At 41.2% G+C, this 57,671-nt stretch carries 52 protein-coding genes and 5 pseudogenes (2 of these 57 only partly in view); 48 read left to right on the top strand and 9 right to left on the bottom strand.

The genetic code is table 11. The features are described from left to right. Positions 1–1,430, top strand: the 3' portion of a protein-coding gene (locus ACP7A0_RS02890; protein WP_106037285.1) for an acyl-CoA carboxylase subunit beta. The gene continues 94 nt to the left of window position 1, outside the view; only the last 1,430 of its 1,524 coding nucleotides appear in the window; its start codon lies off the left edge, out of view; its stop codon occupies positions 1,428–1,430. A gap of 13 nt (positions 1,431–1,443) precedes the next feature. Then, complete coding sequence (locus tag ACP7A0_RS02885) at positions 1,444–3,378, top strand: AMP-binding protein (RefSeq protein ID WP_426004191.1); 1,935 nt, start codon at positions 1,444–1,446, stop codon at positions 3,376–3,378. Positions 3,379–3,407: 29 nt separating this feature from the next. On the opposite strand, the gene cysI is transcribed toward ACP7A0_RS02885, so the two are convergent. Together cysI and ACP7A0_RS02875 are read right to left on the bottom strand one after the other, a co-directional pair. Continuing rightward, positions 3,408–5,126, bottom strand: a complete 1,719-nt coding sequence (gene cysI, locus ACP7A0_RS02880; RefSeq protein ID WP_426004189.1) for an assimilatory sulfite reductase (NADPH) hemoprotein subunit — start codon at positions 5,124–5,126, stop codon at positions 3,408–3,410. 36 nt (positions 5,127–5,162) lie between these two features. Continuing rightward, positions 5,163–6,983 (bottom strand): assimilatory sulfite reductase (NADPH) flavoprotein subunit, encoded by a 1,821-nt coding sequence (locus ACP7A0_RS02875; RefSeq protein WP_278023052.1) that lies wholly within the window; start codon positions 6,981–6,983, stop codon positions 5,163–5,165. Positions 6,984–7,163: 180 nt separating this feature from the next. Here ACP7A0_RS02875 and ACP7A0_RS02870 point away from each other — a divergent pair, with 180 nt between their 5' ends. Then, a complete protein-coding gene (locus tag ACP7A0_RS02870; RefSeq protein WP_106037281.1) occupies positions 7,164–7,838 on the top strand; it encodes a hypothetical protein in 675 nt (224 codons plus the stop codon). 173 nt (positions 7,839–8,011) lie between these two features. Here the strand turns inward: ACP7A0_RS02870 and ACP7A0_RS02865 are convergent, their stop codons facing one another. After that, complete coding sequence (locus ACP7A0_RS02865; protein ID WP_426004186.1) at positions 8,012–9,439, bottom strand: aldehyde dehydrogenase family protein; 1,428 nt, start codon at positions 9,437–9,439, stop codon at positions 8,012–8,014. Positions 9,440–9,650: 211 nt separating this feature from the next. Here ACP7A0_RS02865 and ACP7A0_RS02860 point away from each other — a divergent pair, with 211 nt between their 5' ends. From ACP7A0_RS02860 to ACP7A0_RS02850, 3 genes are read left to right on the top strand one after another with little or no spacing between them, the layout of a single operon-like run. Beyond that, complete coding sequence (locus tag ACP7A0_RS02860; RefSeq protein WP_060596692.1) at positions 9,651–10,076, top strand: DMT family transporter; 426 nt, start codon at positions 9,651–9,653, stop codon at positions 10,074–10,076. Between the two features lie 13 nt (positions 10,077–10,089). Continuing rightward, on the top strand, positions 10,090–10,770 hold the full coding sequence (locus tag ACP7A0_RS02855) for a Crp/Fnr family transcriptional regulator (protein ID WP_426004184.1): 681 nt from the start codon (positions 10,090–10,092) through the stop codon (positions 10,768–10,770). A 21-nt stretch (positions 10,771–10,791) separates the two neighbouring features. After that, positions 10,792–11,277: a DMT family transporter gene (locus ACP7A0_RS02850; RefSeq protein WP_034660841.1), complete on the top strand. Its 486-nt coding sequence runs from the start codon at positions 10,792–10,794 to the stop codon at positions 11,275–11,277. 10 nt (positions 11,278–11,287) lie between these two features. On the opposite strand, the gene ACP7A0_RS02845 is transcribed toward ACP7A0_RS02850, so the two are convergent. Continuing rightward, positions 11,288–12,694, bottom strand: coding sequence for a phospholipase D-like domain-containing protein (locus tag ACP7A0_RS02845; RefSeq protein ID WP_060596476.1), 1,407 nt, complete (start codon positions 12,692–12,694; stop codon positions 11,288–11,290). A gap of 159 nt (positions 12,695–12,853) precedes the next feature. Between ACP7A0_RS02845 and ACP7A0_RS02840 the strand changes: the two genes are divergently transcribed. The 5 genes from ACP7A0_RS02840 (at position 12,854) to ACP7A0_RS02820 (ending at position 17,450) form a co-directional block, all read left to right on the top strand. Then, a complete protein-coding gene (locus ACP7A0_RS02840; protein WP_426004182.1) occupies positions 12,854–13,630 on the top strand; it encodes a MurR/RpiR family transcriptional regulator in 777 nt (258 codons plus the stop codon). A 130-nt stretch (positions 13,631–13,760) separates the two neighbouring features. Continuing rightward, positions 13,761–14,675, top strand: a complete 915-nt coding sequence (pfkB, locus tag ACP7A0_RS02835) for a 1-phosphofructokinase (protein WP_060596475.1) — start codon at positions 13,761–13,763, stop codon at positions 14,673–14,675. A gap of 13 nt (positions 14,676–14,688) precedes the next feature. After that, complete coding sequence (locus ACP7A0_RS02830) at positions 14,689–16,104, top strand: PTS fructose transporter subunit IIC (protein WP_106031140.1); 1,416 nt, start codon at positions 14,689–14,691, stop codon at positions 16,102–16,104. Positions 16,105–16,119: 15 nt separating this feature from the next. Next, entirely contained in the window at positions 16,120–16,578 is a 459-nt protein-coding gene (locus ACP7A0_RS02825; protein ID WP_106037277.1) for a PTS sugar transporter subunit IIA, read from the top strand. 2 nt (positions 16,579–16,580) lie between these two features. Continuing rightward, a complete protein-coding gene (locus ACP7A0_RS02820) occupies positions 16,581–17,450 on the top strand; it encodes a class II fructose-bisphosphate aldolase (RefSeq protein WP_034660835.1) in 870 nt (289 codons plus the stop codon). 39 nt (positions 17,451–17,489) lie between these two features. Here the strand turns inward: ACP7A0_RS02820 and ACP7A0_RS02815 are convergent, their stop codons facing one another. Further along, a complete protein-coding gene (locus tag ACP7A0_RS02815) occupies positions 17,490–19,010 on the bottom strand; it encodes an MDR family MFS transporter (protein WP_060596472.1) in 1,521 nt (506 codons plus the stop codon). Positions 19,011–19,179: 169 nt separating this feature from the next. Between ACP7A0_RS02815 and ACP7A0_RS02810 the strand changes: the two genes are divergently transcribed. The 21 genes and pseudogenes from ACP7A0_RS02810 to ACP7A0_RS02710 all read left to right on the top strand — a co-directional run bounded on the left by ACP7A0_RS02810 (position 19,180) and on the right by ACP7A0_RS02710 (position 43,262). Next, positions 19,180–19,599, top strand: a complete 420-nt coding sequence (locus ACP7A0_RS02810; protein ID WP_058015696.1) for a MarR family winged helix-turn-helix transcriptional regulator — start codon at positions 19,180–19,182, stop codon at positions 19,597–19,599. Positions 19,600–19,804: 205 nt separating this feature from the next. Beyond that, positions 19,805–21,406 carry a ribonuclease YeeF family protein gene (locus tag ACP7A0_RS02805; RefSeq protein ID WP_426004178.1) on the top strand — a complete coding sequence of 534 codons (1,602 nt, stop codon included), beginning with the start codon at positions 19,805–19,807 and terminating at the stop codon, positions 21,404–21,406. A gap of 16 nt (positions 21,407–21,422) precedes the next feature. Beyond that, positions 21,423–21,722, top strand: a complete 300-nt coding sequence (locus tag ACP7A0_RS02800; RefSeq protein WP_334749324.1) for a contact-dependent growth inhibition system immunity protein — start codon at positions 21,423–21,425, stop codon at positions 21,720–21,722. Positions 21,723–22,248: 526 nt separating this feature from the next. Then, a pseudogene (locus ACP7A0_RS02795) lies at positions 22,249–22,953 on the top strand (pre-toxin TG domain-containing protein); the annotation flags it as partial. 12 nt (positions 22,954–22,965) lie between these two features. Next, positions 22,966–23,124, top strand: a pseudogene (locus ACP7A0_RS02790) (RNase A-like domain-containing protein); the annotation flags it as partial. 355 nt (positions 23,125–23,479) lie between these two features. Continuing rightward, entirely contained in the window at positions 23,480–24,439 is a 960-nt protein-coding gene (locus tag ACP7A0_RS02785; protein ID WP_426004175.1) for a DNA cytosine methyltransferase, read from the top strand. Continuing rightward, positions 24,439–25,386, top strand: a complete 948-nt coding sequence (locus ACP7A0_RS02780; protein WP_340876075.1) for a HaeIII family restriction endonuclease — start codon at positions 24,439–24,441, stop codon at positions 25,384–25,386. Before ACP7A0_RS02785 ends, ACP7A0_RS02780 begins: the two co-directional genes overlap by 1 nt. Before the next feature lie 537 nt (positions 25,387–25,923). Next, positions 25,924–27,996 (top strand): BglG family transcription antiterminator, encoded by a 2,073-nt coding sequence (locus ACP7A0_RS02775; protein ID WP_426004483.1) that lies wholly within the window; start codon positions 25,924–25,926, stop codon positions 27,994–27,996. Positions 27,997–28,011: 15 nt separating this feature from the next. After that, a complete protein-coding gene (locus ACP7A0_RS02770) occupies positions 28,012–28,278 on the top strand; it encodes a PTS sugar transporter subunit IIB (RefSeq protein ID WP_034660831.1) in 267 nt (88 codons plus the stop codon). 25 nt (positions 28,279–28,303) lie between these two features. Continuing rightward, positions 28,304–29,566 carry a PTS ascorbate transporter subunit IIC gene (locus ACP7A0_RS02765; protein ID WP_034660830.1) on the top strand — a complete coding sequence of 421 codons (1,263 nt, stop codon included), beginning with the start codon at positions 28,304–28,306 and terminating at the stop codon, positions 29,564–29,566. Between the two features lie 17 nt (positions 29,567–29,583). Further along, positions 29,584–30,276: a D-allulose 6-phosphate 3-epimerase gene (alsE, locus tag ACP7A0_RS02760; protein ID WP_426004172.1), complete on the top strand. Its 693-nt coding sequence runs from the start codon at positions 29,584–29,586 to the stop codon at positions 30,274–30,276. Positions 30,277–30,458: 182 nt separating this feature from the next. After that, on the top strand, positions 30,459–31,499 hold the full coding sequence (locus ACP7A0_RS02755; protein ID WP_106061892.1) for a LacI family DNA-binding transcriptional regulator: 1,041 nt from the start codon (positions 30,459–30,461) through the stop codon (positions 31,497–31,499). Between the two features lie 216 nt (positions 31,500–31,715). Beyond that, complete coding sequence (locus tag ACP7A0_RS02750) at positions 31,716–32,972, top strand: ABC transporter substrate-binding protein (protein WP_426004170.1); 1,257 nt, start codon at positions 31,716–31,718, stop codon at positions 32,970–32,972. 30 nt (positions 32,973–33,002) lie between these two features. Next, positions 33,003–33,935, top strand: a complete 933-nt coding sequence (locus tag ACP7A0_RS02745) for a carbohydrate ABC transporter permease (RefSeq protein WP_060596464.1) — start codon at positions 33,003–33,005, stop codon at positions 33,933–33,935. Then, positions 33,935–34,765, top strand: coding sequence for a carbohydrate ABC transporter permease (locus ACP7A0_RS02740; protein ID WP_426004168.1), 831 nt, complete (start codon positions 33,935–33,937; stop codon positions 34,763–34,765). Before ACP7A0_RS02745 ends, ACP7A0_RS02740 begins: the two co-directional genes overlap by 1 nt. A gap of 31 nt (positions 34,766–34,796) precedes the next feature. Beyond that, positions 34,797–36,128, top strand: coding sequence for an alpha-glucosidase/alpha-galactosidase (locus tag ACP7A0_RS02735; RefSeq protein WP_426004166.1), 1,332 nt, complete (start codon positions 34,797–34,799; stop codon positions 36,126–36,128). Positions 36,129–36,475: 347 nt separating this feature from the next. After that, positions 36,476–37,936: a CoA-acylating methylmalonate-semialdehyde dehydrogenase gene (locus ACP7A0_RS02730; protein WP_426004164.1), complete on the top strand. Its 1,461-nt coding sequence runs from the start codon at positions 36,476–36,478 to the stop codon at positions 37,934–37,936. Positions 37,937–38,159: 223 nt separating this feature from the next. Then, positions 38,160–39,695 carry a glycoside hydrolase family 43 protein gene (locus tag ACP7A0_RS02725; RefSeq protein ID WP_066030830.1) on the top strand — a complete coding sequence of 512 codons (1,536 nt, stop codon included), beginning with the start codon at positions 38,160–38,162 and terminating at the stop codon, positions 39,693–39,695. A 53-nt stretch (positions 39,696–39,748) separates the two neighbouring features. Next, the gene (locus tag ACP7A0_RS02720; protein WP_060596459.1) at positions 39,749–41,017 is read left to right on the top strand and encodes a glycoside hydrolase family 30 beta sandwich domain-containing protein; all 1,269 of its coding nucleotides are present in this window, start codon (positions 39,749–39,751) and stop codon (positions 41,015–41,017) included. A 131-nt stretch (positions 41,018–41,148) separates the two neighbouring features. Continuing rightward, positions 41,149–41,856: a response regulator transcription factor gene (locus ACP7A0_RS02715; RefSeq protein ID WP_034660819.1), complete on the top strand. Its 708-nt coding sequence runs from the start codon at positions 41,149–41,151 to the stop codon at positions 41,854–41,856. 2 nt (positions 41,857–41,858) lie between these two features. Further along, positions 41,859–43,262 (top strand): sensor histidine kinase, encoded by a 1,404-nt coding sequence (locus ACP7A0_RS02710; RefSeq protein ID WP_106038653.1) that lies wholly within the window; start codon positions 41,859–41,861, stop codon positions 43,260–43,262. A 54-nt stretch (positions 43,263–43,316) separates the two neighbouring features. Here the strand turns inward: ACP7A0_RS02710 and ACP7A0_RS02705 are convergent, their stop codons facing one another. Further along, positions 43,317–43,625, bottom strand: coding sequence for a DUF4870 domain-containing protein (locus tag ACP7A0_RS02705; protein WP_034660817.1), 309 nt, complete (start codon positions 43,623–43,625; stop codon positions 43,317–43,319). 389 nt (positions 43,626–44,014) lie between these two features. Between ACP7A0_RS02705 and ACP7A0_RS02700 the strand changes: the two genes are divergently transcribed. From ACP7A0_RS02700 to ACP7A0_RS02690, 3 genes and pseudogenes are all read left to right on the top strand, one after another. Further along, positions 44,015–44,941: an alpha/beta hydrolase fold domain-containing protein gene (locus ACP7A0_RS02700; RefSeq protein ID WP_426004160.1), complete on the top strand. Its 927-nt coding sequence runs from the start codon at positions 44,015–44,017 to the stop codon at positions 44,939–44,941. A gap of 223 nt (positions 44,942–45,164) precedes the next feature. Beyond that, positions 45,165–45,437: a DUF2651 family protein gene (locus ACP7A0_RS02695; protein WP_106038656.1), complete on the top strand. Its 273-nt coding sequence runs from the start codon at positions 45,165–45,167 to the stop codon at positions 45,435–45,437. Positions 45,438–45,454: 17 nt separating this feature from the next. Next, positions 45,455–45,691: pseudogene (locus tag ACP7A0_RS02690) on the top strand (cytidine deaminase); the annotation flags it as partial. Positions 45,692–45,732: 41 nt separating this feature from the next. On the opposite strand, the gene ACP7A0_RS02685 reads toward ACP7A0_RS02690, so the two are convergent. After that, positions 45,733–46,500, bottom strand: a complete 768-nt coding sequence (locus tag ACP7A0_RS02685) for a pentapeptide repeat-containing protein (protein WP_426004158.1) — start codon at positions 46,498–46,500, stop codon at positions 45,733–45,735. Between the two features lie 238 nt (positions 46,501–46,738). Here ACP7A0_RS02685 and ACP7A0_RS02680 point away from each other — a divergent pair, with 238 nt between their 5' ends. Both ACP7A0_RS02680 and ACP7A0_RS02675 read left to right on the top strand, forming a co-directional pair. Further along, positions 46,739–47,398 (top strand): TetR/AcrR family transcriptional regulator, encoded by a 660-nt coding sequence (locus tag ACP7A0_RS02680; protein WP_060596454.1) that lies wholly within the window; start codon positions 46,739–46,741, stop codon positions 47,396–47,398. Positions 47,399–47,503: 105 nt separating this feature from the next. Continuing rightward, complete coding sequence (locus ACP7A0_RS02675) at positions 47,504–48,649, top strand: choline esterase (protein WP_426004155.1); 1,146 nt, start codon at positions 47,504–47,506, stop codon at positions 48,647–48,649. Between the two features lie 732 nt (positions 48,650–49,381). Here ACP7A0_RS02675 and ACP7A0_RS02670 read toward each other — a convergent pair. Then, entirely contained in the window at positions 49,382–49,582 is a 201-nt protein-coding gene (locus tag ACP7A0_RS02670) for a hypothetical protein (RefSeq protein ID WP_106047867.1), read from the bottom strand. 267 nt (positions 49,583–49,849) lie between these two features. Here ACP7A0_RS02670 and ACP7A0_RS02665 point away from each other — a divergent pair, with 267 nt between their 5' ends. The 9 genes and pseudogenes from ACP7A0_RS02665 to ACP7A0_RS02625 form a co-directional block, all read left to right on the top strand. Beyond that, positions 49,850–50,818, top strand: a complete 969-nt coding sequence (locus ACP7A0_RS02665) for an FAD-dependent oxidoreductase (RefSeq protein ID WP_426004153.1) — start codon at positions 49,850–49,852, stop codon at positions 50,816–50,818. Positions 50,819–50,860: 42 nt separating this feature from the next. After that, positions 50,861–51,541 carry a TetR/AcrR family transcriptional regulator gene (locus tag ACP7A0_RS02660; protein ID WP_426004151.1) on the top strand — a complete coding sequence of 227 codons (681 nt, stop codon included), beginning with the start codon at positions 50,861–50,863 and terminating at the stop codon, positions 51,539–51,541. A gap of 161 nt (positions 51,542–51,702) precedes the next feature. After that, the gene (locus ACP7A0_RS02655) at positions 51,703–52,353 is read left to right on the top strand and encodes a helix-turn-helix transcriptional regulator (protein WP_106071484.1); all 651 of its coding nucleotides are present in this window, start codon (positions 51,703–51,705) and stop codon (positions 52,351–52,353) included. Between the two features lie 11 nt (positions 52,354–52,364). After that, positions 52,365–52,739, top strand: coding sequence for a RidA family protein (locus tag ACP7A0_RS02650; protein ID WP_106071485.1), 375 nt, complete (start codon positions 52,365–52,367; stop codon positions 52,737–52,739). Positions 52,740–52,811: 72 nt separating this feature from the next. Further along, a complete protein-coding gene (locus ACP7A0_RS02645) occupies positions 52,812–53,915 on the top strand; it encodes a threonine synthase (RefSeq protein ID WP_106072785.1) in 1,104 nt (367 codons plus the stop codon). A gap of 556 nt (positions 53,916–54,471) precedes the next feature. Further along, positions 54,472–54,819, top strand: a complete 348-nt coding sequence (locus tag ACP7A0_RS02640; RefSeq protein ID WP_060596446.1) for an ArsR/SmtB family transcription factor — start codon at positions 54,472–54,474, stop codon at positions 54,817–54,819. Positions 54,820–54,831: 12 nt separating this feature from the next. Next, positions 54,832–56,130, top strand: a complete 1,299-nt coding sequence (locus ACP7A0_RS02635; protein WP_426004147.1) for an arsenic transporter — start codon at positions 54,832–54,834, stop codon at positions 56,128–56,130. Positions 56,131–56,144: 14 nt separating this feature from the next. Then, the gene (gene arsC / locus ACP7A0_RS02630; RefSeq protein ID WP_426004145.1) at positions 56,145–56,564 is read left to right on the top strand and encodes an arsenate reductase (thioredoxin); all 420 of its coding nucleotides are present in this window, start codon (positions 56,145–56,147) and stop codon (positions 56,562–56,564) included. 24 nt (positions 56,565–56,588) lie between these two features. Then, positions 56,589–56,714, top strand: a pseudogene (locus tag ACP7A0_RS02625) (chromate transporter); the annotation flags it as partial. Between the two features lie 212 nt (positions 56,715–56,926). On the opposite strand, the pseudogene ACP7A0_RS02620 reads toward ACP7A0_RS02625, so the two are convergent. Beyond that, positions 56,927–57,148 (bottom strand): annotated as a pseudogene (locus ACP7A0_RS02620) (helix-turn-helix domain-containing protein); the annotation flags it as partial. 72 nt (positions 57,149–57,220) lie between these two features. Here ACP7A0_RS02620 and ACP7A0_RS02615 point away from each other — a divergent pair. Together ACP7A0_RS02615 and ACP7A0_RS02610 are read left to right on the top strand one after the other, a co-directional pair. Beyond that, entirely contained in the window at positions 57,221–57,643 is a 423-nt protein-coding gene (locus tag ACP7A0_RS02615; protein WP_278022899.1) for an STAS domain-containing protein, read from the top strand. After that, positions 57,621–57,671, top strand: partial view of a universal stress protein gene (locus tag ACP7A0_RS02610; RefSeq protein WP_426004143.1) — the start only. The gene runs 408 nt beyond the window's last position; 51 of the gene's 459 nt are visible here — the first part of the coding sequence; its start codon is at positions 57,621–57,623; its stop codon lies off the right edge, out of view. The genes ACP7A0_RS02615 and ACP7A0_RS02610 overlap by 23 nt, the downstream gene beginning before the upstream one ends.

The raw sequence follows: 57,671 nt of genomic DNA, 5'->3' as shown, positions 1-57,671 counted from the left end.
TCCGTGACCGGCTCCAGTTGTTATTAGATGAGGATTCTTTCATTGAGGATGCCATGTTTGCCGAGTGTAAAGATCAACATTTACCAGCAGATGGGGTTGTCACAGGGACGGGGCGGATGAATGGGCAAACGGTTTGCGTCATGGCGAATGATTCTACCGTCAAAGCTGGATCATGGGGCGTCAAAACGGTAGAAAAAATCATTAGAATCCAAGAAACAGCGGAAAAGCTCAACTGCCCGATGCTGTATTTAGTCGATTCTGCGGGTGCAAGAATCACCGATCAAATTGCCATGTTTCCAGGCAGAAGGGGCGCGGGACGCATTTTTTATAACCAGGTGAAGCTGTCTGGACGTATCCCGCAAATTTGTTTACTATTTGGTCCTTCTGCAGCAGGAGGTGCTTACATTCCTGCTTTTTGTGACATCGTCGTTATGGTCGAAGGGAATGCCTCGATGTATTTAGGCTCTCCGAGAATGGCCGAAATGGTGATTGGAGAAAAAGTATCACTAGAAGAAATGGGCGGGGCAAACATGCATTGCAGCATATCAGGATGTGGTGATATTTTAGCCAAAACAGAGGAAGAAGCCATTCAAATCGCTCGCGACTATTTAACCTACATGCCTGCCAACTATACAGAGAAACCAAAACGGGCAGCCGCAAAAGCACCTCAGCCATCTGAGATGACCATCCAAGACCTTATCCCTAAGGGGCAGAATACCCCTTTTGATATGTATCAGCTCATTTATTTACTCATTGATGAAGGGTCATTTTTTGAAATCAAAAAACTGTTTGCCGCGGAGCTGATTACAGGCTTTGGCCGCATGAATGGTCAGCCTGTTGGTCTTATTGCCAACCAGCCTAGGGTGAAAGGCGGTGTGTTATTCCATGACTCAGCTGACAAAGCCGCCAAGTTTATTCAGCTATGTGACGCCTTTCATATCCCGCTCCTTTTTCTTGCGGATATACCGGGATTTATGATTGGAACAAAAGTGGAACAAGCTGGCATTATTAGACACGGGGCGAAAATGATCTCCGCTATGTCAGAGGCAACCGTTCCGAAAATATCGGTCATTGTGCGTAAAGCATACGGTGCAGGTTTATATGCAATGGCAGGACCAGCGTTTGAACCAGACTGCTGTCTTGCTCTTCCATCAGCGCAAATTGCTGTCATGGGGCCAGAAGCCGCTGTGAATGCTGTCTATGCGAATAAAATTGCCGAGCTGCCTGCCGAAGAGAGAGCTGCATTTATACAAGAGAAACGTAAGGAATATCAGGAAGATATGAATATATATGAGCTTGCCTCTGAAATGATTGTCGATGGCGTCATCCCGTTTGACCACCTGCGAGCTGAGCTTTGTCATCGATTACAAGCCTATTCCTCAAAAGAGATGACATTTACAAGACGAAAACATCCGGTCTATCCGGTCTAAAGGGGGCATCCTTATGATGAACCTGAAACCAGCATGGGTACCGGAAGAGCAGAAGGTGAAACATACACGTCTTTACAAATGGATGCACTCACTTGGTTTCTCTACTTATGATGCATTCTACGAAGCTAGTATCGAGCGTACCGATTGGTTTTGGAGAGAAGTTGAAAAGGCGGTCGGCATCAAGTGGAAGGTGCCGTATGAAGCCGCATTAGGTCAAGATTCATTCATGTGGCCGAAGTGGTATAAAGGCGGTCAACTAAACGTGACCGAAACGGCCGTGGACAAATGGGCAGAGAACAAAGAGACCCAGCATCAGCCAGCTGTGATTTGGAGAAATGAAGTTGGGGCAGAGAGGAGATGGACGTATCTCAACCTTCAGGAAAAGGTTAATCGCCTCGCTGCTGGTTTTTTGAAGAATGGGCTTCAAAAAGGAGATGTGGCGGTCATTTATATGCCAATGATTCCTGAAACGGTTGCCGTCATGCTAGCCTTTGCAAAAATTGGTGTCATCTTTAGCCCCGTCTTCTCCGGCTATGGAAGCGAGCCTCTTGCCGTGCGTATTCGTGCGTCAGGTGCAGCCATTGTCGTCACAGGCTCCGACATGACGCGCCGCGGGAAGAAGATCAATATGCGGGAATGTGCAGCAGAAGCCATCGACAAAACCACGACCGTCAAAACCGTCATTGTACACACCTCCTCTGATACTGAATATGAAGGAGATATTAGGCTAAACGATTTGTTAAAAGAAGATCCGATAAGTGAAACGACCTATCTCACAAATGAAGAGCCTCTCATGATCTTATACACTTCTGGAACAACTGGTACGCCAAAAGGAGCTGTCCATACACACGCAGGCTTCCCTGTAAAAGCTGCTTTTGACGCCGGTCTTTGTATGGACGTTGCAAAAGGAGACCGTTTGTTTTGGCTCACAGACATGGGCTGGATGATGGGGCCATTTCTCGTCTTTGGCGGCTTGATCAACGGAGCTGCAATCGTTTTATATGACGGTGCACCCGATTATCCAGATGAACAGCACCTCTGGTCATTCATCCACGAGCAAAAAGTCACCCATTTTGGACTTTCACCTACTTTTGTTCGGTCTGCAATGCAGCAAAACCTTTCAGGTATTCAGCTGCCGCATGTCAAAGCCATCATTTCTACAGGTGAACCGTGGAATGAAGCACCATGGCAATGGCTTTTTGACAAGATCGGTCAAAAGCATATTCCGATCCTAAATTATTCAGGGGGAACAGAGGTCTCTGGCGGAATTGTAGGAAGTACGCTGCTTCGCCCAATCAAACCAGTTCTTTTTAATGCGGCGATCTTAGGAATGGCGGCAGATGTGTATAATGAAGCAGGTCAGAGCGTCATAAATGAAGTAGGAGAACTTGTTGTGAAAAAGCCATGGGTCGGCATGACATGTGGTTTTTGGAAAGATCCGGGGCGATATGAAGACACGTATTTCAGACGATTTGATGGGGTGTGGACACATGGGGATTGGGTGATGCAATCAGCGGATGGCACATTCCATATCACGGGCAGATCGGATGATGTCATTAATTCAGCAGGAAAACGTGTCGGTCCAGCAGAAATTGAATCCATTCTTGTCGGACATCCAGCCGTACACGAGGCAGCTGTAATTGGGGTAAAGGATGAGGTGAAAGGGGAGGCACTCGTGTGCTTCATCGTGACTAGCTCACAATCTTGTGACGAAGCAAAACTGATTCGAGAGCTCAAAACACATGTTGGTTCACACGCGGGAAAAGCTCTCATGCCAAAGGAAATTCATCTCATTTCAACTTTACCGAAAACAAGAAACGGAAAAATCGTCCGGCGTTTATTAAAAGGAGCCTATGAACAGCAGCCTTCACTAGATCTTTCTTCTTTAGAAAACCCTCATGTGTACAAAAGCATTTGCGAATACTTGAAACGGAAACAGAATCCATAAAAAAAGACAGGAGAGTGTCCTGTCTTTTTCTATTGCACATGAAAATTCGTGCCATCTGTTGTTTCTTTGACAATCCCTGCCCGAACGACAAAATCACCGAAATGTTCTTGGTCTTCTCGTTCTTTTGCATAGCGAGGGAGCAGAGAGCCAAGCTCGTTTAAAATGTCTTCCTCACCAACATTTTCACGGTACAGCTTACTTAATCTGCTGCCATCAAACGCAGCGCCAAGATACATGTTGTATTTGCCAGGTGATTTGCCGATAAAGCCAATTTCACCTAGCGCATGGCGGGCACATCCATTTGGACATCCAGTCATTCGAATCGTGATTTCTTTATCACTTAAGCCATTTTCTTCGACAATCTCTTCAATTTTGTCAATCAAGCGTGGAAGGTAGCGTTCTGCTTCTGCCATCGCTAAGCCGCATGTTGGAAGAGAAACACAGGCCATTGAACTGCGGCGCAGTGCAGAGTGCTGCTGGCCATCTGATAAACCGAACTCCTGAACGAGCTGCTCGATTTGTTTCTTTTTATGAGAAGTGACATTTCCAATGATCAAATTTTGATTCGCTGTTAAGCGGAAGTCACCTGTATGAATCTTTGCGATTTCACGAATGCCCGTCATCAGCGGATAATCATCATAATCTGTGATGCGTCCGCCTTCTACAAACATCGTATAATGCCATCTGCCATTGATGCCTTTTACCCAGCCATAGCGGTCTCCGTTATGATCAAAGTGATAATCTTTTGCGTCTAAAAGGGCAAACCCAAGGCGTCGTTCAAGCTCTTCTTTTACATTCTCAAGACCGAGGCGGTCCACTGTATATTTAAAGCGGGCATTTTTTCGCACGGAACGGTTTCCATAGTCACGCTGAATGGTAATCACTTGTTTCGCAATCTCTACAACTTGTTCCGGTGTACAAAAGCCGATCACTTTTGCAAGCTGAGGATAGGTCGCTGTATCACCATGAGTCATGCCCATTCCACCGCCAATTGCGACATTAAAGCCGATCAATTGCTCATTTTCGATGATCGCAATGAAGCCTAAATCCTGCGAAAAGACATCAATATCGTTAGCAGGAGGGACCGCCACACCAATCTTGAATTTTCTTGGCAAATAAAGCGGACCATACATTGGTTCAACTTCCGTATCAGGCGTTGCCGCAACCTTTTCCTCATCAAGCCAAATTTCATGATACGCTCTCGTTTGCGGAAGCAGGTCATCACTTAATTTTTTGGCCAGCTCGTATACATCATGGTGCACTTCTGATTGATAGGGGTTTGATGTACACATCACATTCCGGTTTACGTCGCCGCAAGCAGCAATTGTATCAAGCATAGTCGAATGGATGTCTTGAATGGTCTTTTTCATGTTCCATTTTAAAATACCGTGAAGCTGAAAGGTTTCACGAGTTGTCAGCTTTAACGTGCCATTGCCGTATTTGTGAGCAAGCTCATCCATTACAAGCCACTGCTTGGATGTGGCGATTCCGCCAGGGAGGCGCACGCGCAGCATAAATTGATAGGCAGGCTCAAGCTTTTGTTTTTGCCGTTCATTTCTGAGGTCTCGATCATCCTGTAAATAACTGCCGTGATGCTTCATCAGGCGGTTGTCATCATCAGGAATTCCCGCTGAAATCGGATCAAGCATCACTTCTTTTAACGTACCCCGTAAATAATCACTTTTTTCTTTGATTTCCTCTACGTCGCTCGGAGGTCCATCCGGCGCTGTTAATGCTGTCTTCACCATGTCGTAAAAACTCCTTTCTTTCAAGCATCAAATCCATCAATATACGTCGCGCTGATAGCGTTTTTGCTGCTGCAAGTTAGCTAGATAGCTTTCTGCTTTCTCTTTGCTCATCGCACCTTCTTCTTGGATAATCGATAGAAGGGTACTATGAACATCATGCGCCATATGCTTTTCATCTCCGCAAACATATACATAGGCACCTTGCTCCAGCCATTCGAATAATTCTTTACTTTGCTTCTTCATTTGATGCTGAACATATACTTTTTCCTCTGAATCTCTTGAAAAAGCCACATCCATTTTCGTTAAGACACCATCTTTTAACCACTTTTGCCATTCGGTTTGATATAAGAAATCCGTCACAAAGTGCTGATCACCGAAGAATAACCACGACTTTCCGCTTGCACCGATTTCTTCTCGTTCCTGCATAAACGAACGGAAAGGAGCGATACCTGTGCCTGGTCCCACCATAATGATCGGTGCATCAGGGTTTTCAGGAAGCTTAAAGTTTTGATTGTGCTGAATATAAACAGGCAGTGTATCACCTGGCTCTAAGCGCTCTGCACATAGGATGGAGCAGACACCTTGACGTTCTCTCCCGTGCGCATCATATCTCACAGCACCTATTGTCAAATGAACTTCTTCTTCATTGGCTTTCAGGCTGCTTGCAATTGAATAAAGGCGAGCAGGAATTTTTCTTAAAATAGCAGTGAAGTCTGCGGCTGTTCCTTCAAAAGGACCGAAGTCGCGCACAGCATCGACTAAATCTCTTCCTGCTATATACGCTTTTAACTTTTCTTCATTTCCTTCTTCTAAAAGGGCATGGAGGGCTTCATTTTTCGTCAAGTCCGCCATCTTTTGAAGAAGGGGTTTTGTTAATACTGTAATCTCAAAGTGTGAGGTAAGTGCTTCTTTTAAAGGAAGAGTGTCGCCGTTTTTATGAACAGTTACGGCTTCCTCTGCATTCCATCCGCATGTTGTGAGCAGTTCATCAACAAGCACAGGATCATTTGTTGGATAAATTCCAAGACTGTCACCCGGCTCATATACAAGTCCTGATCCTTCAAGAGAAAGCTCCAAATGGCGGGTTTCTTTGTTAGAGCCGCGGCCATTTAGGTTGATATTTTCAAGTACTTCCGCATAAAAAGGATTCGTTCTTGAATATTCAGAAGCTGCTGTTTGGTTGTTTGCTCCTGCTGATTCTTGCGGGAATGCTGCGGCTTCACCTTCGCTAAGTGCCGATGTCACCCCTTGAAGCCATTCAGAAAACGGCTCATCATAATCAAGGTCACAATCCACTCGGCCTATAAGGCGCGTTCCGCCAAGTTCTTTGAAGCGCTCATCAAATTCTTTTCCAGTCTGACAGAAGAATTCGTAAGAGCTGTCGCCAAGCGAAAGAACAGAAAAGCTTAAATGATCGAGCTTTGACGCACGTCTACCATGGACATATTCATGGAAAGAAAGGGCATTATCAGGCGGATCTCCCTCGCCATGTGTGCTGACGATCATCAGTAAATTGTGTATTTTTTTCAGATTATTTGGTTTAAAATCTGACATAGAAGAGAGCGTCACTTGAAAACCTTTCTCCTCGAGATGCTGCGCTGTCTTTTTCGCTAATCCTTCAGAATTTCCTGTTTGCGAGCCATAAAGTACGGTCACATCTTTACTGACAGGCTGCGCAGGGGCTGCGGCAGAAGGAGTAGGGGCCAGAGCGGCCGTTTCTGATCCGGCTAGAGCTGCCTGTGCTGATAAATAACCGGTAAGCCAAATTTTTTGTTGATCTGTTAAAGTCGGAAGCAGCTGATTGAGCAAGTCTGCCTGCTGCTGACTAAAAGGACTGTTCAATACATGAAGTTGCAACGATATCCACCTCACAAGAAATATAAACATAGATTAATTCGATAGGAATTATATATATAGGTTCAATTTGAACTTTACCGAAAGTTTGCCATTAAGTAAAATATATAATATTGATTGTCATGATTAAGATTTCTAATACCTATACATGGTGAAATTAATTTATTTGGTCAAGGAGGTAATATGAGTATTATTAGAGATTTGGAAGATCCAAAAGTTAAGTTTAAATTAGTAAAGAATGTGTCTATCCATAGAAAGGAATTAGAAAAATTAAATCTGAGTCAAGTTGCAGATCTTCGCATTTATGCGAAAGATAAATACGAAAGAGCTGCCAATTTTTCTACAAAAGCTTCAATTATTACAATAACAATTGTGCCATTATTTTTATTTTTGAACTCTTACTTTAATTCATATTTTAACTTTGGATTAAATTTTATTTCTAGAAAATACAACGTTAACGATTCGAAATTACTAGATAACTCACATGAGCAGCAAAATGATTTTGATAAACTTTCGATCAATATATTTGATACTTATATTTATTTTGCTTCAAGTGTTTTAATAGTTGTTTTTATTGTTTTTCTCATTAGAAGAGTTGATGTTTCCAAAACAAATAAACTTTTTAATTTAATTGATGAAATATATGACATGAAATTAAAACGAGAGGAACAATTTCAAGAAGATTATAAACAATTGCAAAAGATACGAGCTATGAATTGGCAATTAATCTCTTGTGTTCATTATTCTAATCGTTTAGAGATTTTAATGAAATCTCCAAATCGAAAAGAAGCTGAATTTTTTATGTTCTATGAATTAGATCATATTAAAGAAGTTGAAGTAATTTTGGGAATTAGTTAAAAATTGAGTTCACGATTATTCATTAAATACTCCTCTTTTTATTGATACATGATCTCATCATTATGGATAAGGATAAATAGGGGAGTAGTAAGCAGTTCTTAAAATTCGAAATGGGTTCTTATTAATTAAATAAAAAGGGGAGAAAAACCCTAGAGTTTTTCTCCCTTCTCAATTTATGCCGTTGGAAGTCCCATCACAGCTTTCACTTCTAAATATTCCTCGATGCCGAAGTCTCCCCATTCTCTTCCGATACCAGATTGCTTAAAGCCGCCAAATGGGGCAAAGTAATCTGTTTCGGCATTGTTAATGGTGATTTGGCCAGCACGGATATGTTCAGCTACATATTTTAAAGTTTTTTCATCTTTTCCAACAACATACCCGGCAAGGCCATAAACCGTATCATTGGCGATGTCAAGGGCATGATCGAGGTCATGGTACGTGATGACACTCATGACTGGTCCGAATATTTCTTCTTGCGCAATGGTCATATCATTTTTTACATTGGTGAAAATGGTATGCTTGGCGAAATATCCTTTATCGATTCCATCCGGCTTTCCAGTTCCCCCTGCAAGCAGAGTAGCACCTTCATCGATTCCTTTTTCAATATAAGATTGCACAGTATCCCACTGCTTTTTAGAAACAAGCGGGCCTGTAGCGTGATCTTCTCTCGGATCACCAACTGTAAACTTCGGCAGGGCATTCAGCAGCGCTTTTTCAAATTTGTCTTTCATTGATTCTGGAATAAGCACACGCGTAGCCGCAGAACACACTTGACCTGTATTCATCGCAATATGATGAACGGCGGTTTCTGCTGCCTCATCCACATCTGCATCATCTAAGACGATAAGAGGGGATTTCCCGCCAAGCTCAAGAGCCACTTTCTTCACATTGTCAGCAGCGTTTTCCATAATCTTCGAGCCGACAGCACCTGATCCAGTAAATGAAACAAAGTCAATATCAGGATGTGAGCTAATACCGTCACCAATCACGTCACCAGTTCCGTTTACTAAGTTGAAGACTCCTTTCGGTACGCCTGCTTCATCAATGATTTCTGCAAGAATCATCGCAGCAAAAGGTGTAATTTCTGCTGGCTTTAAGACAACTGGTGAGCCTGCCGCAATGGCACCCGCAATTTTAAGAGAAGTTTGATTCGTTGGGAAGTTCCACGGTGTAATCAATCCGCTGACGCCAATCGCTTCTTTTATAATGGTATGTCCGCCGCGGTCCTCGGTAAATGTATAAGATTTAAGTGCTTCCGCTGCTTTAGAAAAATGTTCATAGCCCATTGTGTAATGAACTTCTTCTGATACTTTCAGCGGTGCACCGAGCTCTTGTGTCATCACTTCTACAAGTTCATCCTTGCGTTTTTCGTAGCCGCGCACAATGTTTTCCAGCATCTTCACGCGTTCATTTCGAGATGTTTTCGAGAAAGAAGGGAAGGCGGCACGAGCTGCTTTCACTGCCTTATCTAAATCTTCTTTTGTTCCTAAGCTAATGGTGCCAATGACTTCTTCTGTCGCAGGGTTGATGACCTCTGTCTTTTCGTTTCCTGTTGAAGCAATCCATTCTCCATTAATAAAATGTTTCTCTTGATTTCTCATTCTGACATGTCTCCTTTTTATATGTGATTCAATCAATATTCTGTTTTCAGCTGATATAAAACTGTACCCACTGTGAAAAATCTAAAACGAAGAAACTGCAAAAGAAAAAGTTTCTGATATAATACGCAAAGTGGGACATATGTCCTTTTCAATAGATGGGCATGTATCATTTAATGGAACTAGACTGAAAAAAGAAGGAGCATTTGAACGAATGAAAGGTGTTATTTTCGCTTTATTAGGAGGCGCTTGCATTACACTGCAAGGCGTGGCCAACGCAAGAATCAGCCAGGATATCGGCACATGGCAGGCAGCAACTATCACACAGCTAACCGGTTTTATCATCTCGCTTGTCATCTTACTGATCGTTCGAGACGGGCACTTCAGGGAATATCAAAAGGTGCGGCCACTTTATTTAATAGGCGGCGCATTTGCAGCCATTATTATTTTTAATGAAGTCACCGCGATTCAAATGATCGGTGTCACACTCACCATCGCAGCGTTACTTATTGCACAGCTTGCTTTTACCTTTGCAATCGATGCAAAAGGATGGTTTGGTGTACAGAAGAAGAAAATGAAATGGCCTCATTATGCAGGAATTTTACTGATGGTCGCAGGCGTGATCATTTTAAAGCTATAAAGGAGGGCGTCAGATGGAGGAGCTTTATGATGAACCTCTTTTTGCCTCATATATGAAGGCACATCAATTAGAAAACGTCTTTCATCAAAAGCTCATATCACACGTGAGCTTGTGGCGCTATGAGCAGGGTGAGCTCGTTTGTTCAAAAGGGGATAAGAGGGAGTACCTGTACTTGTTAGTGAAAGGAAAATTAAAGATTTTCACGACCACAAAGGAAGGGAAGACCTTTATTCTTAGCTTTAAACATCCCCTTGAAGCGATTGGAGATATTGAATACGTTCAGCAGACGGATATGGTCAATACAGTCGAAGCTGTCACAGAAGTACATATGCTAAGGGTTTCTCATCAAGCGCTCATGCGCCATGAGAAGGATGACCCACGCGTGTTAACCTTTCTGCTAAAAGGCATCACAAACAAATTTTATACAAAATCAAACGATTTGAGTTTCCACCTTTTATATCCTGTGGAGGTCAGGCTTGCAAGCTACTTATTGTCTGTTGTAACAAATGATGACAGCGCGAGCGCCCTTCGTCTCACTGATGCGGCAAGCTTAATCGGTACAAGCTATCGTCATATTAACCGGGTCATTCAGCAATTCTGTGAAAAAGGGCTGATAGAGAGGCGTAGAGGAGAGATTACGATTTGTGACCGGAAAGGGCTCCTAGAAATAGCAGGGCACAATATTTATGAATAGAAGAAATGAAGGGATTTATATATGATCATAGGAATACTATTAGCTATCACTGCTGGCGCACTCGTCAGCTTACAAACCATTTTTAACAGTAAGGTCAATGAGCATACAGGCTCTTGGTCAACTACAACCCTCGTTCTTGGAATGGGCTTTATTGCTTCACTCCTGATGGGTCTCTTACTAGAGGGAACTGGCATGTTTCAATTAAGACATATGGAAGCTTGGTACTGGATCAGCGGAGCCATTGGGGTAGGAGTGGTCATTTGTCTTGTTCAGAGTATCAAACGTCTTGGACCGACTTATGGCATCTCGATTGTCCTCACGTCACAGCTGGGCTGCGCTCTTTTGTTTGATTCGCTTGGCTGGCTTGGGTTAGAAAAAGTGGCATTTTCTTTTACAAAACTATTAGGAGTCATTGTGATTGTTGCTGGGATCTTAGTGTTTAAATTGACCAAATTGGAGTCAGCAGAAAAAGATCAATCGCAAGAAAAAGGGCTGCCACAAGAGTAGCCGCCCTTTTTTAAATCAATCGCCGCCATAATACCGTTATCGCGGATAATCCATTTAAAAGGAGCCTTTTCATCAAAGGCTTTTTTTTCTGCCCATATGCGCTCGCATGATAGGCTGTTCGGTCTTTAGCAACGAGATTACTGTAGGCGATTTTTCGTTCGATTGCCTGTGTAAGTGATAACGCAAACGGGGCACTGTCAATCACCAAAATCGACTCTGTGTTTAAAAAACTAGACCTCGCATCTAAGTTATATGTCCCAATAATACTCAAGTAATCATCAATCACCATTGATTTCCCATGAATGGAATAGGGGCCTTCATATTCATACAAATGAACGCCTGTTTTCATCAGTTCCTTTTTCGTGCTTAAATATCCAGCAAAGGCTAACGGATTTGGTGTCGCTGTAAGAGAATTCGTGACCATTGTCGTTTGAATCTCACTACCTAAGGGGGTGAGTCCGGCTTTCATTGGGCGTGTTGGGATGACATAAGGCGTTTGTATAAGCACAGAACGCTTTGCCCGGTGCGCAAGATCGTTCAGTTTTTTCAGCACAAGCGGCCGCTTATTGAAGCGTTCCACAGGATTTGTGAAAAAGGCAATCTGTTTCACTGAAGTGGCATCTGCTGCCCAATCAAAGGAGGACATCACAAAAGGTTCTTTTGTGCGCACTGCTTCTTGATAGGATCTGAGCAGCTGTTTTCTAAGCTTTAACCCTTTTTTCGCTTTTGGCTTGGAGAACACATCTTTTGTTCTTTTCGTAAAATCATGATTCCATAGATAAACGAAATATTGCTCCATTTCATCTAATACTTTTCCCTTTTTGGCGTTATAGAGCAGCACATCGCGGTCAAAAGCAAAGTCTTTCGGCGGCTGATCTGCAAAGTATTTATCACCGATATTTCTTCCGCCCATCACAGCCACTCGGCCATCTGCTAGTAGCAGCTTATCGTGAAGCCGATTATGCCACGTCCATGGCTTGAACAAACGAAAGGGCTCATAAAAACGAATCGACATGTTCGGATGATTTGCCACCGCATAGCGCAAATGCTTCAGCGGCCCGCGCAAACTGTGACAAATGCCATCTAACAACACCTGGACTTTCACACCTCGATCAGCTGCTTCAATTAAAGCACCTAGTACCCATTCGGCTGTTTTTCCCTTTTGAATGGAATAGTAACTGAGACGGATCACCTTCTTTGCCTCACGAATCATTTGGATTCTAACCTGACCAGATTCAAACCCATCGTCAAGAAGCATCACTTGATTTGTCCCCTGATCGTCTCCTGAGATAGAAGAGGCTTTATAAATACAATGTTCTTTGCATGTTTTTCGTATCGGTAAATAAAACAAAACAAATGCGGTCAAAAATACATAGACGACATAGAGAAGGATGAGAAAAAACAAGAGATGAAGCATAGGTATCAGCTCCTTTCACACAGACACAACTTTTCCTTAGTGTATGTCAAAAATCAAATTTCACTCATTTTGGCTTTCCATCAAAATATATGACAAAAGAATCACCTTGTTTTTATTGGGTATTTAATTATAGTATGAAATGAGTAAGGGGGAATCGAATTGAATGAACCACTATTTAACATTCCAAGCGATGTGTATCAAACGTTAAGTGAAACAGAACGTTATTTACTCCATTATATTCACCAGCATCTAGAGGATATCTCCACCTTATCCATCGTCACATTAAGTGAAAGAGCGAATGTGTCGACAGCCACAATTGTCAGATTGATGAAAAAAATTGGTTACAACGGCTATACTTCCTTTAAGTATCGATTGAAACAAGAAAAGAAAATGACCGATGTAAGTGATCAGCTAAAAAACATCGATGAAGACATCAAACTAGCGATTCGGAAAAATGAAGAAGAGGTTTTAAAGACGATTCAGCTGCAAAGTATTGGGCAAATTGAAGATGCCGTTCAAAAAATACATAATGCGGACAAAATTTATATTTTCGGCAGAGGGTTCTCAGAGATGATTGCTAAAGAAATGACCATCAAATTACAGCTCATCGGAAAAACATGCGAAGTACACGACGACCCGAATATCATTCGGCTGAAATCACGAGATATTGGTAAAAATGAACTTGCGATCTTTGTTTCATTAAATGGCGAAACAGCAGAGCTCGTTGAAGCGTGTCAAAATCTCAGCATGAAGCAAGTCACAACCATTACCGTCACGACAAGAATAGATTCTACATTAAGCAAAATATCAGATATGACTCTAGTCGGATATAAAGGCGAACAATCTTTCTTCCCAGATTATGAAGTCAGATCGCGCCTGTCTCTTCATGTCATTGCCCGCATTTTACTAGATGCCTATGTGATCCGAATGAAATAACCGCTTAAGAAGCCTTCGAGACTTTGATCTGGAAGGCTTTTTATCATGAAAACCTTTACACAATCTGAAAACATTTTCACTCCATCGTATGAGATACTTTCTTTAGAGAAAAGAAAGAAGGTGAAACCAATTGATTTATACCTGCACCTTAAATCCTGCTATTGACCTATATATTGCATTAAAAGAAATGAGGGCAAATGCAGTCAACCGCACAGAAGATGAAGACTATCAGCCGAATGGCAAAGGAGTCAATGTCTCCATTATGCTAAAGAAATATGGATTCACCAGCACTGCATTAGGATTTATTGCTGGGTTTTCAGGCTCTTATATTGAACAATCCTTAAAGGACCTTTCCATTCAAACCGATTTTATCTCGGTTGAAGGAATTACACGCATTAATGTTTTTATTAATACGACAGAAGAATACAAGCTCGTGAACCAAGGACCTGCGATTGAAGCAAAATCGCTTCACGCCTTTCGTGAAAAAATAGCGGCCATCCCGCAGGGGGGCATCCTTATCATGTCAGGCAGCCTGCCAAAGGGCGTACCCGCCAGCATTTTTTCAGAAGTAGCAGCTATTTGTCATCAGCACAACGTCAAATTTATTTTAGACACAAGCTCCGCAGCAGTTCTTGAGACGCTTCAATACAAGCCGTATTTATTAAAACCGAATGAAGAAGAAATCGCTGCTTTTTTCGGCAAAATACATCCTATGTCAGAAAAAGAACTCATTCAATCAGGAGAAAAACTCATTGAGATGGGTGCAGAGCAAGTGCTTATTTCCCGCGGAGGAGAAGGGGCTTTGTTCATTACGAAAGACGTCATCTTAAAAGGAAACGCACCGACAGGCACTGTGGTAAACACAGCTTGTTCTGGAGATGCAATGCTCGCAGCCTTTCTTAGTAAACAGCTTGAAGGTCATTCACCTGAAGAATGCTTACGTTACGGCATTGCAACGGGCGCATCTACTGCATTTTCTAAAGGCTTAAGTGATTTACATGACATTCATTCATTAATTGAGCAAGTACACATTCACAAGATATAAGGGGGAATCAGATATGAGCCGTAAAAAAATTGTCGCTGCAACTGGCTGTCCAACAGGCATTGCACACACGTTTATGGCAGCTGAGGCATTAAAAATAGCTGCTGAGCAATTAGGGGTCGACATCAAAGTCGAAACGCATGGTCAAGTAGGAATTGAAAACGCTTTAACCGATCAAGACATTCTGGAGGCCGATGGGGTCATTGTCGCAGCTGACAAAGATGTGAATACAGATCGTTTTCACGGCAAACCACTGATTGAAGTGCCTGTAGCGAAAGGCATCCGCACGCCAGAAGAACTGATCCAAGGCATTATCAATGGAGATGCACCCGTTCATCAAGTGAAAGGAAGGGCTTCTGGGACGGAGAAAACATCTGCTCCTTCATCCTCTCAACAAAAGACGACGAATAAGTGGATACACACGATCTACAAACATTTAATGAACGGTGTATCACACATGCTTCCATTTGTCGTTGGAGGCGGAGTCTTAATTGCTATTTCTTTTCTATTCGGTATTTACTCAGCTGATCCTCAGCATGAAACGTATCATCCGTTTGCTGCCTATTTAAAAAGCATTGGTGGACTCGGCTTTAGCTTAATGGTGCCTATTTTAGCAGCATTTATCGCTGATTCAATCGCCAGACGCCCAGGGATGGTTGTCGGATTTATCGGCGGCCTGCTTGCAAACGACGGTGGCGCTGGATTCTTAGGTGGTATTATCGCAGGTTTTGCAGCAGGATATATCATCGTATTCCTTCAATTCCTGCTTCAAAAATTACCTGCATCACTTGACGGTTTAAAATCAATCTTCATCTATCCTGTTATCGGTATTTTCTTGATTGGAGCTGTGATGACACCACTATTAGTTCCGATCACAGGCCTAAATAATTCATTAATGGATTTTCTCTCAGCTGTTCAATCCACGAACCCGCTGCTCTTAGGTTTAATTGTTGGAGCGATGTGTGGATTTGATATGGGAGGTCCTTTTAACAAAGCAGCCTATGTCACAGGAACGGCTTTACTTGCACAAGGCAACCTTTACTTCATGGCAGGTGTGTCCGCAGCATGTATCACGCCACCACTTATCATTGCGATTGCCACAACGATTTTCAGAAAACATTTCACACCGCAGGAACGAAATGCAGGGGCAATCAACTATATTCTAGGGGCGACACATATTACAGAAGGTGCCATCCCATTTGCGGCAAAAAACCCGATCGTTGTCCTGCCAATTATCATGTTTGGCTCAGCCATCTCTGCTATATTGACGTATCTATTTGGCGTACAGGTTCCAGCTCCACATGGTGGATTCCTTGTCCTTCCAGTCGTCACAGGTGCATTTCAGTGGGTACTATCCATACTGATCGGATCACTTGTAGGTGCCATTCTATACGGACTTTACCGTAAAAAAATAGACAAACCCGCAGTTTAATAGGGAGGAAGAGAAATGATGGAACATATCTATATGAATCTTCATGAAACAGCTTCTTCACAGGCTGGCGTTTTCACAGCCATTGCTGACATTGCCTACAAAGCAGGTATTTGTACATCAGCAGAGGATGTCAAAAAAGGCTTAGCTGAAAGGGAAGCACTGAGCACGACTGGATTTCAAGATGGATTTGCCATTCCACATACACAAACAGAAGCCATCACAAAACCAGCACTCGTGATCGTCCGCACGGAAACAGGCATTGAATGGGACGCTTTTGATGGGAAGCCATGCTTTTTCTTCTTATCCTTACTGATCCCCAAAAATGAAGCGGGCACCACTCATCTAAAGGCTCTTTCTGCCCTTTCACGAGGATTAATGGATGAAGCGAAACGACAAAAGCTACTGGAAACAAGAACAAATGAAGACATGCTTACTGTTTTAGAAACAGATATTTTAACGAGAGAGGATGTTTGATCATGCCTTTACTTTCAACAACACCGATGCTTGAGGCTGCGAAAAAAGAAAAATACGGAATCGTTGCATTCAATGTACATTCCTTTGACAGTATTTATTGGGTGCTCGAAACGGCCGCAGAATTAAAATCACCTGTCATTTTGCAAACAACGGTTGGAACGGTTCAATCACTTGGAGCAAAAGCGATTGCAGATACAGTCAAAGCGGCGGCTGATCAATATCAAATCCCAATCGGTCTGCACCTTGATCACTGCACGGACTTTGATGTGATTCTCACCTGTATTCGAGCGGGATATACATCCGTCATGATCGATGCATCCATGCATTCATATGAAGAAAATGTACGCCGCACAAAAGAAGTCGTAGACCTCGCGTTAAAAGTAGGGGTGAACGTCGAAGCAGAATTAGGCAAGGTAGGCGGCGTAGAGGATGATATCGTCGTCGATGAAAAGGATGCTGAAAAAGCCATTCCATCAGAATGCCGTCAATTTGTAGAAGAAACTGGGGTACCTACTTTAGCGCCTGCGATTGGTACCGCTCACGGCATTTATAAAGGGGTACCGGATATTGACTTTGACCGCATTGAACAAATTGCAGCGCTGGTCGATGTTCCCCTTGTGCTGCACGGCGGTTCCGCTGTACCGGATGAGGACGTCAGACGATGTGTAGCACTTGGTATGGCAAAGGTCAATGTCTCTACTGAATTGAAAAATGCGTACTCTGAAGCCATCCGTGATCATTTCTCAAACGAACCTGAAAGCTTAGATCCACGTATGTATTTACAAAAAGCAAAACAAGCAGCAAAAGACATGGTCACATCGAAAATACGGATCGTTGGCAGTGAGGGCAAAGCCCATCCTCTATATCAGTGAAACAAAAAAGCAGAGCGGCTTAAGCTCTGCTTTTTCACATTATTCGTTTTCTTTCATTTCATTTGATGTGCGTACTCGTGCATTTCCCATAAATAGGACCGTAATCGCTGCAAGGGCAATAGGAAACAACGCAATCAAAAACACGTACGTAATACTTTGTGACATCGCATCGATGACTTTATTTAAAATATCAGGCGGAATTTGTGAGCGAGCACCTTCTTGAAAAATGGCTTGTGGATCGCCTATTTGAGAAGGGGCTCCTTTTATTCCGCTAAAGGCATCTGCTAAGCGATTCGTTAGGACATTGGTTTGAATCGTCCCAAAAATCGTGACACCAAGCGTCATCCCAAGTGATCTCATAAATGAATTGGTTGAGTTTGCACTGCCTCGGTAACGAGGGGCAAGATCATTCATTGAAGCTGAAGGCAGAAGGGAGAAGCTAAAGCCGACGCCAAAGCCTGATATCATCATAAAGAGTGTAAGCCACAGTCTAGCTGTATCTGGTGACATATTGGCAAGAAGCAGCATCCCAGCAAAAAATGAAATAACAGAGATCGTCATAAGACGTCTGAAAGGCACTTTCGTCTGCATCGTTCCGCCAATCATACTGCCAATCACAGATCCTATCATCATCGGTGTTAAAATAAACCCTGCACTTGTCGCAGATTCACCATACACCGCTTGCACGAAAATAGGAATAAAGACGGCAAGAATAATAAATGTCCCCCCATATAAAAACGCCAATATTTGAGATGTCGCAAATAAACGATTTTTAAACATCCAAAAAGAAATAATCGGTTCCTCCGCTTTACGCTCAACAATAAAGAAGATGGTACCAAACACAAGAAACACGGCAAAAAGTGTGAGGATTTGCACCGAATCCCACGCATAAGATTTACCGCCAAGCTCAAGTGCGAACATTAAGCTCACAACTGCCACGACAAGTGTAATAGCACCTGACCAGTCAATTTTTTGCTTGCGATGTTCCAGCGATTCATGATAGTATCTGGCGATCAAGAACACACTAACAATACCGATTGGCACGTTAATATAGAAAACCCAATGCCAGCCGATCGAATCTGTGATAATAGCTCCTAACAGTGGTCCTAGTACACTCGATAAACCAAATACTGCACCAAACATACCGGACATTTTTCCGCGCTTTTCAGGCGGGAAGATATCAAAGATGATCGTAAACGCGATCGGAAGAAGGGCACCGCCTCCAAGCCCTTGAATGGCCCGGTAAATAATGAGCTGATCCATCGTTTGTGCGATACCGCACAGCGCTGATCCAATTAAAAAGAAAATAAGTCCAAACAGAAAAAAACGCTTTCGACCATACATATCAGAAAGCTTTCCGTAAATCGGCATTCCAGCCATTACTGCCACCATATAAGAAGCCGTCACCCAAGCAAATTTATCAAAACTGCCCAAATCTGCTACGATGCTTCCCATTGCTGTTGCAACAATGGTATTGTCCATCGCCGCCATAAAAATCCCTAACAGCAAACCGATGACAACAAAGCGAGTGGATGCCTTACCTTTATCCACATGATTCATTTCATTTACCTCCTGCTTACGTTCTCTTCTTATTTTTGCTATGATCAACTTAACCATAAGTAAGAGAACATTTATCTTGATGATCAAGATAAATTGATTTTAAAGGGAGGAGAACAAGTTGTCAATAAAGAACGACGCTGAAGACAGAGCAGACCTGATCATACATACAATGAGGCGCCTCGCCACACGAACGGTTTTATTCCATCAAGCGGCCGCGCAATCGCTCGGCCTTTTCCCAACAGATCTCAAATCAGCCGATTTATTAAACGAACTCGGTCCTCTCACAGCAGGAGAATTAAGTGAAAAAACAGGTCTTAGCTCAGGTGCGGTCACAGCTCTGATTGACCGCCTTGAAAAAGCGGGCTACGCCAAAAGAGAAAAGGACCCAAAAGACAAACGAAGAGTTATCATCGTTCCATTAACGGCAGGGAAATCACAAGTAAAAGAACTTTTCCAATCCTTATCGGCATCAACTAAACAGCTCACAAACGAATACAAACGAGAAGAATTAGACTTAATCATTCAATTTATTACCGAAGCAGCAGATATTATGGACCAAGAGCTGCAATTGCTTAAGTCTAAGTCTTAAGAGAGCACAATGTTAAGGGTGTGCTTTTCTTTGAAATAAAATAGCGAGGATATGATTCTGATCATTTACATATTAAGTACTGTTTTTGTATCTATATTCCTATTTAATGACAAACTTTGTGTTGGTAAAATTGACCTTGTCAATGAATAGGAAGGAGTGAATTCTTCTGGGGAAGATACTTGATGCAAAAGCACTAACAAGTGCCATGGACGCAAGGGCAAAACACTACCAGGAACTCCGCGAACAAATGGTAGATTTAAAAAAAGCATTACAAGGTGTTTCTAATCTCGGTGACGACTTCACTGGGAGAGGTGCCGATAACATTAAAAGCTTCTACAAAGAGCTGGCTGGAAATGTGGACATGTTTATCAGCTTCATTGATAAGCAAAAAGCCTTTCATGAAGGTGTTTCTGGGACACTAGATGATACAAGCTTTGGCGGCGATACCTTTGTAGAAGAACACTTTTTAGACAACGCTGTACATATGGGCATCAAAAACGCCAAAAGCATTGTAAAGGATCAAAAAAAGGCACTCAAAACCACTTTTCAAGACATCGACGACCTCATTTCCCTAGAGGTATTTGACAGCAAAACCTTTGATGAAAAAATTGCAAATGCAGAAGATGAACGAAAAAAGACAGTAAAAGACCTAAGAGAGCTTGATCAAAATTTAAAAGATGAATATGCTTTATCAGAAACGGAGCAGCAAGCTACAATGGCATTGTACGCAGAAATGATGAATGCGACAAATGATGGAAAAGCCATTTCGCCGATGAATTTTGACAAGAAAGCGTATCAAAATAGCGAAATCTACAAGGCAAAAAGCGATATTGAGAAGCAAACTGCTGAATATCTCAAAATCAAAAAAGAACAAGAAGAAGCCCGCAAGATCGCAAAGGAACAAGAAACCCTCGCAAACCGTCCTTGGTATGAAAAAGCACTCGACTATGGCGGGAACATCGTGAATGAGCTGACAGGTGTGAACGATGCAAAACGCGCCGCAACAGGCGTTGATCCAATCACAGGGGAAGAACTCACCGCAGGACAGCGGGTCGCCGCAGGCGGCATGGCAGCGGCAGGTTATATCCCAATCGTCGGCTGGGCAGGACGCATTTTCAAAGGCGGGAAAGCCGTCTATAAAACGACTCAAGCCACCTCAGCCGCAGTACGAGCAGTCGACATCTACAAGACCTCGCAAAAATCCTTTGATGCCTTAAAAACATCCCAAAAAGGCTTATATGGCCTCACCGCCACCAACGGTTTCAGTGAAGCAATTACAGGTAGAGACATGCTTGGGAATAAGGTCTCGAAAGAACAGCAGGAAGCGAGTCTAAATGCAACTCTCGGAATGCTTTTACCGTTTGGAGCAAAAGGGTTTCATGGTAAGATGGGAATCAAGAAAGGTGAGAAAAATTCTTTATCTCCAGGTAATGGATTAGCTACACATGAATCCAGAGGTGGGCACTTAATAGAGAGACATGTTGGGAAAACAGATGAAGAACTATTAGAAAGGCTGAAAAGTAATCCAAAAATTACGGGTTCTTCTACTTTTAACGATAGAATGACTGCAGAAAGAGTTGCTGATTCAGTTCTGGGTGATCCTAAGAGTGTTGATAAAATACAAAAGTGGTTATCTGACCCCAACAGTAGACCTACATTACCATTAAAATATAAGGGTGATGGAGAGGTAATTGGCAGAAGTGTTTCGAGAAATTCAGAAGTAGTCGAGAATGTTACAAATGCAAAAATTATACTGAAAAAAGATGAGAATGGCGGTTTTATTTTAACGGGATACCCTGTTAAATAGAAAGAAGGATGATAAAATGAATGAGAGTTACAGTTATTTAGAGGAGTTAGAAGATTTTTTAGGTGGGACATTTCATCAGGATATCGATTCACCAGAAGAAGCGTTAGAGGAGTTTATTCATGAAGCTACTAAAGAATGTCTGCTCTCTACTATAAAGGATTGTCAGGATTTTTTGAATGGTACTTTAACAATAGAAGAAAAAGAAAGCTTTATCGAAAGTAATGCAGAAATCTATTTTCCGGCGATCTCATTAAACCCTATACAGTGGTTTAATAAAATAATAGAGAAAATGGAAGAAGCAGTGAAAATGAAGTAACAAAATGAACCTTGATTGGCTAGTGCCTTTTAAGGTTTTGTTGTGTTTATTGGACTTCATACCGAGAAAAAGGGGAACTTTTTCCTTTGTGGATCATCGTATGATAGAGACAAGCAAAACGAACGTGAATATTTTGTCCAGAAGGAAGAACCTGCGGACGCTGATCATTGAGCACTTTAAGTGCCATGGTTGGTGTCCGCTTTTTTTATTGGGAGAGGCGTCTTTCCCTTATTTCCCTTATCAATGCCGTATCTAGATATGGAACAAAGGTGTTGAGAAATGTGACCATACGAAAGGGACATTCTGAGCCTGGATATCAGCTAGTCTGCGGCAGCCGTATCGAGGACAGTTTTTCATTTTACTTGATGATTGACTGTACTACTTGGTATCCTCTCGGAGTGTAGTCATCATTTAAAAATCTATTTAAGCGAATAGCGTAAGGTGGTGCTTATTCGACAAGGAGCGAGTAACATGAAACTCAGGGGTTCTGTTCCTAAAGAGACAATGAAGCAATTGAAAAGTATTGCAGCTTGATCAAAATTTAAAAGATGAATATGCTTTGTCAGAGACTGAGGAGAAGGCTACAATGGCATTGTACGCGGAAATGATGAATGCGACAAATGACGGAAAAGCCATTTCACCAATGAGTTTTGCCAAAAAAGCATTTCAAGTTAGTGAAATCTACAAGGTAAAAAGCGATATTGAGAAGCAAATTGGTGAATATCTCAAAATCAAAAAAGAACAAGAAGAAGCTCGCGAGATAGCAAAGGAACAAGAAGCATTCGCCAAACGTCCTTGCTATGAAAAAGCCCTCGATTATGGCGGAAACATTGTCAATGAGCTAACAGGTGTGAATTGCCACAACGGGCATTGATTCAATAACAGGCAAAAAGCTTACTGCAGGCCAGCGAGTCGCCGCAGCCGGCTACATCCCTATCGTTGGTGGGCAGGTCGCATTTTCAAAGGCGGAAAGACCGTCTATAAAACGACTCAAGCCACATCAGCTGCAGTCAGAGCAGTCGATGCAAAAATCATTTGACTCCTTAAAAACAGCTCAAAAAGTTTTATATGGTCTCACCTCAACCAACGGCTTCAGCGAAGCGATTACGGGTCGAGATATATTTGGAAATAAGATCTCGAAAGAAAAGCAGGAAGCAAGTATGAATACGGCACTCTCGGAATGATTTTGCCGTTTGGGGCGAAAGGGTTTCATGGGAAGATGGGAATCAAGAAAGGCTAGAAAAATTCTTTATCTCCAGGTAATGGATTAGCTACACATCAATCCAGATGTGGGCACTTAATTGAGAGACATGTTGGGAAAACAGATGAAGAACTATTAGAAAGGTTGAAAAGTAATCCTAAAATTACGGGTTCTTCTACTTTTAATGATAGAATGACTGCTTGCTGAAACGATTTTATGTTAGTATCTCTAACAATAATTATAATATAAAATGAAACTAGAAACTTTCTATCTAATCTTCTCCTACTTGATATTGAATAATGTTACATAATCACCAGAAGCCCGAAATTGAGCCAGTTGAGATTGTAAATATTTATATATACGAACATACAATCTAACTAAATATGGACAATCTGGGGAGCCGAGGAAGCTCCTTTTTTTATTTTTACAAGCTTGGTCATATATAGTAAAATAAGAACAAAGGTTCGCATGGTGAACAAGCTTAATCATTCCAATTTTAAGTGGTTGGATAAGCAGATAAAAAAAGATATAATACAAGTTATGAGGTGTAAATAATATGAAGAAATTTAAAGTTGTCTCTTTATTTTGTGGGGCTGGTGGTCTAGACTTAGGATTAGAAGCAACTGGAAAATTCCAGACGGTCTTTGCCAATGATATGGACAAGGATGCTTGTAAGACTTTTTCGAAGTGGTCTGAGGCAATTGTAGTACCTGGCAAAGTTGAAAATATTAGTGCAGATGAAATTCCAGATGATATTGACATTGTTACCGGTGGATTCCCTTGTCAAGGATTCTCGGCGGCTGGTCCACGTCAAGCTCTTGATGTACGAAATAAACTATATTTAGAACTTTGTAGAGTTGTAGAGGCTAAGCAGCCGATTGGATTTCTAGCGGAAAACGTTAAAGGACTTACAACAATGGAAGATGGCCTGATCTTAAAGAAAATTGTTGAAGACTTTAGTTCAAAAGGTTACAACTTGTATCACCAAGTTCTTAATGCTGCCGATTATCAAGTTCCACAGGATCGTGAACGAGTAATTCTAGTCGGAATCAGACAAGATATTGATAAAGGGTTTGAGTTTCCCGAGCCTACTGGTCGAGTTACTCTTAGAGAGGCAATCGGACATTTTCCAGAACCAAATTCAAATGATGTTTGTCAAGATCCATATTCATCAAGATACATGAGTCGAAACAGAAAACGTGATTGGGATCAAGTGAGTTACACTATACCAGCAATGGCTAAACAAGTAACACTACATCCAAGTTCACCAGATATGACTAAACTTGAAAGAGACTTATGGAAATTCGGTGAAGGAACAACAAGACGATTCAGCTGGCAGGAGGCTGCGGTTGTTCAAACATTTCCAGAATCTCTTGTATTTGAAGGGGATTTAACGAGTAAGTATAAACAGATTGGAAATGCTGTTCCGCCGAAACTTGCCGAAGCCGTTGGATACAAATTTGCCGAAGCCCTCGAGAAAGCCTTAGAAAGAGAGAAAACGAAGGTAGTGATTTAATGGCAAGTCAAACAGTAAATGGAAAGGCCCTAGAGTTTGCATTTTTACAATCTCTTGATCAATCTTTAAATGGACGAGCTAATGTTCAAGTAATTGGATCTCCTCAGTTACAAACAGCTCATAACGCTTTTTTATCACTTCCACAGACGGAACAACAGAAAATGAGTGAAGGTGCTGACGCAGGAATAAATACCATTCTTCAATTAGAGCCACGTTTAACTAATGGCAATGGAAATTTACAGCTTTCAATATTACCTGATTCAGCAGGTCAAGCTGGTGATGTTCGTGACGTGCTAGCTGTTAGGAGCACTGAAGGTTGGGAGATAGGAATCTCTTGTAAGAATAATCATGCTGCTCTTAAGCATTCACGATTATCAGCAACAATTGATGTAGGTGATTCCTGGTTTGGTTATAATTCAACAGTTGATTATTTCCGCCAAGTAGTACCAATCTTTGAAGAGCTTAGTAATTTAAAAACGCAAGGTACGTTGTGGAACCAGATTCCTGATAAGGCTACTCGATATTATGTACCCGTCCTTAATGCGTTAATCGATGAATTAAGGAGACTAGATGGGATTTATCCTGACCAGATTCCTCAAAGATTATTGACGTACTTATTGGGACGACACGATTTTTACAAGGCGATTGTTAAAACTGGTCGCAGAACAACCGAGCTCCAAGGTTTCAACTTACAAGGGACATTGAATCAGGGATCTCCTGGTGTAAGACCAACTCTAAGAATGCAGCAATTCAGACTACCAACAAGATTTTATGATATTCATTTCAAACCTGGATCAGATAACACGATTTTAATTGTTCTTGATGAAGGTTGGACAATCTCTGCTCGTATTCATAACGCTAGTTCCAGAGTTGAAGGATCATTGAAACTTGATGTTCAACTCGTAGGATTACCACCAAACCTATTCAGACAGACTTTAGGCTGGTAATGATTTAAGGAGTCCATAATGGGCTCTTTTTATATTGCCTAGAGTTCCATATTTCTCACCCTATCGAACAAGATCTCATTAAACCCTCTACAGTGGTTTAATAAAATAATTGAGGAAATGAAAGAAGCAGTGAAAATGAAATAACAAAACGAAATTAGAATTTTTTTACATAAGAAAGAACCTGCGGACACTGATCATTGGGCACTTAAGGTCTTGATTGGTGTCCGCTTTTTTTGGCGGCGATGATGCAGTACATATGTGTGAATCAAGAATGCCAAAAGCATTGTGAAGGATCAAAAAAATTCAAAAAGATTTTTCAGTACATCCATGACCTCATTACAAACGTTTTCTATCACATAAAAGAAGACAAAGGGTTCTTTTTGTACAAATCTCAAAGCACACTCAAGCGGGTGTGCTTTTTCTTATGGCAAAAGAGCACCCAAAAGCTGCACAGCATGCGCTGAAGACATTTGGGCTTCTTTGACGCATGTGAGTTGATTAGACTTATAACCAAAGGGAAGAAGGGAGGAATTCCAACTGTATTTAACCAAAAGGGGCACGACTTTACTATCAATGCTGATTCACACGACATCTTATTTATCAATTGAAGATTTACAGAATCGACTGAATGTCTCTACTCGAACCGTCTACTCTGAAATCAAACGCATGAATAGCTGGCTGGAAACTCAGCAGCTGAGTGGTATTCAGCGAAAAGATCAACTTGGCTACTACTTACACCCACATGAAAAAGAAGTCATTATTCAAAAAGCGAACACCATTCTCGTTGGCCATGATTATGAACCATGTGTAAAGGAAAGAAGAGCCATCCTGCTCTTATCCATTGCATGCAGTGAGAAACGCCTAAGAATTGATGATTTTATGAAGATGACCAAAGTGAGCCGGAATACATTGCTTGAAGATATGAAACAGCTAAAAGAAGCACTTTCAAAGCAGCAGCTTATCCTCCACTATCAGGCAGCCTGCGGCTATTTGATTTCAGGAGAAGAAAGAGCGATTCGATTGGCGCTGAAACCTTATATTCATTCCATTCGCACAATGATAAAAAACGAAAAAGCGTTTCCACCTTTTTGGTTAAAGGGGCCAATTTCATATAAACGGTTAAAGCATCTCCTCGAGCAGTCAGAACAAGAGCTTAAGCTCGAGTTTGCAGATGACATGCTGGATCAGCTGTCTTTGGATCTCTTTTTCTACTTTAAGCGGATGAAGCTAGAACGTGCTGTACACCTTTCAAACGAAGAAAAGCGTACATTGCAGGAAACAGATGAATGCTTTGCGGCTATTCGTTTCATGGCACGAATTCAAAGAGAAACGGGCCTTCATGTTCATGATGATGAAATCTATTTTCTTACTACTCTATGGCTCAGCGCCAAGAAACAAAAGCTTCCATCAAGTAAAAAACCAGAAGAGCATCTCATTCGCACCATTGCCAGACAAATGATTTTTGACTTTCAGCGGTATGCATGTATTTCCTTTCAAGAGTACGAAGCCTTGGAGCAAAACTTGACCATGCATCTCATCCCGGCCTATTACAGACTCGTCTATCACATTGATATCAACAATGAATTAACAGAATCTATTAAAAAAGCACAGCCAGAGGTGTTTGAAATCACTCAAAAGGTCGTATGCCATTTAGAAAAGGCGACCTGTTCAAAGATCAGCGACCATGAAATTGCATATGTGGCGATGCATTTTGGTGGTTGGATGAGAAGAGAAGGGATTTCACCAATTGTGCGGCGTTCTGTATACATTGTCTGCGGCGAAGGAATTGGCACAAGTCACATGCTGAAAACACAGCTTATCGAATTAATCGGTTATATCGAAGTACGTGAACTATTATCAAAGCGTTCATATGAAGAAATGTCATCCATTGATGTCGACTTTGTTGTGTCAACAACACCTATTTCGTTTAAAGGAAAACCTGTTCACCTCGTTCATCCCATTCTCACTGCCTATGAGAAAAAAACCTTACTTCAATATGGGGAAGGTGCAGAAATCAGGCTTGATGAGAACAATGTGGACGCTTTATTCAACATCATTCAGCAGCATACCATCATACAAAATGAAAAAGCACTGCTTCGTGATCTTAAAGAGCTACTTCATCCCGCATATGTATCCCATCAGAAAGGGTGGAAACCAGTGTTAAACGATTTATTAACAGAAAAAACCATTCATCTCCAGCAAACAGCAGATACTTGGCAAGAGGCCATCACAAAAGCAGCGCAGCCTTTACTCGATCAAAATGCCATTCAGAGAGGTTATGTGGAGGCCATGATTCAGTCTGTGCATCAAAATGGACCTTATATTGTGATTGCACCACAAGTAGCCATTCCGCACGCCAGACCAGAGGACGGCGTGAACAAATTAAGCATGTCACTCATGTCATTTGAACCGCCCGTTTTTTTCTCTAAAGATGGAAAAAAACAGGTTCGTCTCATCATTGTGCTAGCAGCCATTGACAGTATGACCCACTTGAAAGCACTCAAACAGCTGACCATGCTGTTAAGTGATGAAAAACGGAGAAAACAACTGGTTGAAGCAAAGGAATTAGCATCGGTGCAAAAACTAGTTGATCAATTTTCACAACTATAAAGGAGGAAAAAGAGAATGAAAAAAATTCTTGTTGTGTGCGGAAACGGATTAGGAAGCAGCTTTATCGTAGAAATGAATGTCAAAAAAGCATTAGAAGAGTTAGGACTTGTAGCTGAAGTGGATCATACCGATCTCAGCACAAGTAAAAATGAACAGGCCGATCTATATATCGGAGCAACAGACATTATCGACCAGCTGGATGACGGCACAAGAAAGGTCGCTGGATTAAATAACTTGTTAGACCAGGAAGCCATTAAAGACGTCCTTCGTAAACACATATAAGCCACAAAAAAGGGGGATTCACATCATGATAGAACTGATCATGAACGATATATTGGGCACACCGGCAATTCTCATCGGTTTGTTTGCACTGGCCGGTTTACTTTTGCAGAAAAAATCAGCCGCAGATACCGTGTCAGGCACCTTGAAAACAACCATGGGTTTTTTAATATTAGGAGCGGGCGCCACGGTCGTGTCTGATTCACTTGGAGTTTTTCGAAAAATGTTTGAAGCAGCCTTTCACATTCAAGGGGTTGTCCCAAATACAGATGCCATGGCGGCCATTGCCCAAAAGGAATTCGGTACACAGACGGCTCTCATTATGATTTTTGGCATGCTGGTCAATTTGTTATTGGCAAAATTCACGCCCTTTAAATACGTCTTTTTAACAGGGCACCATACCTTGTATATGGCTGCAATGCTCGCAGTCGTTCTCTCGACAGCCGGAATGCAAGGAGGATTTCTTGTGACCACCGGTTCGATTATATTAGGAACAGCTATGGTCATTGCACCGGCTATCCTTCAGCCATTCACAAGGAAAGTCACAGGAAGCGATGATCTCGCGCTCGGACACTTCAGTACCTTCGGTTATTTTACAGCGGGAATGATCGGCAAATGGATCGGTCGTCCAGAGAAATCAACGGAAACCATTCAAGTGCCTAAATCACTCGGCTTTCTAAGAGATACATCTGTTGCCATTTCGATCACGATGGCTTTGCTGTTCTTTGCGATTGCACCGTTTGCAGGGATTCCCTTTATAGAACAAATTAGCGGGGGCACGAACTTCGCTGTCTTCATTCTCATTCAGGCTATTACCTTTGCCGCTGGTGTATACATTATTTTAGCCGGGGTGAGGATGGCAATCGGTGAAATCGTGCCTGCTTTTAAAGGGATTGCCGATCGTTTTGTGAAAGGGGCAAAGCCGGCACTTGACGCGCCAACCGTTTTTCCATTTGCTCCAAATGCAGTCATTATCGGTTTTTTATGCAGCTTTGCAGGAGGCATCGTATCCATTTTTCTTTTACCTTTGTTTGGTTTAACTGTCATTGTCCCTGGTCTTGTCCCGCACTTTTTTTGCGGCGCTACAGCAGGAGTGTATGGCAATGCAACAGGAGGCGTAAGAGGTGCTGTCGCTGGGGCCTTTGTGAATGGATTGCTTCTTTCCTTTTTACCTGCTTGTTTATTACCTGTGTTAGGAACCCTTGGCTTTGAAGGGACAACTTTTGGAGATACAGACTTTGGTATCATCGGAATCTTGATTGGATTGATCAAGCTTTTATTTCAACTCTAAAAAGGAGGAGCCTCAGAATGACAGCCATTTTTTCACCTTCATTGATGTGCATGGATTTAACGCACTTCCGCGAACAAATTCATATACTCAACACAAGAGCAGATCGATATCATGTCGACGTCATGGATGGTCATTACGTGAAAAATATCACCTTATCGCCCTTTTTCATAGAACAGCTTCGAAAACTGACAGATAGACCAATTGATGTTCACCTTATGGCGGAATACCCCCAAGAATTTTTAATCGATGCCTGCATTGATGCAGGCGCAAGCATGATCTGCTTACACCCAGAGGTCGTGCAAAGAGACGTTTTTAGAATCATTCGGCATATCCATCAAAGAGACTGCAAGGTCGGCTTTGTCTTAAATCCCGCCACACCAATTGCGGTGTTAAATTCCTTTATACATTTAATAGACCGAGTGACGATCATGACGATCGATCCAGGCTTTGCTGGACAGCCTTTTATTAAAGAAATGCTTCGTAAAATCAAAGAGGTGAGAAAGATAAAAGAGCAAGGAGGATACTCATTTTCAATTGAAGTAGACGGCTCTTGTAATGAGAGCACGTTCCGGCTGCTTGCTGAGGCTGGAAATGAGATCTATATCATCGGCAACTCAGGTTTATTTGGACTTCACAATCAACTCGATAAAGCTTGGGAGACAATGAAGCAATTGTTTGCAAAAGAAACAGCCTCAATTGAATCATGTTAGTAAAAGAGGATGTAATCCATCCTCTTTTTTACGCAATTTTACTAAAATACCGCAATCTCACCAAAACATACCCGAATACAAAATAAAAAATTACAAATCCACAATTGAAAGCGCTTTACTTATATGTTATCCTTCAAATATCTTTAGTAAATATTTAGTCAAAATCTAAGAGGAGTTTGCCTATGACCACACTCAAAGATATTGCCCATGATGCAAAAGTGTCCGTATCCACTGTATCCCGTGTGTTAAATGGCGATCAAACACTTGCCGTTTCACACGCAACAAGACAAAACATCCTCGACATTGCAAAGAAGCTAAACTATACCCCAGTGAGAGCAAGAAAAGCCGATCAAGCAGAAGAAAAACCTCCATCTGAATCCCCAGTCATCGGTATCGTTGTCGCTCAATCCATTGACGAAGAATTAAATGATCCCTTTTTTTCATCGATTCGAAAAGGAATTGAAAAAGAATATGCCAAACAAGGGCTGTCCACCCTCCATACCTTTCGCCTGAGAAGCATGGACAAAGGGGCGATGCTAAAGGATATTGACGGTTTGATTGTCATTGGACGAATCAGTCCCGATACAGTTGAAAAAATGACAAACCGAATGGAACACATTGTTTTTATTAATCATTATGCGGATGAAGATTTGTATGATTGTGTACATGTTGATTTTGTAAGAGCGGCAGATCGAGCAATTCGCCATCTGCAATCGCTTGGCTATACACATCTAGGCTATATTGGCGGAAAGGAGCGGGAGCATTATTTCGAAGGAAACGCTGTGATTGAGGACGAAAGGCAAACGACGTTTATGAGAAGAATGCAGGAGGCGGGATGTCTTCATCTGGATGACATCCACATTGGGGAATACTCCATGCAAGAAGGCTATACGCTTATGCAGCAAGCCATTAAAAAAGGAAACCTTCCACAAGCCTTTTTTATCGGAAGTGATTCAATGGCGATCGGTGCAATGCGTGCGCTCAACGAAGCCGGTCTGCGTGTTCCTTTCGATGTATCCATTGTTGGGTTTAATGACATTGAAGCTGCTTCATTTTCAAGTCCGCCGCTTACAAGCGTAAAAGTATATACAGAAGAAATGGGGGAAGTCGGCTTGAAGCTTTTGCTTGAGCGAATAAACGGAAGAAAGCTCCCTCTAAAAGTCGTCGTGCCAACAAAACTCATCGAACGGGGCAGCACATGTCTCATCCATGAAAGGGGGTGAACCAAGATCTCAGCAAACAAAAAAGAGACAAAAAAGCAGAAAGCAGCTGCTCAGCATGATGGCCAGATCATGCTAAGAACAAGGCAGCCTGCCGTTATGCTCTCTTATCTCTTTGAAAAGAATAGAATTCCAGTATAATGGACTTCTTTTGTTTCCGCAACTGCATGAATTCTACCGATTATCGTCTGAATTTTCAGTGATCAAAAGGAGGAAACCATGAATAAAAAATTCATGCTGCTGACTGCGGCCTTTGTCTTGACCATTCTTTTGTCTGCTTGCGGCAATAACGGTACGTCCGAAGCAAACGGAAAGGTCACCCTGACTCTCTTTTCGACGATGAGCAACAGCGGGGAAAGAAAAGCATTTGAAGAAGTGATTCGTGAGTTTGAAAAAGAGCATCCACATATTCGAATCGATGCCAACTTCCCGGGCAACAGCTATGAAGATATGATTCGCGTCAAAATAGGGGCAAACGATATGCCGGATCTGTTTGACACACATGGCTGGGCCAAACTGCGCTATAGCGAGTATGTGGCTGATTTAAAAGAGATGGATTGGGTCAAACAGCTTGATCCATCTCTCGATCAGATTTTAAAGGACCAAGATGGCAAAGTATACGCGTATCCGCTGAATCAAGCAAAAGACGGGCTTAGCTTTAATGCCAATCTATTAAAGGACTATGACATTGAAGTCCCTAAAACACTTGATGAATTAAAATCTGCTTTGCTGACAGTTAAAGAAAAGAGCAAAGGAGAGGTTGTGCCGCTCTGGATACCAGGAGGAGATAACTCAAATATCGCCCAAGTCTTTGATGAACTAGCCACACCTTTATTAATCACCGATCCAAAACATCAATACGGAAAAGAACTTGAAAACGGATCTTTTGATTGGTCTCACTATACACCGCTTGCACAGTTCATGAAGGAGCTGAAGGATCAAGATTTTTTAAACAAAGATGTCCTGACAGCGAAACTATCTCAAGCACCTGAACTGATGGCACAAAACAAAATAGCCTTCACCTTTGTCGGAGGTTCTTTAGGACCTGAAGCGTCAGAACTCAATCAATCGATCAAAGTAGGCACGATACCTGTTCCTGCCATTCATGAAGGAGATGAGCAAAGCTGGATTGGGGGAGAACGATTTACTGTCGCTGCCTGGAAGGACTCCAAGCATCTAAAAGAAGCAAAACAATTCATCGATTTTCTCGCAAAGCCTGAAAATGCGGAAAAAATCGCAGAAGGCACATCCTCTGAAGCAGCCTTAACGCATGTAAAAGTGAAAAACTATTACTCTACGTTTTACGATCAATACGAACAGGTGAAGATTGAACCTTACTTCGATCGAAAATACTTACCAAGCGGAATGTGGGCTGTCATGGCAACGACGGGTCAAGAATTATTAGCAGGCTACATCACACCAGAACAATTATCGAAGAAGATGGAAGAGGAATATAAGCGTCTGAAAAAACAATAGCAGGCCCATGCTGAAACAGGAGTGAAGCCAATGAATGACATCACAAAAGCAAAGCAGCCAGCCGCATTTACCTCTTTACCAAAACAAAAGATGCAAAAAAGCCGGAATTCATCACTTTGGTGGATGTACATGCCAGCTGTACTCGTCGTCAGTACCTTTATCATTTATCCTTTTTTGAACGGCATTCAGCTATCTTTTACGAATTGGAACGGGTTCTCACAAACTTATGAATGGATTGGGCTTGATCAATATAAACGTCTGCTTCAAGACCCAACGACATGGCTTGTTGTCAAAAACACGCTTCTCTACGGAATTGGGAGTACAATCTTACAAAATATCATTGGACTTGGATATGCTCTCTTATTAAACCAAAGTTTAAAGATAAGAGGCATCACAAGGACGGTGATCTATCTACCTGTCATGATCAGTCCGATTGCCATGGGCTATATTTGGTATTTTGTGTTTGCTTACCAAGGCGGTGCCTTAAACGATGTGGTGACATTTTTTGGATTTGACCAAATGAATGCGCTTGGCAATCCGCAATTAAACACATGGATCATTGTGCTTGTCAACACCTATCAATTCGTCGGAATTGCGATGATCATTTATTTAGCAGGCCTTCAAAGTATTCCTAAGGATTATTATGAGGCGGCACAATTAGACGGCGCATCAAGCCTCCAGCAATTCAGACGGATCACATTGCCGCTGCTTATGCCGTCTATCACCATTAATGTTGTGCTTAACGTCATTGGCGGGCTGAAACTTTTTGATGTCATTGTGGCACTAACAGGCGGCGGACCTGGAGATTCCTCGCAATCGATGTCGACCTTTATGTATGATCTGTATTTCAAACGTCAGGATGCAGGCTATGCAGCAACGCAAGGAGTCTTCATGGCGGTCATCATCCTTGTCATTAGTGTCGCAGCACTGATTTATTTCAAACGAAAGGAGACCGAGGTGTGATGGATAACGCCTTTAAACGCAAAAAGAGATGGTACACCTTCCTCGCACTTTTGGTGACATTGCTTCACCTCATTCCATTTTATATCTTGGTGACGACATCATTAAAGGGGATAGGAGATTTCAGTTCAAAATGGCTGTTTCCGAAAGTGCTCCATCTTGAAAACTTTCGCACGGCATGGACAGAGGCTCAGCTTGGCCAGTCCTTTTTGAATACAGTGATGATTACGTTTACCTCCGCTGTATTACTCATCATACTTGGATCTCTTGCAGCCTATCCGCTCGCAAGAAGAAACACAAAGCTAAATAAAGCAGTTTATGTTTTATTCATCACCATTATGGTCATTCCACCGCTCACAGCCCTTGTCCCGCTCTATAAAATGGTCGTTCAAATCGGGATGATGAACACCTATCAAATCGCTATTTTAAATAATGTCGCTGCTTTTTTGCCGCTAACCATTTTCTTATACGCAGGCTTTATCCGGTCGACCATTCCAAAGGAGCTTGAAGAAGCAGCCCGTATTGATGGAGCGGGGACACTCAGAGTTTTTTTCACTGTCGTTTTTCCTCTTCTGAAGCCCATTACCGCTTCTGTTTTAATCATTGCCTGTGTGTATATTTGGAACGACTATCAATTTGCCATCTTCTTTTTGCAAGATAAAGAAATGCATACACTCACAGTCGCCTTATCCCATTTTTTTGGTCAAAATCAGCATCAGCTCCAGCTCGTTGGTGCCGCTGCGCTCATTGCGATGCTGCCAATGGTTACGATGTTTTTACTGTTGCAAAAATATTTTATCGCAGGGCTTTCACAAGGCTCTGTCAAAGGGTAGTTCAATATGGATGTAAAAAGGAGAGTCGTCAATGTCTAAAATTACATTTATCGGTGCAGGGAGTACCGTGTTTGCTAAAAATATATTAGGAGATTGTTTGTTCGTCCCTGCACTTAGCGGCTTTGAATTCGCATTATATGATATCGACCACAACCGGCTGAATGAATCAGACACGATGCTTCGGCATTTAAAAGAGAACTACGGTGCAAATGTGACCATTAAGCCCTATCACAACCGAAAAGAAGCCTTAAAGGATGCGAAATATGTCATCAATGCCATCCAGGTTGGAGGCTATCGGCCAAGCACTGTGATTGATTTTGAGATTCCGAAAAAATACGGATTAAGACAAACGATTGCGGATACGGTTGGCATCGGCGGCATCTTCCGCTTCCTTCGAACAATTCCTGTGATGTTTGATTTTGCAAAGGAGATGGAAGAGGTTTGTCCAAATGCTTTATTATTAAATTACACAAATCCAATGGCCACACTGACAGGTGCGATGCTGCGCTATACACCGATTCAAACGGTGGGTCTTTGTCATAGTGTGCAGGTGTGTACAAAGGATCTATTTGAATCACTTGAAATGGATCATGAAGGCATTGAAGAAAAAATTGCCGGCATCAACCATATGGCATGGTTATTAGAGGTGAAACGGGACGGAAAAGATTTGTACCCAGACATCAAAAGAAGAGCGAAAGAAAAGCAGCAAGCGCGGCCCCATGATATGGTACGTTTTGAGCTGATGGATAAATTCGGCTACTATGTCACAGAATCCTCAGAGCACAATGCCGAATACCATCCTTATTTTATCAAAGCACGCTATCCAGAACTGATCGGTCAATTTAACATTCCGCTCGATGAATACCCGAGACGCTGCGAGGAACAAATCAACAACTGGAATACAATGAAGCATGACCTTGTGGGCAATACACAGATCACACATACTCGCTCAAAAGAATATGGTTCTCGTATCATTGAAGCGATCGAAACGAACGTTCCCTTTAAATTTGGCGGGAATGTGCTGAACACAGGAGGACTCATTCACAATCTGCCTGAAAAAGCGTGTGTCGAAGTACCATGTGTTGCAGATCGCAGCGGCATCATGCCTTGCTATGTCGGAGAGATCCCTGAACAATTGGCTGGACTCAACCGGACCAATATCAGCTCACAGCTCATGACAATCGAAGCAGCAATTAGCGGCAAAAAAGAGCACATTTATCAAGCGGCATTACTTGATCCACACACAAGCGCTGAACTATCCATTGATGACATCATCAAATTATGCGATGAACTCATTGAAGCACATGGTGATATGCTCCCGCATTTTGCAGAACCGAATCAATATGCTGCATCAACTAAATAAAAGAAAAGAACCAGCCTCTACCTGATGCAACGCGCATCAGGTTTTTCTTATGTTGCAAAAAGAGGATTGACTGAAAGTGTTTTTAATATTATGATTTTTCTACAGTTACCCAATAGTTTATCAAAAATATACCATGAATAAATCACATTCCGGAATCATTTCTCACAAACAAATCGATGGGCGGCAACCTTTCACACTTTAGAGCAAGCTCTTTATCACAACGTAAACCAAAACATCAGTTTCATTTGACAAAGAGTGTATACAGATGGGCGCCCGTTAGATGAGACAATGACAACCATACACATCCTATAAGCATGACATTCTTTCATAAAAAGGAGAGAGGGAACATGACCAAAACAGATGTAAAAATGTTGAAAAATTATATTGGCGGACAATGGATTGAGGCAGAAACAAGTCAAACAGAGGCAGTATATAACCCAGCTATTGGCGAGATCATCGCAGAAGTGCCGCTTTCAACAAAAAAGGATGTCGAACGTGCGGTACAGGCAGCACAAGAAGCATTTACCACTTGGTCGAAAACACCAGTTCCCCGACGTGCACGCATTTTATTTAAATACCAGCAGTTACTCGTTGAAAAATGGGATGAGCTGGCTGAACTCGTAACGATTGAAAACGGAAAAAGCATAACAGAGGCAAAAGGAGAAGTGCAGCGAGGGATTGAATGTGTGGAATTTGCCGCTGGTGCACCGACCTTAATGATGGGAAAACAATTACCAGATATCGCATCTGGACTCGAATCTGGCATGTACCGCTATCCGATTGGTGTCATTGGCGGCATTACGCCATTTAACTTTCCGATGATGGTCCCGTGCTGGATGTTCCCGCTTGCCATTGCCTGCGGAAATACGTTTGTTTTAAAACCTTCAGAACGAACGCCCCTTCTTGCCGCGCGGTTAGCCGAGCTATTTGAAGAAGCGGGTCTTCCAAAAGGTGTTCTCAACATCGTCAATGGGGCTCACGATGTCGTCAACGGTCTGCTTGAACATCAAAAGGTCAAAGCCATTTCATTTGTCGGCTCTCAGCCAGTCGCAGAATACGTCTATAAAAAAGGCACAGAGCATGGCAAACGTGTCCAAGCACTTGCAGGTGCAAAGAATCACTCCATTGTCCTCAAAGATGCAGATTTAGATGCGGCAACGAAACAAATCATTGGTGCTGCCTTTGGATCAGCGGGAGAGCGCTGCATGGCCGCGGCCGTTGTCGCGGTGGAAGAAGAAGTGGCAGATGAGTTCATTCAAAAATTAGTTGATGAATCGAACGAGCTCGTCATTGGAAATGGAATAAATGAAGATGTCTTTCTTGGTCCAGTCATTCGAAAGGAACATAAAGAACGAACGCTTCAATATATCCAGTCAGGGATTGAAGAAGGAGCAAGCCTCATTCGTGATGGTAGGAATGACCTTGAAACAAATGGAAAAGGGTATTTCGTTGGACCGACGATTTTTGACCATGTCACAAATCAAATGAAAATTTGGCAGGACGAGATTTTCGCCCCAGTCTTATCAGTTGTCCGTGTCTCTTCACTAACAGAAGCGATCGACCTGTCCAATCAATCAAAATTTGCGAACGGTGCCTGCCTTTACACGGACAGCGCATCAAGCATCAGAGAATTTCGCGAAAACATCGAAGCAGGTATGCTCGGCGTGAATATCGGTGTGCCCGCACCAATGGCATTTTTCCCGTTTTCCGGCTGGAAGGATTCTTTCTACGGGGACTTACATGCGAACGGAACAGACGGAGTAGAGTTTTACACAAGAAAGAAAATGGTGACCGCTCGTTATATGTAATCTACATTCATTGAATAAGAAGAAAAAATGCAGTTCCAAAGTGGAGGACTGCATTTTTTATTGTCTCCTAGTCAAAAAGTAAGGGTTTTCATGATGATTTCAGCAGTGATTTCCCCTAGAAATCATCCTTTGTATTCATTCTTCATCAGCGCATATCAACATAATTTGAAATTGGGCGTAAACCCCAATATTAGGAAGATGAAAACAGGAGGAAAATGACACGATGAGGAAGAGGATGAAGTGCGGTGTAGGTTTTTTGATTCTTGCTTTGGTGCTGAGCTGTATACCGGTATATGATGCGAGTGCAGCAAGTACCCCCATTGCAAAACGAGTAGGAAATGCAAATCCACTCATAGACCATCACCTGGGGGCGGATCCGTTTGCGCTCACCTATAACGGCAGAGTGTACATTTATATGTCGAGTGATGACTATGAATATCACAGCAATGGAACGATTAAGGATAATTCTTTTGCGAATTTGAATAGGGTCTTTGTCATCTCTTCGGCGGATATGGTGAACTGGACAGATCACGGAGCGATTCCAGTAGCTGGCGCAAATGGGGCCAATGGCGGGAGAGGGATTGCCAAATGGGCAGGCGCTTCCTGGGCTCCATCCGCTGCGGTGAAAAAGATCAATGGGAAGGATAAATTTTTCCTTTATTTTGCTAACAGCGGCGGAGGGATTGGCGTCTTGACAGCAGACAGCCCGATTGGACCTTGGAAAGATCCTATCGGAAAAGCGCTCGTCACGCCAAATACACCAGGGATGTCCGGTGTTGTATGGCTTTTTGATCCAGCCGTATTTGTAGATGATGACGGAACCGGTTATCTATATGCCGGAGGAGGCGTTCCAGGCGGTTCAAATCCAACGCAGGGACAATGGGCCAATCCTAAAACAGCAAGAGTTCTGAAACTAGGATCTGACATGACTAGTGTAGTTGGCAGCGCATCAACCATTGATGCTCCTTTTATGTTTGAAGATTCGGGTATGCATAAGTATAACGGTACCTATTACTATTCCTATTGCATCAATTTTGGCGGCTCCCACCCAGCAGATAAACCACCTGGTGAGATCGGTTATATGACGAGCTCAAGTCCAATGGGCCCCTTTACGTATAAAGGACACTTCCTGAAAAATCCGGGTGCATTTTTCGGCGGCGGCGGTAACAACCATCATGCTGTGTTCCATTTTAAAAACGAGTGGTATGTCGTGTATCACACGCAAACGGTGAGCTCAGCCTTATATGGAGCAGGGAAAGGCTACAGATCTCCACACATTAATAAGCTTGTGCATAATGCTGACGGCTCCCTTCGAGAGGTCGCAGCCAATTTTGAAGGAGTTAAACAGCTTTCCAACCTGAATCCTTATCAACGGGTAGAAGCTGAAACATTCGCTTGGAATGGACGCATTTTAACAGAGGCTTCCTCAGCACCAGGTGGACCAGTCAATAACCAGCATGTCACAAACATTCAAAACGGTGATTGGGTGGCTGTCAGTAATGTCGATTTCGGATCGAGCGGTGCCAGAACCTTTAAAGCCAATGTAGCATCCGCTTCAGGCGGACAAATAGAAGTACGTCTTGGCAGTCCAGACGGCAGAATTGCCGGAACACTCAATGTCCCTTCCACAGGCGGAAACTGGCGAGAAATAGAAACGGCAGTGAACGGAGCAGCAGGAGTGCACAACGTATTTTTTGTCTTCAAAGGAAATGGTGCCAACCTATTCCAATTTGATTCCTGGCAGTTTACTCAAAGGTAAACAAAATCAGATGCTGCGGCATCGATCACTGGTTGATGGGAGAGTGGGAAAATTTGATGTCCATAATCAAAAAACCAATTTGTACTTTATTGATCTGCTTCACTATGCTGTCTGTCATGTTCATAGGGCCTGGGGTAACTGAGGTTTCAGCAGCAAGTGATGCGAATATTAATGTCAATGCGGAAAGACAAGTGATTCGCGGCTTTGGCGGAATGAACCACCCGGCTTGGATTGGTGATTTAACCGCCCCTCAAAGGGAAACCGCCTTTGGCAATGGGCAGAATCAATTAGGATTCTCCATTCTACGAATTAATGTAGACGAGAACAGAAATAATTGGCACAGAGAAGTTGCTACCGCCAAAAGAGCAATAGAGCATGGCGCTTTAGTGATCGCTTCGCCTTGGAATCCTCCAAGCCATATGGTGGAGACTTTCAACCGTAATGGTGCGTCTGCAAAGCGGTTGAGATACAATCAATACGCCGCGTATGCTCAGCATCTGAATGATTTTGTGACATACATGAAAAATAATGGTGTCAACCTCTATGCCATTTCTGTACAAAACGAGCCTGATTATGCACACGAATGGACATGGTGGACGCCTCAGGAAATCCTGCGATTCATGAGAGAAAATGCCGGCTCCATTAATGCACGCGTGATTGCACCAGAATCTTTTCAATACCTTAAAAATATATCAGATCCTATCTTAAACGATCCGCAGGCGCTTAGAAATATGGACATTCTCGGTGCCCATCTGTATGGAACCCAGATCAGCCAGCTTCCGTATCCTCTTTTTAAACAAAAAGGAGCGGGGAAAGAGCTGTGGATGACAGAGGTATATTACCCGAATAGTGATAACAATTCAGCGGACCGCTGGCCTGAGGCATTAGGGGTGTCAGAGCATATTCACCATTCGATGGTGGAAGGTGATTTTCAGGCGTATGTTTGGTGGTACATCCGCAGATCATACGGTCCTATGAAGGAAGATGGAATGATTAGCAAACGTGGCTACAACATGGCGCATTTCTCCAAGTTTGTGCGTCCAGGGTACGTCAGAATTGATGCAACGAAAAGCCCTGAACCGAATGTTTTCGTCTCAGCCTATAAAGGGGACAATAAGGTCGTCATTGTAGCGATTAATAAAAACAATACAGGCGTTAACCAGCACTTTGTCATGCAAAATGGAACCGCTTCACAAGCGTCAAGATGGATTACGAGTAGTAACAGCAACCTTCAGCCTGGAACTGACTTAAATATATCAGGAAATCAATTTTGGGCTCATCTCCCGGCTCAAAGTGTGACAACATTTGTGGTCAAACGCTAAAAAAACACCAAAAGCCAATTTTCTCATTAAAAAAGAAAATTGGCTTTTTTCTGTGCAAATAGAATGTTGATTTTTCACGATGTCTATACTTTGGGTATAATAATAACAATGACTTCAGGAGAGTGATCATAATGCCAAAGCTTCAAAGCAAAGTATTGATTATAGATGACGAAAAAGAAATTTTGGAATTAATCCATACAGTATTAACAAGAGAAGGCATTGACCGGGTGATAACAGCTTCAACTGCCCGTGATGGGCTCACGCAATTCCATCAAGAACATCCCGATCTCGTCATACTGGATATTATGCTGCCAGACGGTGAAGGCTACGATATTTGTAAACAAATCAGAGACGTCTCGCATGTTCCGATTATCTTTTTATCAGCAAAGGGAGAGGAATCAGACAAAATTGTAGGACTTGCCATTGGCGGCGATGATTACATTACAAAACCTTTCAGCCCAAAGGAAGTCGCCTACCGGGTAAAAGCCCAGCTGAGACGGTCATCATACTTACAGCCTTCTCAAGCTGATCCCGTGATCAAAAAAGGGCCATTTGAGTTAAATGAGCAGCAAGCCGAACTGACGAAAAACGGAGCGGTAATTGAGCTCACACCGAAAGAACTTATGCTGATGACCTATTTCTTGCAGCATCCGAATCGAGTGATCAGTAAAGAAACGCTTTATCAAACCGTTTGGGGAGAAGATTTCTTCGGTTCTGACAATACGGTGATGGTTCATATACGAAGACTTCGGGAGAAAATAGAGAATTCCCCATCTACACCAGAATTTCTCGTGACGGTCAAAGGGCTTGGCTATAAATTTGTTGTAAAGGATGCGTAAGGATGAAATGGCGATTAACAGGCAGATATATGGTCTCTGTCATTATCGTGACCATTATCACGGTCTTTATTAACTTATTTGGATTCATGATTTGGCTTGTACTACAAGCAAGCAGCCAGCAAAACGAAGAAAATACGCCCGAAACCTTCACAAGAACATTTGAACAATACATAACCTTTTCCGATCAAGGCATCACTGTGAACAAAGAAGGACAGCAAGCCTTAAAACAACAAAATGCGTGGATTCAAATATTAGACGAAAATGGACAAGACGTCTATCATGCACACGCACCTAAAGGAATAAAGAGCAAATATACACCTATAGAAATCGTGAACATACATAAATATAAAGATAAGCAATTGCTATCGACCATTTATGCCGGCGGAAAAAAAGGAAAGGGCAGGGAATACAGCTACTTTATCGGATTTAAGAACCCTGCCATCGGAAAATATTTATTCTCTTTCGACACGAAGGACTTAATATCAAGATTCAATATCGGGACGATGATTTTATTATCGATCGATGCCATCATTGCCTTATTCATTGGATACTTATTCAGCCGGCAGCTCATCAAACCGCTCGGCCGTGCCATTCATGGAATCCAGCGGCTCGCAAACGGAGATTATACGACAAAGCTGCCAACTAAGGGAATATATAAAGATGTCTTCTATAATGTCAATCACTTATCAGAGCAGCTCGCTTCAAGCCAAAAAGAAAAAGACAAATTAGAGCAAATGCGGGAAGAGTGGATCAGTCATATTTCTCATGATATTAAAACACCATTATCCTCTATTCAAGGCTATGCAGAAATCATCAAAGATCCAAATTATCCTCTTTCTGATCAAGACATCAGACATTATGCCAGCATCGTAGAGAATAAATCACTGTACATCAAAGATGTCATGGAGGATCTAAATTTAACAACAAGGCTGAAAAATAACGACGTGATGCTGCATAAAGAGCTAGTGAACATTGTGCCGTTGCTGCGGGAAACGTTAATTGATATCCTAAACGATTCGAGATATGCAGATCAGACGATTGAGCTGCAATCGAATGTAGACAAGCTCATGCTAAATATTGATACGATCCTCATACGAAGAGCGGTCACCAATCTCATTTTAAATGCCCTTGTTCACAATGATTCTGATGTGAAAATCATTGTACAGCTGGAACAAAAAGAAAATACCCACATCACGATTCAAGACAACGGCAAAGGAATCGAAGAGGCAGAGCTAGAAAAAGTGTTTGACCGCTACTATAGAGGGACGAATACAGGAGGAACACATGCAGGCTCTGGTCTCGGAATGGCCATTGCAAAGGATATTATCCAAAAGCACGGCGGGGATATTACGATACGCAGTATAATAGGGGAAGGAACAACGATTGATATCCAATTACCCGCATAAATGGACATACAAAAAAACGGTTCTGATCAATCACAGAACCGTTTTTCCCATCTATTATTCTGAAAACACTTTAATGCCTTTGACAATGTTCCAAATAAAGAAGTAGATCGCCACAAGGAATGTCACAGCATACGTTGCAATTAAGAACGGACCAGCATGTCTGATATCGTTCATGCCAAGTAAACCTGAACCAAGGATGCCAATGCCAAAAATCAAATAAGGAATAAAATGTGTCCATAGCGATTTTTTCGCATGATATTTTACTTCGTCCTTCCCTAAGAAATAGACGATAATCGGAAACAAAAATGGCGCAAAAAAGATACTGAAGTAACATAATGAAGACAAAATTTTATTTTCTCTCAAACCTTTTCACCTCTATGATTGATTTAGAAGGAGGACCATTTGACTCATCCCTCACTTCCTTACAAACCCATTGTACAACCTCAACCTTAACCTGTATTAATCCGAACCTTACAGCAACCTTAAAAATGTTAAAAGATCGAACGCTACATGAAAGATAAAGGAAATACAAGTTATGGAACTGCTGAGTCAAGACATAGAACCTGATACTTTAAGAAGGATAGTCCATCACAAACACGAAGAAATTGAAAGGAAAATCAAACGCTTCCGTCAAATTCAAGACCTTTTATCTAACTTGTTAAAGACCTCTGATAAAGAAATACAAGTCTACCTCGAATCATTTCGTGTGATACATCAACAATAAAACAATTGACTTAAAGGAGAGAAAACAAATGAGTGTGGAAATTGTTAATGGAGAACGTTCTGAAGAAAGTATTCAATTTGAAAAATTATTCGCTTCCCAAAGTAATAAAGAGAGTTTTTCTAGTATTGAAAACACAAAAAAATTTCTTGATCAAAAAGGAATAGAAAATACGAAGCCTTATGCCATTGGGGATGATGTGAAGTTAATTAGTGAGATAAAAGAGCAGACATTCGAAGGCATGCAAGTTTTCACTTTGAATGACCAAACGTCACAAAAACAAAAAGTCATTCTATATATACATGGCGGCGCGTGGACAAATCAGCCTTTGAATTTCCATTGGTGGTTCATGGATAAGATGGCGCAATCACTCAATGCGAAAGTGGTGGCTCCTATTTACCCAAAAGTGCCTCATTATAGCTGCCAGGATACCTATCCGAAAATCCTAAACCTATATAAAGACCTTCTGAAAACTGCCGGAAGTGCCAATCAATTGACGATCATGGGAGATTCAGCTGGCGGAAATATCTCACTTGGTCTGGCGCACCTTTTAAAGAAGGAAGGTCTGCCGCAGCCGAAGGATATTATTTTATTATCTGCATGTGTTGACATGAGCTTATGCAATCCTCTAATGTTTGAATATGCAAAAAAGGACCCGATTCTAGGTCCTGAAGGAATGGAAGTCATTGCAAAGATTTGGACAGCTGATAAAAATGTAACTGACCCATTGATCAGTCCCATTTACGGTGACTTTAAAGGACTTGGGAAGATTACTCATTTTATTGGAACACATGATATGTTATATCCAGATGCCATAAAGCTTGATGAAAAACTAACAGAACAAGGAATTGACATAAAAACCTTTGTTTATCCTGAAATGCTTCATGTATTTGTTGTCATGCCAATCCCTGAGGCACAAGATGCTCAGGAGAAAATCATTCAGGTGATCAATCGATAGGGGTTGAGTTTACACCACAAAAAGGTAGAATGATTTGATTAAAATAGTCGAAATTTAGTGAATGGGCTGCTTACTTGAAAGCAGCCTTTTTCAATTCACTACATATTAAAATTTCCTTAAATACCATTTTTTTGTTTACAACATACATATTCCCTATTAATATAATATTGTTCGCTTCTTCATTGGATTTATACAAATGGCGGTTAGTAAAGGAGAGTGAATGATGAGTGTTTCCTTTCTTCAACCTATGGCTCTGATCTTATTTACATTGCCTTTATTATCTTTGATCTGGGGGATTGTCGGCTACTTCGTCTTTAAGCGGGTCTATGTCGTTCTAATGATCACATTTGCAGCTTCAACCGTTTTTATCTTTGCCTATACGGGGTTCGACATGTCGAACTTATATTGGGTAGTCGCTATGACCTTTCTATGCATGTGTACCTCTGTCATCACAAAAATCATCCGATATATGATTCATCGCTATAAAAAAGCATAATGAAGAAGCTTATGCCTATTGCGATTGGCAGTGCTTTATCGAATGGACATAAGGATTTTGAAACAATTGTCGCAGTAAGACATCCCTATTCAGATGAAGAAGATCGAAGGATAAAGGTAGTGAGTCCTTGCGGTATTTGCAGAGAGCTCATTTCAGATTTCGGACCCGCATGTTTAGTCATCATCGAGATGAATGGCGAGCTAGTCAAGGTAAAAATTGAAGAACTCATTCCACTCAAATATACTCGAAGTTGATGCAGCACTTAGATATGAAGTAGAAAGAGATGCAGCAAACATCAAGCATTGTCCTTGCTGCATTCCAGATAGCTGAAAAATCGCTCAACAAAAGTAGCCCCATGTATTTTCTTCATATGCGCCGTGTTAAAAATATATTGTTCCATATGCTCAAGCTTGCGCAGACTACGCACCATTATTTTCCGATCATCGTCAGAAAGAGTAGGGTCAACGTCTATCTTCTCCAAGGCATTTTTCACATGTGCAGATAACTTTTCAACATATAGATGGTTTTTAGATGTTGGCGGAATACATGCCGAAAGGTCACAGCCCGTAAAACGAACACCGTCAAGGGTGCAGTTTTCAAAATTGGCGATCAGCTTTTGTTTGCCATTTCCTTCAAACGTTATATCCACTAGCTTACCTGTAAAGGAACAATTGACGATATTCGCTGCCTGTAAAACGCGGTCATTGAATCTACATTGATAAAAAGTGCAATCGATAAACGTAGCATTCTCCAATGTCATACCTCTCATATCACACGAGGAAAATTCGCAATTAGTGAAAATAGCTTCGTTTCTGGCAATACCGACAGAGCGCAAGTCGGAACGAATAAAGGTACAATGATCAATCGTACTACCGTCAAAAAACCTCGCATTCGTCAGATCACACGTATCAAATACAAGATGATGTAAGTGACAGCTCCAAAATATAGGTGAACGAACATTCGAGTTGATGATCGTCGTTCTGCTTATCGTTTCGTGTTCATACCTGACAATATCAGAAAATAATTCGTTGTCTACTGATATACCAGACTCAAGTCTTCTCATCGCTATCACCCTATCATTTCTTCAGAATCTTTTACAATGATGAATACCTTTCACCAAGTTCACTCCGAATCACTTAGCGGTTGACCTTGACTAGTTATTATATCACAAAGCTATATTCATCGAATGGGGTGAAATCCGTCCGAGCAAAGAGCGGGTATCTATTTCAATACAGCTTGACATGTGAATCAATTATCGATATGGTGTGAATGAGTTCACACTTTACATAAAGGAGTCATTTATGCCAAAAAATACTTTCTTTCGATTGGATGAAGCAAGACGTGAGGACATATGTAATCGTGCTATGCATCTTTTTGTTGATCATCTTTACGAGGATATAACGATGAAGATGGTTTTGGATCGTTTGTCCATGCATCCCGGAACTTTTTATCGGTATTTTGAAGACAAAGATGACCTTTATTGTCTCTTAATACGACATGTGACCAAGAAAAGAGCTGCGTATTTTCATAACAACAATGAAGATTCTCTTTTTCAATTTTTCCTTACTGGCCTATTTGACAACACTAATGGCATTGCGACTGAGCCATTGAATGAACTGGAAATCAAACTCGTTGAAACATTTTTACACATTCCAGAGAACACCTTACTAAAAGTATATTTGAATGTGCTAAAGGGCGAGTCATTCCCCTTAATCAAGGACATGTTACGCCGCATGAGGGTTGATGGATATCTACGACCTGATATTGATGACGACCTCATTTCTTTTATGTTTGAATCTATGCAGTTTAATTTAGTCATGTTTTTTAGGGAATTCGATATTAAGGATTCTAACCTGCAGCATAAGATGAGCAAGTACTTTGCTGACTTTATGGGTCATGGGCTTCTTAGAGATGATAAATATGCTGAAGTTGTTAGCGATCTCAAGGAAGCCAAGGAATAAGGATGATGAACTGAAGATTGGATGTAACCATTTTACAGTTTTGAAAGCTATATCGCCATGTGTATTTCACATTCGCACTTTCATTTATTAAGGGGGAACAAAAGGATGAAAAGATATGACACATTCCCAGAACCAATCGGCAGCTATACCGCCGCTCGTACCCAGATGGATTTTGAGTACACAGCATCAGATGACTCAAAAAGAGAATTGACCGCGTTTGTGTACTATCCGTCCGATAGCAGCGAAGGGAAGACTCCATCAACGTACATGTTTCCTGAAGTCTACGAAATGCTTCATGAGCAGCCACTTGTCACTGAGTATCTGAAAGAGAAGAATTTTTTCTCTATCGATATCAAGACTCATTGTTACGACGACCTTGCTCTTTCTGGGAAGAAAAAGCGCTATCCAGTGTTATTTTATGTTTGCGGCGGGGGCGGTTCACCGGAATGGGGGACAGCCATCTGTACAGACCTGGCAAGCCTGGGTTATGTTGTCGTCAGTATCGGCCATCAGAATAGCACAATGTATAAACGGAAAGATGGGAAGCTGTTGAATGTATCAAAGGATTTTTCGGATGTCATTATGGCGTTTTCTGAAGATCCGGAGATGATCGAGCTGGCTGGCAAGATGAAGATGCGGCCTGACGATGAAACGGCTATTGAGATGTGCCGTAACGTCCTGGCTCTGCCAATCATTAATCAGTTAACATTATATAGTGAACGACAGGCAGAAGATGTAAGGTACGTAGCCGATCATCTTCACAAACTAAACTCTGAAGAATTGGATTCTATCTTTCGTGACAGACTGATGCTTGACGTCGGCATGGGCATCGTCGGACACTCTTATGGAGGACCTACGGCAGCGGTTGTTTGCCGGGATGACGACCGGTTTTCCTGCGGAATTGGCTTGGACAGCGGGGCATTCGGCCTTCTCGATAGCGACCTGAATAAACCTTTTCTGCTGTTGTTTTCTGAACCTAACTATCATATGAATGCGCTCATTGGCGTGAACAACAGCATGGAAACCTTTTATTTCTCTGTTGATCGCGCTGCACATTTAGATTACTGCGACATCGTGTTTACCGGTGTAGATGAGGAACTCAGAGGCACAAGGGATGCATTAGATATGCGAAATCTTATGACGGATTATACGAAGACCTTTTGTGATCATTACATTCTGCAAAAGGCTGCACGTGTGGAAAGCCTGTCATATGATGGCGTGGACTTAATCAAGAAAACGAGCAACAAGTAATAACGGAGAATCTGCTGATCAAAGCCGTTTCAAGCGTCAGCTTAAAGTTGAATATCTCAGCTTTTCCGTTAAATACCGAATGCTGATTGTTTGGAAAAGAAGAGACCGTACTAACAGATCTGTATTCCAAACAGCTTGTAGTGAATGAAGAGAAAAAAATCTAAAGTGGATCAATCCATCATCTTGATGATTAAATTAAAAGGGAACCATTTCAATCATTGCTCATATTAGCCTACAAATACTTCTCCCTCCGGATAACGTATTGGGCTTTTGGTTCGTTTCATAAAGATAAATACAATGGTCAGAGAACCTACTCTGCCAATAAACATCAGAATCGAAAGAATCACCTTACCTAAAAACGTTAACTCCGGTGTTAATCCCATAGGTCAAATGAGTGCATTGGTGCTTTGATGATCCAGCAAAAGCAGAAGGAACAGAAGAAGAGAAATAGGCATTTTCCCAAAGGGTGAGAGATGAAATTGGGGGTTGATTACAGCAGTTTGCTGTGACTGAATATAGTTTTACATGATAAGCCATATTGAATCAATGGCTTATTTTTGTTTCGATCAATTGAAGACGTTCAGGTAGCGTGACTTTAAAAGACTTGATATTTAGTAATAGCACATTTATAGCCATCTTGAATGAAACAGGAAGATGATAGCAGACAAGATAAAAACATTTGATCCAACTCAAAAAGATATATAGTGAATAAACGCCGCAAAAAACGATTTTTCATTGTTCTAATGAGCGATTGAATTGTTTTCGAGAAACTAGGCATGAGACAGCAAATACTGCGAATGCGCCTGCTGATCCAGCAGCAAACATCAGCTCAAATTGTTCTGGTTTGGATTTGAATAACAAAGGGACAGAAAGAATGAGAGCAGCACCACTAAAGCTCAATCCTAATATCAACATTGCCAATAATTTATTCATAGAAACACCTCGCAGACTCAGCATTGAAACATTAGGAACCGACTGATCTAAGAATCATGTTATGATTTGAAATCCTTTAAAATCCCTAAATCGAAGTGTCCAATTTATATCCTTTGGGTGTCGAATGATTGGGTTCATTACAATTAAAGCACACATTCATGAAATAAACCATTTTAAACGAACACTGTTCTTTACGAACGATGTTCGTTATAATATAAATGAGATGTGGTTTTACACTACTTCCATAAAGAAGAGGAGATGCATACGATGCAGGCATTATCTAAAAAACAAAAGCAAATCGCTATCATTGGAGGAGGACCAGGAGGGCTAACACTCGCCTTAATTCTGCAAAATTACGGTATACAAACAACCATCTATGAACGGGAGATGCATGACAAGAGTCTTGAAAGAGGAGGCTCACTGGATATTCACGAAGAAACAGGTCAAAAAGCCTTAAAGGAAGCAGGAGTTTATGAGAAATTTCAAAAGAACGCTCGCTATGAAGGAGAAGATTTCCGGTTATTTGATAAAGCAGGAAGAATCTATCTAGACGAAGAAACTGAATCACATGAAAAAGGCACTCGGCCAGAAATTGATCGTGGTGTTTTGTGTAAAATGCTGTTAGATCAAATTGATGCTGAAAACATCAAATACGGACCTGATTTAGCTGAATTTAATAAACGTGGTAAGATGTTTGCTTTAGCTGATCACAAAGGAATTATTGGTCAGTTAAATGGAGATGGACGAATAAAAGTGTATGCAAGCCTTATGGTAGAACGCAGCTGGATCGAGACTTGTGGCATTCCATTTAATCAAGCGAATGAAGCGAAAGAACCATTATTAGAGTTATTTAGTGATTGGGATGATCAGCTGAAAAATTATATTCGTTATGCAGAAGATGTCATCATTCCAAGACGTATTTATACGCTTCCTGTCGGTTTTAAATGGAACCGTCATAAAGGGGTAACACTTATCGGTGATGCAGCTCATCTCATGACACCATTCGCAGGTGAGGGTGTAAACATGGCGATGTTTGATGCAATGGAGCTTGCACTTGCTATTGTCCGACATCCTAATGATATTGAAAAGGCTATTGAAGAGTACGAAGAAATGATGTATGAATATTCATCGGAAAAGGCTCAGGAATCGGAGAATAGTTTAAAACTGTGTTTTTCAAAAGACGCTGCGGTCAAGCTTGCAGATATGATGAATTCTTTTCAAGTAAACGGTGATTGATGCTCAATTTACTATTTTACTTTGACATGATATAAAGAGAGTATGAACAATTCAAATCGTCGTATTATAAGTCGCCGGTCTCGGCCGGCTAAAAAGCCCTTAAGCCGTGAGCTTATTGTTAAAACTGCCTATTCGCTTCTTAAGGAGCAAGGGATAGAGGGCATGAGTATGCGTAAGGTGGCTAAAGCATTGGATACGGGACCTGCATCCTTGTATGTCTACGTGAACAATTTTCAAGAACTAAGTGCTTACGTATTGGATTATGGTCTCGGCCAAATGGTTTATCCAGATTCAGTGGATGGCACATGGAAAGAAAAGTTATGTGAAATATTGCATACTTATTTCCTGCTGCTATTTGAAAAACCTGGTCTTGCTGAAATTTCTCTTTCCACCATTCCACAAGGAACGAACTTTCTTCAGTTGACCGAACATATTCTCGCTGCATTGCATGAAGGCGGGATCAAATCTACATCCGCTGCATGGGGAGTAGACCTGTTACTGTTATACGTATCTTCCGTAGCTTACGAAAAGGTCTCTTGGAAGAAACATGGATCTACGCAGATTTTAGACATTAAAAAAACATTTCATGATGCAGACAAAACGCGGTTCCCTTTCATCCATAGCCTGAAAGAAGAAATGTTTGCAGGTGATACCGTATCAATGGAACGGTTCCGATGGGGAATTGACGTCATTTTGTATGGAATCCAGAAAGAAAGCAATTAGAAAGGAGCACAAGCAAAAAGCAGTCAATGGCTGCTTTTTTATATGGTTATTTTCACATTTGTGATCTTGTGATCATCATGATATATAAATAAATCTATATATTGTTTTTATATATAAAAAATTATATAATCTAGTGGAATAAAAAAATGAGGTGCTTAGGCATGGAACATATGAAGAATTTATTAGAGAGTTATATTCCTTTAGCAAAATCTACTGCAAAAATGTTTGGACCAAATTGCGAAGTGGTTATTCATGATTTAACGAACCCTCAAGCATCTGTCATGTTTACAGTAAATAACCATGTGACAGGAAGAGAAATCGGCCAATCATTTGATCATCTAGTAAAGACTGTATTACAATCAGAAGATTTTAAAGAAGATTATCTGGCTGGTTATACATTTGTAACAGAAGATAAGCGTACGATTCGTTCTTCGACTTCATTAATACGTGATTCAAAGCAAAAGGTGATTGGTGCTTTCTGTATCAATTTTGATGTTGAAGCACTAAATCAAATGCAGCAATTTATGGATACTTTTCTTTCTACACAAGTGGAAGCTCAAGAGAAAGAAACAACATCAAATGATGATCTTGAAAATGTGGAAGAAATAGTAGATCAATTGATTCAACAAATCATTCAAAACAGTGTTCATCCAGTCATGAAACGTCATGAAAAAATTGAACTAATTAAATTTATGGATGAAAAGGGCATCTTTTTAATGAAAGGATCTGTTGAGAAGGTCGCATCTATGTTAGGCATTTCCAAAGTAACCGTCTATAGCTATTTGGATGAAATCAAAAATAAATCGAGGTAAGGAGTGTCAAAATGAAAAGCATACTCGAGGTAGGAAATCTAAAATCAAACGGACACTATGCATTCGCAACCATTCATCAAAACACGGTCTATGTTTCAGGACAATTTGCCATCAATCCCGAAACGAGAGAAAAAGAGTTCGGCCACATTGAAGAAGAGACATTACAAGCGCTTAAGAATGTAGAGATGATTGTAGAGGCTGCTGGAAGTAAAAAAAAGAAGATCTTGCGCATGACATTATACATTTCGAATATTCATTTATGGGACAAAGTAGATGCTGTTTATACTAATTTTTTCGGTGAACATAAACCAGCACGTACTATTGTACCAACGAATGAATTACATTTTGGTTTCAAAATTGAAATTGATGCCATTGCATATATTTAAGATATTTTTTTGCCTACTCTATATAAAAAATTATATTTCATATAAAAAAATATTCGAAGGGGTAGATGATCGATGAATCAATTGATTTGTAACCATTGCGGGAGAAAGTATGAGATGACACCAACTCTATGGAAATGTGATTGTGGTGGAGTATTAAATCTGGTGAAAGATACTCCGAAAATAGATGTTGCAGCTTGGGATGACTACCCAAGTTCATTATGGCGTTATGTTGAAACCATGCCATTTACAAAAGGTTCAAAGACTTGGGAAACTGTCACAATGGGGGAGGGTCAATCCCCTTTAATCGTTCTAGACCCTAATGAGCCAAACACTTATGTAAAAGTTGATTATATGATGCCGACATTATCCTTTAAAGACCGAGGAGCCGCTGTTCTAATGACAAAGGCTAAAGAATTAGGGGTATCAAAAGTGATTGCTGACAGTAGTGGGAATGCAGGAACGGCGATTGCAGCTTATGCAGCACGTTGTGGTATTGCCTGTGACATCTATCTAAGCGATGAAACTTCGCCTAAAAAGGTTGCTCAAATAAAAGCACATGGAGCAGCGATTAAAACAATTCATGGTACACGTGAGGACATTGCAGCTGCGGCACAAAAGGCAGTAGACAATGAAAACGTTTTTTATGCAAGCCATGTCTATAACCCTTATTTTTTTGAAGGAACAAAAACATATGCCTATGAAATCTATGAGCAACTAAAAGGAGCACCTGATGCTTTAATCATTCCGGTTGGAAACGGTACTCTCCTCCTAGGTGCGTATTATGGCTTTAAAGAGTTATTTGAAAATGGTTTCATTCATAAAATACCGAAAATCGTTGCCGTACAAGCGAAAAACTGTGCACCCCTTGTGAAAGCTTATCAAAATGAAGAGGAATCAGCATCACCTGTGACGAATAAAGGGACCTTAGCAGAAGGGATTGCCATTGCTGCTCCAGCACGCTCCAAACAAATTTTAGAAGCTGTACTAGATACCAATGGTACGTTTATTGATATTAAAGAAGATGAGATTCTAAATGCACGCTCTAAACTAAGTGAGAAAGGATTTTATGTAGAAGTGACATCTGCAGTCAATTTGGCTGGCTACATGAAATATAAAAAGGAATCAGAAGAAACCATTGTCATACCTCTTTGTGGTGCAGGGATTAAATCAAAATAACCCTATTAGAATTGTCTCTCTTTGAAAATATGGAAATCCGCCATTGCGAAGCAGATTGGTCTTACACCGACTTCCATTTGAAAACTATCAAGATGACATCATTCCATTGCTGGATCTTTAGGATTCTGATAGTTACTTAATAAGATGTGTGTAAGACCGTTGCAGTTAGATTGCGTCAACTAATCCGCACTTGGCCTGATGATGATATAGATAAAAAGAACGCTCTCTATTTGGTAGGAGGAATGGAGCTAGCGCATCAACAAAATGAGCCATTGGGATTTATATAAGAATAGGAATTGTCATATGACAGACCATTGAAAGAAATGTAGATCCATTTTATGCTTTATAAACAATAGTCAAATAAGGATTCTACAATAATCAATTTTTTTGATGAATAAAAAATAAAAGAAAAAAACATTAATCAATAATTTTAACGCGAATAAATTTTTGTTCAAATCATATAATCAATTGATTATATAAGTATTCAGTTATATAATATTGGAGGATTTGATAACAGGGACCGTCACCAATATTTGAAAAGAGGGAGGGAACCATTGTGACTTCAGATGTTTCAATTGGTTTGTTACATATGTCGAATTGTTTAAAAATACTCAGTGATCAAACAAGACTCATTATGATGAAATTGTTTTTGGAGAAGGAATATTGTGTTTGTGAACTGGTAGATAAGTTCGAAATGAGTCAACCAGCGATTAGTCAGCATTTACGAAAATTAAAAAAAGCTGGATTTGTCCATGAGAACAGAAAAGGGCAGTGGCGTTATTATTCAATCAATACACTGTGTCCAGAATTTGAGACGATTTGTATCATCTTAAATCTAATTGATAAAGAAGATGACCTTTTAAAAAGCATACAACATAACGCAACAAACATTTCTTGTTCGTAAGGAGGGATGGGTTTGAGTTTTGCCGTTTTATCATTACTCATATTTTTGTTAACTTTGGTATTGGTTATTTGGCAGCCAAAAAATTTATCCATAGGGTGGTCCGCATGTGGAGGGGCCATTTTAGCATTAATCGTAGGTGTTGTGAATGTTGATGATGTGATCACCGTGACAGGCATCGTATGGAATGCGACTTTAGCTTTTGTTGCCATTATCGTCATCTCACTCATACTTGATCGAATCGGCTTTTTTGAATGGGCAGCATTGCATATGGCAAAGGCTGCAAAAGGCAGTGGGCTGCGTATGTTTGTGTATGTGACCATCCTTGGTGCAATCGTCGCTGCTTTATTTGCAAACGATGGTGCAGCACTTATTTTGACACCCATTGTTTTAGCAATGGTCAGAGCATTACACTTCAATGAAAAAATTGTATTCCCTTTTATTATCGCGAGTGGGTTTATTGCAGATACAACTTCGCTTCCCCTTGTCGTTAGTAATTTGGTGAACATTGTAACAGCCGACTATTTCAACATTACGTTTATTGAATATGCATCCAGAATGGTTGTTCCAAACCTTTTTTCATTGCTAGCGAGTATCACTGTACTGTACCTTTTCTTTAGAAAGAGTATACCTAAACGCTATGATATGACTGAGTTAAAGCATCCTAGTGAAGCAATAGAAGATCCAAAGATGTTTAGATTATCTTGGTATATATTAGCTTTTTTGTTGATTGGTTATTTTGCAAGCGAATTTTTATCTATACCTGTATCGGTCATAGCTGGTGTGATTGCCATTTTATTCTTGGTCATTGCACAAAAAAGCCCTGCTGTTCAAACAAAAAGCGTTCTAAAAGAAGCACCATGGGCGATCGTTTTCTTTTCCATAGGTATGTACGTTGTTGTCTATGGCATGCGAAATGCAGGGCTCACTGATGCTCTTTCAAGCGTGATCCAAGCTGTAGCAGATCAAGGTTTATTGGCAGGGACTCTTGGTATGGGATTTATCGCAGCAATTCTTTCATCTGTCATGAATAATATGCCGACGGTCATGATCGATGCATTAGCCATATCCGGTACCGATACACAAGGAATGATGAGAGAAGCGTTAATTTACGCAAATGTCATTGGTTCAGATTTAGGACCAAAAATTACGCCCATTGGCTCCTTAGCAACACTACTGTGGCTCCACGTCCTTTCTCAAAAAGGTGTGAAGATTTCCTGGGGGACATATTTCAAAATAGGAGTCATTTTAACTGTACCAACACTATTCATCACACTTTTAGCTTTGTATTTCTGGCTATTGATTATACATTAAAGGAGACGATCAACATGTCAAAGAAAACAATTTACTTTTTATGTACCGGTAATTCTTGCCGCAGTCAAATGGCTGAAGGTTGGGCTAAAAAACATCTTGGAGATGAGTGGAAGGTCTATAGCGCTGGTATTGAAGCTCATGGATTAAACCCGAATGCTGTAAAAGCAATGAAAGAAATAGGGATTGATATATCTAATCAAACGTCTGATCTGATTGATCAGAAGATATTGCATCACGCTGACTTAGTTGTGACACTATGCGGTGATGCAGCCGATAAATGTCCGGTAACACCTTCACATGTCAAACGGGTTCATTGGGGATTTGATGATCCAGCAAAAGCAGAAGGAACAGAAGAAGAGAAATGGGTATCTTTCCAAAGAGTACGTGATGAAATTGGAGAACGTTTGAAGCAGTTTGCTGAGACTGGAAAGTAACGTGAAAAAACCTTCGAAATATTAATGGTGTCAACAAAACTTGGGCTCACCTCATTTGGTGACCCAATTGCTCATTTAGGATATTTCCACGAAGAGTATGTACGCAGAAGAAAAAGTTGCGCAGATTTGGTGGCCTTATGTCAATTCATCAGCTTTTGGTGATCGATTGAAACACTTTAGTGAAAGGGGAAGTACACTAGGACAGCTCTAGATAAGAAAAAATGCGCTCCTTTATATATATGTCGATAATAGGTTCTGAAATCCTGCCTAAAAGTTTAAATAAGTCCATGCAAATAGAATTTAATTTGAAGAGGGGGGAGGGTTCAGATCAACGAACCCTTTTTCATTTGGTAAGAGTAAGATCACCCTTCATCCTCTAAATATCTGTATAGAGTTGTTTTACTTATACCCGTCTCAAGTGTAATTTGAGCGATGCTATATTTTTTGCTTTGATACATATCTAATGCTCGTCTGACATTAGCATCAGGCTTTCTAGGCCGACCTGTATTTTTTCCCTTTAGTTTAGCTTCATAAATACCTGCTTTAGTACTCTCGCTTAAAACATCATATTGAAAATCTCCAACACTCTTCATAAGCTTAAAAAACACTTTACCTTACGAACAATTACTAAAGTTCCTTTAACTGACTCTATTGTAATGGTTGTAACGGTAGTCACTGTTGTAGCAACTCACTATTTGTCTAAAGGCGTTTTTGCGGTAATCATTTTAAGTGCTATCTTTTTTGTAGCCAAAATATCAAAGGTTCATGTAAAAATTTCTTCAAACTCTTCAAATCAAGAAACAGTATACGATATTAAAGGTCAACTATTCTTTGCATCAGTACAGGACTTTGTTAAATCATTTTCTTTCAGTGATCAACAAAAAGAAAAAGTCACATTAAACTTTGCTGAAGCCCATATATGGGATGATTCAGCTGTAGCAGCGATCGATAAAGTTGTATTGAAATTGAAAGAAAATAATAAAGACGTCCTTCTAACAGGATTAAACGACGCCAGCAAAAAATTAATAAAGAAATTAGCCACTTATGATCAGCCAAATGCAAAAGCATCAGGTCATTAATGAGGGGGATGGAAGATGTATAAAAAAA

Source organism: Bacillus sp. DWP3-1, from assembly GCF_049896565.1.
Taxonomy (GTDB): Bacteria; Bacillota; Bacilli; order Bacillales; family Bacillaceae; genus Bacillus.
The sequence above is the reverse complement of the archived record's forward strand: the minus strand, read 5'-3'. Positions and strand labels throughout refer to the sequence as shown.

Bases quoted from the DNA above. Each gene is read 5' to 3' on its own strand.
- ACP7A0_RS02850 (WP_034660841.1), top strand. From the start codon at position 10,792: ATGATCATAGGAATACTATTAGCTATCACTGCTGGCGCACTCGTCAGC.
- ACP7A0_RS02670 (WP_106047867.1), bottom strand. From the start codon at position 49,582: ATGAATAAATTATTGGCAATGTTGATATTAGGATTGAGCTTTAGTGGT.
- ACP7A0_RS02785 (WP_426004175.1), top strand. From the start codon at position 23,480: ATGAAGAAATTTAAAGTTGTCTCTTTATTTTGTGGGGCTGGTGGTCTA.
- ACP7A0_RS02820 (WP_034660835.1), top strand. From the start codon at position 16,581: ATGCCTTTACTTTCAACAACACCGATGCTTGAGGCTGCGAAAAAAGAA.
- ACP7A0_RS02725 (WP_066030830.1), top strand. From the start codon at position 38,160: ATGAGGAAGAGGATGAAGTGCGGTGTAGGTTTTTTGATTCTTGCTTTG.
- ACP7A0_RS02675 (WP_426004155.1), top strand. From the start codon at position 47,504: ATGAAAAGATATGACACATTCCCAGAACCAATCGGCAGCTATACCGCC.
- ACP7A0_RS02700 (WP_426004160.1), top strand. From the start codon at position 44,015: ATGAGTGTGGAAATTGTTAATGGAGAACGTTCTGAAGAAAGTATTCAA.
- ACP7A0_RS02650 (WP_106071485.1), top strand. From the start codon at position 52,365: ATGAAAAGCATACTCGAGGTAGGAAATCTAAAATCAAACGGACACTAT.
- ACP7A0_RS02765 (WP_034660830.1), top strand. From the start codon at position 28,304: ATGATAGAACTGATCATGAACGATATATTGGGCACACCGGCAATTCTC.
- arsC (WP_426004145.1), top strand. From the start codon at position 56,145: ATGTCAAAGAAAACAATTTACTTTTTATGTACCGGTAATTCTTGCCGC.
- ACP7A0_RS02715 (WP_034660819.1), top strand. From the start codon at position 41,149: ATGCCAAAGCTTCAAAGCAAAGTATTGATTATAGATGACGAAAAAGAA.
- ACP7A0_RS02865 (WP_426004186.1), bottom strand. From the start codon at position 9,439: ATGAGAAATCAAGAGAAACATTTTATTAATGGAGAATGGATTGCTTCA.
- ACP7A0_RS02730 (WP_426004164.1), top strand. From the start codon at position 36,476: ATGACCAAAACAGATGTAAAAATGTTGAAAAATTATATTGGCGGACAA.
- ACP7A0_RS02860 (WP_060596692.1), top strand. From the start codon at position 9,651: ATGAAAGGTGTTATTTTCGCTTTATTAGGAGGCGCTTGCATTACACTG.
- cysI (WP_426004189.1), bottom strand. From the start codon at position 5,126: ATGGTGAAGACAGCATTAACAGCGCCGGATGGACCTCCGAGCGACGTA.
- ACP7A0_RS02740 (WP_426004168.1), top strand. From the start codon at position 33,935: ATGGATAACGCCTTTAAACGCAAAAAGAGATGGTACACCTTCCTCGCA.
- ACP7A0_RS02750 (WP_426004170.1), top strand. From the start codon at position 31,716: ATGAATAAAAAATTCATGCTGCTGACTGCGGCCTTTGTCTTGACCATT.
- ACP7A0_RS02615 (WP_278022899.1), top strand. From the start codon at position 57,221: ATGGTTGTAACGGTAGTCACTGTTGTAGCAACTCACTATTTGTCTAAA.
- ACP7A0_RS02830 (WP_106031140.1), top strand. From the start codon at position 14,689: ATGAGCCGTAAAAAAATTGTCGCTGCAACTGGCTGTCCAACAGGCATT.
- ACP7A0_RS02780 (WP_340876075.1), top strand. From the start codon at position 24,439: ATGGCAAGTCAAACAGTAAATGGAAAGGCCCTAGAGTTTGCATTTTTA.
- ACP7A0_RS02825 (WP_106037277.1), top strand. From the start codon at position 16,120: ATGATGGAACATATCTATATGAATCTTCATGAAACAGCTTCTTCACAG.
- ACP7A0_RS02800 (WP_334749324.1), top strand. From the start codon at position 21,423: ATGAATGAGAGTTACAGTTATTTAGAGGAGTTAGAAGATTTTTTAGGT.
- ACP7A0_RS02660 (WP_426004151.1), top strand. From the start codon at position 50,861: ATGAACAATTCAAATCGTCGTATTATAAGTCGCCGGTCTCGGCCGGCT.
- ACP7A0_RS02655 (WP_106071484.1), top strand. From the start codon at position 51,703: ATGGAACATATGAAGAATTTATTAGAGAGTTATATTCCTTTAGCAAAA.
- ACP7A0_RS02815 (WP_060596472.1), bottom strand. From the start codon at position 19,010: ATGAATCATGTGGATAAAGGTAAGGCATCCACTCGCTTTGTTGTCATC.
- ACP7A0_RS02645 (WP_106072785.1), top strand. From the start codon at position 52,812: ATGAATCAATTGATTTGTAACCATTGCGGGAGAAAGTATGAGATGACA.
- ACP7A0_RS02770 (WP_034660831.1), top strand. From the start codon at position 28,012: ATGAAAAAAATTCTTGTTGTGTGCGGAAACGGATTAGGAAGCAGCTTT.
- alsE (WP_426004172.1), top strand. From the start codon at position 29,584: ATGACAGCCATTTTTTCACCTTCATTGATGTGCATGGATTTAACGCAC.
- ACP7A0_RS02870 (WP_106037281.1), top strand. From the start codon at position 7,164: ATGAGTATTATTAGAGATTTGGAAGATCCAAAAGTTAAGTTTAAATTA.
- ACP7A0_RS02695 (WP_106038656.1), top strand. From the start codon at position 45,165: ATGAGTGTTTCCTTTCTTCAACCTATGGCTCTGATCTTATTTACATTG.
- ACP7A0_RS02745 (WP_060596464.1), top strand. From the start codon at position 33,003: ATGAATGACATCACAAAAGCAAAGCAGCCAGCCGCATTTACCTCTTTA.
- ACP7A0_RS02665 (WP_426004153.1), top strand. From the start codon at position 49,850: ATGCAGGCATTATCTAAAAAACAAAAGCAAATCGCTATCATTGGAGGA.
- ACP7A0_RS02685 (WP_426004158.1), bottom strand. From the start codon at position 46,500: ATGAGAAGACTTGAGTCTGGTATATCAGTAGACAACGAATTATTTTCT.
- ACP7A0_RS02810 (WP_058015696.1), top strand. From the start codon at position 19,180: ATGAGGCGCCTCGCCACACGAACGGTTTTATTCCATCAAGCGGCCGCG.
- ACP7A0_RS02845 (WP_060596476.1), bottom strand. From the start codon at position 12,694: ATGCTTCATCTCTTGTTTTTTCTCATCCTTCTCTATGTCGTCTATGTA.
- ACP7A0_RS02710 (WP_106038653.1), top strand. From the start codon at position 41,859: ATGAAATGGCGATTAACAGGCAGATATATGGTCTCTGTCATTATCGTG.
- ACP7A0_RS02735 (WP_426004166.1), top strand. From the start codon at position 34,797: ATGTCTAAAATTACATTTATCGGTGCAGGGAGTACCGTGTTTGCTAAA.
- ACP7A0_RS02885 (WP_426004191.1), top strand. From the start codon at position 1,444: ATGATGAACCTGAAACCAGCATGGGTACCGGAAGAGCAGAAGGTGAAA.
- ACP7A0_RS02855 (WP_426004184.1), top strand. From the start codon at position 10,090: ATGGAGGAGCTTTATGATGAACCTCTTTTTGCCTCATATATGAAGGCA.
- ACP7A0_RS02805 (WP_426004178.1), top strand. From the start codon at position 19,805: ATGGACGCAAGGGCAAAACACTACCAGGAACTCCGCGAACAAATGGTA.
- ACP7A0_RS02755 (WP_106061892.1), top strand. From the start codon at position 30,459: ATGACCACACTCAAAGATATTGCCCATGATGCAAAAGTGTCCGTATCC.
- ACP7A0_RS02680 (WP_060596454.1), top strand. From the start codon at position 46,739: ATGCCAAAAAATACTTTCTTTCGATTGGATGAAGCAAGACGTGAGGAC.